This window comes from Rhodomicrobium sp. (assembly GCF_047605405.1).
Taxonomy (GTDB): Bacteria; Pseudomonadota; Alphaproteobacteria; order Rhizobiales; family Rhodomicrobiaceae; genus Rhodomicrobium; species Rhodomicrobium lacus.
The window spans coordinates 1-43,807 of the sequence record NZ_JASGFR010000030.1; the positions used below are offsets into that span (position 1 = coordinate 1).

Here is a 43,807-nt window from a genome sequence, read left to right on the forward strand (position 1 = left end):
ACACACTGGATGTGGTACATTTTTCCGCAATTGCGCGGGCTTGGACGCAGTTCGACCGCCTGGCGCTTCGGAATCGCGTCGCTCGACGAGGCGCGCGCCTATCTTTCCAACGCAGTGCTTGGGCCGCGCCTCATCGAATGCACCCAGTTCGTGCTCGACGCGGGAAAGACCGTCAGCGCGATCTTTCCAGCGCCCGACGACATGAAGTTTCACTCGTCGATGACGCTCTTCGCGGAGGCTGCCGGCTCCGGCGAACCGATCTTTGCCGAAGCCATCGAGAAGCTCTGTGAGGGAGAACCGGACGCCGCCACTCTTAAGCTTCTCGGTAAGGCTTAAGCCTTCGCCCCTATAAAGTTGCAAGCGATGCGAGATGCTGGAAAAGCCAGGTCTCGCTCAGTGCGTCATTGCCCTTCTTCAGATAAACGCGAATATCGACAGGCGTTTCCGACGCGGCGGTGTAATCGAACATCACGCGCCAGCGTTCGCTATCGACCACGGGATAAACGGCCTCGCGCTCGACGCGCCCTGTGGGCACCGTGATGACGACGTCGATGTCGCCGCGCCGCCGAAGCTCGGAAAGCTTGCCGCCCTCGAAGTCCACGACATATTTGACAAGACCGCGCGGGCGGGGGCGCCCCGGAATTCCGCCTGCGCCTACGCGCGTCGCCACCACCTTCGCCAGCGGCGACGGAAACGGCTCTTCGAGACTCCAGTAAAGCTTGTAGCGTACCTCGCGATGCTGCCCGCGCCTGAACGGCTCCTTCGGCGTCCAGTAGGCGACGATGTTGTCGTGGATTTCGTCATCGGTTGGAATCTCCACGAGTTGCACCGCGCCCTCGCCCCAGTCGCCCTGCGGCTCCACCCAAACGTCCGGGCGCTTGTTGTAGAACGCGCCGTCGTCCTCATACTGAGAGTAATTCCGTTCGCGCTGAAGGAGGCCGAATCCTTTCGGATTGGTATCGTAGAACGAGCTTGTCTGGATCGAGCGCGGATTGTTGAGCGGCCGCCAGATGCGTTCATTGCCGCCCGACCAGATGCTGAGGCCGTCGCTGTCGTGTATTTCGGGGCGCCAGTCGACCGCGACCTTCCGATTCGGCTTGCCGTACCAGTACATGCTGGTAAGCGGCGCGATGCCGACGCGCTCGATGTCCGCACGCGGGAAGAGATGCGCGCGAACGTCCATCACCGTGCGCCCCGGATGCTCGACGTCGAAGCGATAGGCGCCGGTTATGCTCGGCGAATCGAGCAGCGCGTTGACGATCACGCCCTTGCGCCCGTCCGCCGGTTTCTCCAGCCAGAACTGGGTGAAGCGCGGGAACTCCTCGGGCCGGTTGAGCGCGGTGTCGATGGCGAGGCCGCGCGCCGAAAGGCCGTATTGCCCCGTCTCGGCCGGACTGCGGAAATAAGAGGCGCCGAGAAACGCGAGCCAGTCCGGGACGCCCGGCGCGGTCATCACCCGGAAACCGGCAAAGCCCGTGTCCGGCGGCAGCGTCTTTGCGAATTCGCTCGTGCCATAGGAAAAGAGATCGGAGCTGTATTTGACTTCGCGCGCGCTCGTCCCGTTCACGACGAAGATGCGCACCGGCTCCTTGAACCATTTGCCGGGATGAAACAGCTCGATCGGATAGGGGCCGTCGCCCTTGACCCAGATCGCGGAATCGGAGCGGAAGCGGATCTGCTGATGCTCGTCGAAATCGAGCCGTTCCAGCGTATCGCGGTCCTTCACCTGCGCCTTCTCGAACGGCTTTTCGGACAGAGCCTTCGCGTCGGCGATGAGCTTGTCGAACGAGAAGGGAATTTCCGGCCCGGACAGAATTCCCGCGCCCTCGGCGGCGAAAACCTTCGACGCGAGCGCCGCGGCAGCCGTTCCCATCAAAAAAGCCCGACGATCCATCATCCGATCTCCCGCGTTTGTCCTTGTTTGCCGTGCGTCATCTCCAGCAAGGAGAAACACCCGCCGCGAATTTGACCGTGACGTGACGGACTTGCGCGTAGATTGCGGCGACTGCAAACTTATCAACCGTGCGAACGGTCGAGGCCGCAATGATCGGTCGCCGGATGGCTTCCCGCCTGCCGGCCAGGGACGAGAGGCTGTCGCGCGAAGCCTGCGACGCGACGGCCGCCGCCGTTTTCGTCTACCGCTTCACGACCCCGGCCGTCTGGCCGAAGAGGATTTTCTTGCCCTCCTCCGTCATGACCGAAATGTTGCTGATGGCCGCGCCCTTCTCATAGGCGCGCTCCGTGGCGGGCCGCGCGCGGATCGCATCGAACCAGCGCTTCAGATGCGGGAAATCGTCGAGGTTCTGCTGCTGCTTCTTGTGGGGCACGATCCAGGGATAGCTCGCCATGTCGGCGATGGAATAATCGCCCGCGATGAACTCGCGGTCGGCGAGCCGCCTGTCGAGCACACCGTAGAGCCGGTTCGTCTCCTTCACATAGCGATCCATCGCGTAAGGAATGCGCTCCGGCGCGTACTGCACAAAGTGATGATTCTGCCCCGCCATCGGTCCAAGTCCGCCCATCTGCCAGAACAGCCATTGCAGTACGTCGAAGCGCCCGCGCACATCGGCGGGCAGAAACTTGCCGGTCTTCTCCGCGAGATAAAGCAGGATCGCGCCCGATTCGAAAACCGTGACCGGCTCGCCGCCGTCCTTCGGCTCGCGGTCGATGATCGCGGGCATGCGATTGTTGGGTGAAAACGCGAGAAACTCGGGCTTGAACTGGTCGCCAGCGCCGATGTTCACCGGCTTTATTTCGTAGGGAAGCCCCGTTTCTTCCAGAAACAGGGTAATCTTGTGCCCATTCGGCGTCGGCCAGTAATAAAGCTCGATCATGCGACTTCCTCCTTGTGAGGTTGGTTGCGAAGCGCGGCGAGCGCGGGCGCTACCGCCGCTTCAAGAAACGCGCGCTCGGAATAACAGCGCGACAAGGCGCGCAGCCCCATGTGCACAGCGAGCAGATTCGCGGCGTGCGTCTGGGGATCGATGGACTTCGGGCACTCGCCGCGCTCGATGGCGGTTTCGATGTGCCAGACGAAGAAACTTTTGATTTCCATGAGGTAGCCCGCGATCACATTGGCGAGGCCCGGATCGTGCGGCGCAACGTCGAGCGCCGAATTGACGATCAGGCAGCCCTTGCGCTCGCAATCGGCTGCCGCGCGCTCGATCCCGGCCGCGAAGAACGCCTCGATGGCGGAAAGCCCGCTCGTCTTCGCCTCTATGGCAGCCATGCGGGCGCGCGCGCCCGCATTCCAATAATGATAAAGCGCCGCCTCGAACACGCCGCGCTTGTCGCCATAGGCGTTGTAAAGGCTCGCGCCCGTGATGCTCATTGCGGCCGCCAGGTCACGCACGGACGTCGCCGCGAAGCCCTTCGCCCAGAAGCAGGCGGCGGCAGCTTCGAGCGCCTTGTCCTCATCAAATGCGCGGGGACGGCTCATGTCGCTTCATTTACCATTGAATTAGATCGATCGATCCAAAATATATTGCCCCATGCGCGGCTTGCAACCACCTCCCCTACAGAAAAAAGCGTCACGCAAGGAGATCCCCGATGCTGAAGTTCTATTTCAACCCGACACCGAACCCGATGAAGGTTGCCCTGTTTCTCGAAGAGGCCGGGCTTGCCTACGAGCCGATCCCGGTGGACGTGCGGCTCGGTCAGCAGTTCGAGCCGGATTTCCTCGCGCTGAACCCGAACGGCAAGGTGCCCGTCATCGTCGATGGCGGCCACGCCGTGTTCGATTCGACCGCGATCCTGCTTTATCTCGCGGACAAGACGGGCAAGTTCCTGCCGCCGAACAACACCTGGGCCGCGCGCGGCGAAATGCTCTCGTGGCTTGAGTTCGTGGGGACCGGCGTCGGGCCTTTTTCGGGTCAGGCGCGCCATTTCAGGTCTTATGCCACCGAAAAGGTGCCCTATGCCGAGAAGCGCTATTTCTTCGAGGCCGAGCGGCATTTCCGCATCCTCGACGACCGGCTCAAGAATCGCCGCCATATGGTGAGCTACGCCTACACCATCGTGGACATGGCCGTGTGGGGCTGGTCGCGCAATGTGGAACGCGTGCTGGGCGAAGGCGCGTGGGCGAAGTTTCCCTATCTCAAGCGCCATTGCGATGAGATCGAGAAGCGGCCAGCGGCCCAGCGCGCCCTTGCGCTAAAGGACCGCTTCACCTTCGTGACAGAGACGGACGAGGCGGCTCGCCGTCATATGTTCAAGCACCTCGACCATGAAGGCGTGGGCGTGTGAAGCCAGAGGATTACAAGCGGCGGGTGTCGCTGCCGCTTGTCAATGCTCGTCTGACTTCGCTGGTCCTGTGTAGCGCGCGAGAACAGCCTCGCGGATGCGCTTGCGGCTTTCCTTGTGATCCAAGCTCAAATCCCGCTCGATGCTTGCCGCTTCGTCGGCGAGCCCCTTGTCCTTGATCGCCGTTCGGAACCACTCGGAATAATGACCGCCCCGCCGATGATAGTCCCATGTGCGGTCGTCAACGCCGTCGGCCATCTGGAGGAAGATCATCAGATTCTGGGCGCGCAGATTGAGGGCGTTGTCCGGCCCGCGAAAAAAGAAGCTTCGATCCTCGCCGAGTTGGCCTTCTGCATATTTGCGGCTGTGCCGCTTCTGCATACGTTTCGGCCGATCTGGGGACGACCGGCGTTACACGACCGTCCCGCACTGTGTAAGCGAGCACCTCCTCTTCGGGATCGAATGCGGGAAAACTCGCGGGTGCTGCGGCGCCGATGGCCCGGCTGAAGCCCGAAATGACGTCGGCAGCACCTTCGCCTAACGCGAACACGGTTTTCACGCTGTTGAGAATCTCCACCGCGACGGCCTCGGGATGAACAGTTATCAAAATCGCAGCGCGCAGATCGTTCGGCAGCACGCGTTCAAGGCCCTCGCGGCGCTGCGGCAGGAGGTGGTGCGCCTCGTCGATAAGCAGCCAGTGCGGACGCCCGGTTTCGGCGCGGAGCGAAGAAAAATGCGGAAACAGCTTCGCGAAGAAAGGCGGCCGGTCCTCGACCGGTATCGCCTGCGTGTTCACCACGACATTCGCATCCACTTTATGCAGAAGCTTCAGCAACTGCGCGCGATTCGGCGGCTCCTTCACGCCACCGACCGATACGGCATGCTCCAAATCGTCATAATCGCCCTCTGGATCGAAAACGCAAAACTGGAACTCCGCCTCGTGCATGCGCTCCGACAAAGCCGTCGCAAGCGTGGACTTGCCAATGCCGGACGTCCCTGCGATCAGCGCGCAGCCTTCTTCGGGATCTATGGTGAAAACGCGGCCCTCGCGATCTTCGCCAACTCGAATCGCGCGTTTCGTGCCAGCGGCAATGGCTGCATCTTCCCGGCATATCCGGTCAACGAGATCGAGCACCCCGTCGCCGCGCGGCTTTTCGAGTATGACATCGGCGGCTTTCTTCACGCTCGGCAGCGCATTCGCCACAGCAACCGCGCATCCGCACATGCGAAGAAAGGGGAAATCGTTCTCGGCGTCGCCAACCGCCACGACGTTGTGCGGCGATAGTTCGAGATCGTCGAGTGCGCTCTTGAGTCCCGTCGCCTTGTTCACGCCTGAGGGAAGCACCATCACCGCCCCCTTGTTGAAGGTAATCTGAAGGCCGAGTTCCTGCTCGCGAATGATGTCGAGCACGGCTTTCTCGTTCGGCTCCCATGTCGCGACGATGCAATCGCCGACAGATAACGGCTCGATCTGCCGCGCCTTCAGCGCCGCTACGAATGCGGGCGACGGCGCCTGGCTGATGTGTGACTTCTGGTTCGTTTCCGGGTCGTAGACCACGGCGCCATTCTCCGCCACGATGCGGTCGAAGAAGCTGTATTTCGGGAAAGTCTCCGCGAGTTCGCCGAGCTGGCGCCCCGTGACAAGGATAAGCCGCCGCCCGCTCTCCTTGAGGTTCCGCAGAGCCTCAAAGGTCTCATCGTCCACAACGCCATTTTGGGCGATGGTGCCGTCGAAATCGGTGGCAAGAGCGAGAAAATACACAGAGTCCTCCAGCGACAATCCCGTCACTGAAGAGAAACCGGCCGGGCGAAGGTTACGTTCCGCTCGCGTCCCGTCATCCGAGAAGCGCGAACTCCTGCCTCATATCGAGCGCGCCCGGCCTCGTTGTCGCAACCATCTGTTTCTCGACCAGATGTTCGAGCGTCGCGAACACCGAAAGCGCGGCGGCGGGAACGAGTGCGGGCTCGAGGCCAGCGTAAATGCGAGGGACCATGTCGCCGATGTTCGTGGCACCCGCCCGCAGCGCTTCGAGCACTTCAAGCTCGCGCCAACGGCGATGGAAGATAAGCGCCTTGACGAAACGCTGCGGCTCGTGGACCGGCCCTCCATGGGCGGGAAAATAGACCGCATCGTTTCGCCCGATCAGCATGTCGAGCGACCTGAGATAATCTCCCATGTTGCCTTCCGGCGGGGCGACGACGCTCGTATTCCAGCCCATCACCGTATCGCCCGAAAAAAGGACGTTGCCTTCCGCGAGGTGGAAGCAGAGGTGATCGGGCGCGTGCCCCGGCGTGTGGATCGCGCGAAGTTCGAAGCTTGCATCGCGTACCGCATCGCCATGGCGGAGCGGCACATCGAACGTCACGGGGATGACGAAATCGCCGCCGGACGGCCCACGCTTGCCGATGACCGGATCGTCGGCGCTGCGCGCGAAACCATAAGTCGGCGCGCCCGTGCGCGCCTTCAGCGCCGCTGCCGCACCGCTATGATCTGCATGGCAATGCGTAAGAACAATGTGGGCCACCCGCTCGCCGCTCTGGCCGAGCGCGTCGAGAAGCAGGTCGATCTGCCGCTCGCCCGCCGGCCCCGGATCGATGACGGCGACATCGCCCTCGCCCACCACATAAAGATTCGTCCCCCTGAACGTGAACGGCCCCGGATTCTCGCACACGATACGGCGCACGCCGGGCGCGATCAGTTCCAGCTTCCCGTACTCAAATGCCATTTCTCGCGAGAAGGACGGCGTCTTGTGGTTGGGGTTCGTCAAGGAAACCTCTAAAATGATGTCCGTTGCAAAAAGCTTTGGGCGCGCGCCCTTTTTGTCAATGCAAAACGCCGCGCGTCAGAGCGCGAGGAGTTTCCGATGACCGACATCTTTTCCGCTGTCGACAGCTATATCGAAGGCCTGTTCGCGAAGGAGGATGAAGCGCTTTCTGCTGCGGTCGCGGATATGAAGACGGCTCAGATGCCTGAAATCAGCGTTTCGCCCGTCCTCGGGCGGCTGCTGTTCGTGCTCGCGAAGGCGGTCCGCGCCCGGCGGATTCTGGAAATCGGCACACTCGGCGGCTATAGCGCGATCTGGCTCGGCCGCGCGCTTCCGGAAGACGGCCGGATGCTTTCGCTCGAAATAGATCCGCGTCACGCAGCCATCGCGCGCGGCAACCTCGCCCGCGCGGGTCTGCAAGACAAAGTGGAGGTCCGCGAGGGCGTCGCGCTCGACATCCTGCCTAGCCTCATCGCCTCGGGCGAGCCGCCGTTCGACTTCATTTTCATCGACGCCGACAAGGAGCCCTATCTCGACTATTTCGAGTTGTCATTGCAGCTTTCGAAAGCGGGAACGATGATCGTCGCGGATAATGTGATCCGCCACGGCGCGGTGATCGACCCGACTCGCGCCGAGGTTCCGGCGGTTGCAGGCGTGAAACGCCTTTCCGACGCGCTCGCCACTCACCCGGCTGTCGACGCAACCATCATCCAGACGGTGGGTGTGAAGTCTCACGACGGTCTTGTCCTGGCGGTCGTGCGGGAGACGCGATGAAATTCCTTGCCGCACCGCAACGCGGTGGTTGACTTCGCTTTGTAGCGTAGCTTAGAAACGACCTGAAATTTTATACGCGCTTATTATTCCTAACGTGATCGGGTTTCTATGAATCCCTCCGGCGACGGCGATCAGGGCAACCGAAAGGGTTTGCCCGAGACAAGCGAAAGCTTGCGAGAGCGGCTGAGGGAGCTGGAACGAAAGCTCGATCCGGAGGGCAATAAGCGCGAAGGCATGTCCGACAGCGAACTGGAAAAACGCAGTTCCCTGCTCGGGAAAGCGTTCAAGATCTCCACCGAGATGGTGGCAGGTGTGTTCGTGGGGGGCTTTATCGGCTGGGCCTTGGATCAGTGGCTTGACACCCGCTTCTTTATAGTGGTGTTCCTGTTTCTCGGCATCGCCGCCGGGTTTCTGAACGTGATCCGCGAGGCCCGGAGGATGGGTGACAAGTAGAAACGGCTGAGACTTCCGGCTCGGCAGGGATTGCTATGATCGATTGGTTTATCAGTGCGGCGCACGCCGCCACCGAACAAGGCGGCCATCACGGCGGAGGCGGCGGGGGGTTCGACCCCATGCACCAGTTCGTCATCAACCGCTACACGCCGATTGAGCTGTTCGGCTACGACGCGTCGTTCACGAATGCGTCGCTGTGGATGGTGATGGCGACAACGCTCGTGACGGCGTTTCTCGTGTACAGCACCGTCGGCGCGAGACTTGTGCCGGGGCGGCTGCAATCGCTCGGCGAAATTTCGTACGAGTTCGTGGCGAACATGGTCCGCCAGAACGCCGGGACGTCGGGAATGCCTTATTTCCCGATCATCTTCACCCTCTTCATGTTCATCCTTTCGCTGAACCTGCTCGGGATGATTCCGATCCCCGGCCTCGGGCAGTTCACGGTGACGAGCCATATCATCGTCACCTTCGCGCTCGCGGCGTTCGTGTTCCTCGGCGTCACGCTCATCGGCATCTTCAAGCACGGCTTCGGCTTCCTGAAACTGTTCGTGCCGTCTGGTGTGCCGATCGCGCTTCTGCCCCTGATTTCGGTGATCGAGATCATTTCCTACTTCACCCGCCCCGTCAGCCTCTCGGTTCGTCTTTTCGCGAACATGATGGCCGGTCATACGATGCTCGCCGTGTTCGGCAGCTTCGTGGTCGGCCTCGGCGTGAATGTCGGACTCGCCGCCGGCGGCGTGCCCCTCATCTTCATGGTCCTTCTCATGGGCCTCGAAATCCTGATTGCGTTCCTGCAGGCCTACGTCTTCGCGGTGCTGTCCTGCATCTACCTCAGCGACGCGCTCCACGCGGGTTCGCACTGATTAACTCCCAGCCACTCAACCGAACGATCGAATAGGAGATTTCGTTATGGATCCAGCAGCAGCCAAGCTCATCGGCGCGGGCCTCGCCTGCTCGGCCCTGATCGGCGCCGGCGTCGGCATCGGCAGCATCTTCGGCAACTTCCTTCAGGGCGCGCTGCGCAATCCGTCCGCCGCTCCGGGCCAGTTCCCGAACCTGCTCCTCGGCTTTGCGCTGGCCGAAGCGACGGGTCTGTTCGGCCTTGTGGTCGCCCTTATCCTTCTGTTCGTGTTCTAATCATCAAAGACGCGGCGGCGCCCGGGAGCCTCTCTCCGATCGGATATCCGAGCGGACGGCTCCAGAGGCGCCGTCTCTCTTAGCGCACAGGCGGTTTTTTCCATGCCACAACTGCAACCCGGCGATTTCGCTCCCCAGTTGATCTGGCTGGCGATCATTTTCACGCTTTTCTACGTCGCGCTTTCCCGCCTTGCGCTTCCACGCATCGCGCAAGTTCTCGCCGACCGAAAGGCGAAACTCGGCGGCGATCTCTCGGCTGCCCGAGAGGCGCAGGCCGCAGCCGATCAGGAAGCTCAGCGTTACGAGACCGAACTCGCCAACGCCAAGGCGAAGGGCAACGGCACGATCCGGAGCGCTCGCGAAAAGCTCGAAGCGGAAATCAACGAAAAGCGGCGGGCGCTCGAAGCAGAGCTTGCGGCCAAGGCCGCCGAAACCGAGACCAAGGTCAAGGCGATTCTCGAAAAAGCCTCCGGCGAGATGGAAGCCATCACCGCCGATGTCGTCAGTGATATCGTCAAGGAACTGGCCGGCGTCGACGTCACCGAAAACGAGGTTCGCGAGGCGCTGCGCCAGGGATCGAAGGAGTAAACAGCATGTTGATGGATCCTGAAGTCTGGGTTGCCATTGCCTTCGTCCTCTTCATTTGCCTCATCCTGTACTACAACGTGCCCGGCTTGGCTCTGAAGGCGCTCGACCAGCGTTCCGACGCGATCGCTCGTGAGCTGGAAGAAGCCCGGAAACTTCGTGCCGAGGCAGAGACGCTTCTGGCCGATTACAAGAGCCGCGCGGCAAACGCGGAGATCGAGGCTCAGGAGATCATCGCGCAGGCGGAGCGGGAAGCCGCAGCCTACGCCACGGAAGCCCGCGCTTCTTTCGACGAGCTGATCACACGTCGGCTCTCGGTTGCCGAACAGAAGATCAAGCTTGAGGAAGAGAAAGCTCGCAAGCAGATCCGCGCGCAAGCGGCTGAGCTTGCCGTTTCGGCGGCCGAGCAGCTTCTCCAGCACAAGGTGACGGGCAAGATCGCCGACGATACGATCACGGCCAGTCTCGACCGCATCAAGAAGCGTCTTCACTAGCGGCGCTTCACTCCCGCTGGAGGCGTCGGCATCGTATTTGAAAATTCGGAACTGCGCTGGATTTTCACAAGTTGCCGGTGTTCTCGAAGCCAGCACGTTCGAAAGAGCGTGCGCCAGAGGCCAGTTCAGGGGCGTGCCCCAAAGCGCCTGCTGTCGAGAGACGGCGGGCGCTTTTTTTTTAGGGCTCGGCAGCGGTCGCGTGTGGCATCGCCGTCGCTATTGAAAGGGCCGCTGCTCAAAGCCCACTGCCGCCCCCATGCTCGTCTTCTGCCACGCCGGGGGGCCTCCTTGTCAAGAAGCCCAACCGGCCGCTTCGGGCACCCTGAATGTCCCCTGATCCCTCGCGCGGGGTCAAAGTCCCGGTGAACACCGCAAAAGAGCCAAGCTATTCCCTCGTAGGTATAGGGCTAAGCGACTGATGCTGTTCAGCACCAGTCTTTGCGACTTGTTAAAAAGTGTTTGAAAACTTATCGCACGGCTCTTTACGAATTAAGACCGTTCGCGCATAATTCGCAGCAATCGGGCAAATGATCGGAACCCGTGGAACTGCGCGTTTAATAGAATGCCGCGTTAGCGGAACATGATACGCATGACTTCCCCCGATGCCGCTTGCTCGCATAAGTTAAAACATGGCCCGTAGCCATGTTCTTTCGTTGGGGAAGAGGAGTGTCATCCCATGCGCCAGACCGGAACGGTCAAATTTTTCAATCAGGCGAAGGGCTTTGGTTTTATCACGCCGGATGAAGGCGGCAAGGATGTGTTCGTGCACATCTCCGCTGTCGAACGCTCGGGCGTCGGGGTGCTCGACGAAGGCCAGCGAGTGACCTACGAGACCCAGCCGGACCCCAAAGGCAAAGGCCCCAAGGCGGTCAATCTCGAGCGCGCCGACTGAACATTCCGCAAATCGCCCGGCGAGTTCGAAAAACCTCACTGTGTCGCTTGCGTCGGAGAGCAAATCTCCTTAACTGCGAGCCATGCGATTTCTTGATCAGGCAAAAGTTTACATTCGCTCTGGGGATGGAGGCAGTGGCTGCCTCTCTTTCCGGCGCGAGAAGTTCATCGAGTTCGGTGGCCCCGATGGCGGCGACGGCGGACGCGGCGGCAATGTTTATGTCGAATGCGTCACGAACCTCAACACGCTCATCGATTTCCGCTATCAGCAGCACTTCAAGGCCGGCAATGGCCGCCCCGGCGAGGGCGCGAACCGCCACGGCGCGGGCGGCTCCGACGCCGTTCTTCGGGTTCCGCCCGGCACGCAGGTCTTCGCCGAAGATAACGAGACGCTGATCGCGGATCTTACGACGCCCGGCCAGCGCGCGCTTATTGCGGCCGGTGGCAATGGCGGTTTCGGTAACGCACACTTCAAGTCATCGACCAATCGCGCCCCCCGGCGGATCAACCCCGGCCAGCAGGGCGCGGAGATGACGATCTGGCTCCGGCTGAAACTGATCGCCGATGCGGGCATCGTCGGATTGCCGAATGCGGGCAAGTCCACCTTCCTGGCCGCAGTCAGCGCGGCGAAGCCCAAGATCGCCGACTATCCCTTCACGACGCTTCATCCGAACCTCGGGGTTGTCAAGGCGGGCGATACCGATTTCGTGCTCGCCGATATCCCCGGCCTGATCGAAGGGGCGCATGAAGGCGCGGGCATCGGCGACCGCTTCCTCGGTCACGTCGAGCGCTGCCGCGTTCTCTTGCACCTCGTCGACGTGACAGAGCCCGACGTCGCGGCGGCCTATCGCACGATCCGTGGGGAGTTGAAGGCTTACGGGGCGGGGCTTGGCCGTAAACGCGAGATCGTTGCGCTTTCGAAATGCGACGCGGTTACACCGGAGGTCGCCGCCGAGAAGGCGGCCGCGCTCAAGGCCGTCGCGCGGAAGAACCCGCTGCTCATTTCAGGCGTGTCGGGCGCGGGCGTGCGTGACGCGCTGCTGCGCCTTGCAAAGGTCATCCGCGAGCCCGGCCGCGAAGAAAAGCCCGCGCCCGCCGCATGGCAACCGGAGCTTTAGGTCGGCCTGCGTTATACCGGACCTGAAGCCAAACCGACCGGGAATGCAAAGCCGGAGCGCCGTGCCGCTTTCAAGTCATGGCACGACGGCGAACACGCTCTCTCGTGGTGCTTTGGCGACAAGAGGTGCGCCGCTACCGCCCAAGCAGAAACTTGCGCATGAAATCGGCAGCGCGGCCATAGGGCGGGTGCAGCAGGCCCGTGGCGTTGATGCGGTTCTGCAAGAAAACGCTCTTGGCGTGGCTGAAGGTCCGGAACCCGGCTTCGCCGTGATACGCGCCCATGCCTGACGCGCCCACGCCGCCAAACGGCAGATTCTCTGCCGCGACGTGCAGCAGCGTTTCGTTGACCGCCGCGCCGCCGGACGTGGTCCGCGCAAGCACACGGTCCCGGTCCGTCGTCCCCACACCGAAATAGTACAGAGCAAGCGGGCGCGGGCGCGCGTTGACGAAGGCGATGGCGTCGTCGAGCGTGTTGTATGAAAGGATCGGCAGCACCGGCCCGAAAATTTCCTCGCGCATCACGGCCAGATCGGCGGGTGGTTCGATGACGAGTGTCGGCGCGAATTTCCGCGCATCTGGAGCGAGTTGCTCGCCCCCAGGGTTGATCTCCACCACACGCACGCCGCGCTCGCGTGCTTCGTCCACGAGACGCGCGATGCGGGGGTAATGGCGCGCGTTGATGATGCTCGTGTAGTCCGGATTGTCGCGAAGCGTGGGGTACAGAGCCCGGATCGCCGCTTCAAGACCGCCGACGAAATCGGCCAGCATCTGCTTCGGGACCAGAGCGTAATCGGGCGCGATGCACGTCTGACCGGCGTTCAGAAGCTTGCCGAAAGCGACGCTCCGGCAGGCGGCGGCAAGATTCGCATCCGCGGCGATGATGCACGGGGACTTGCCGCCGAGTTCCAGCGTCACGGGCGTCAGGTTTTCGGCGGCGGCTCGCATGACCCGGCGGCCTATCTCCGTCGAGCCGGTATAAAGCAGATGGTCGAATGGAAGCGACGAAAACGCCGCGCCGACATCCGCGCCACCGAGCACCGTCGCCACCTTCTCTTCCGGGAATAGCCTCGCGAGGAATTCAGCCAGAAACTCCGACGTGCGCGGCGTCAGTTCCGACGGCTTCAGCATGACACGATTGCCGGCGGCGAGGGCGGCAACGAGGGGGGCGACGGCGAGCTGGAACGGATAATTCCACGGGCTGATGATTCCCACCACGCCAAGCGGCTGATACAGGATGCGCCCCCGCCCCGGCAGAAGCTCGATGCCGACGCCGACGCTCCTGGGCTTCATCCACCCGCGCAGTTGCTTCACGGTGTTGCGGGCCCCCGCAACCACAGGCCAGACATCGGCTACGATCGTCTCATGCGACGACCGCGAACCGAAATCGGCGGCAATGGCGCTCGCGATTGTGTCGGCCTTTTCACCGATGGCGGCGATGAGGCGCTTGAGATCCTCGCGGCGCTCATCGAGGCCAGGCGGCCCGTCGCGCAGAAAGGCGGTGCGCTGAAGAGTCAGCACCTCGGCAAGGCGGGTCTGCGGTTTGACGTCGGGAGCCTCAAGAGTGGTCATGCTGCCGTCCTCCCCGCGTTACCCGCCATCGCATCGATTGCGGACGTTTTTTGAGAAGATAGGACCGACAAGCCCCTCCGGGAAGACGCTGGGGCGACTTCCTGACAGTTTTGTCAGAACCGGGTCGCACACGCAGCGTTTCAGGGCTTCAATTGGACGAATAATCGAACGGCACAAGCAGCGTTCGTGGCCCTTTCGCGATTTCGAACGGCATTGGCGGGAACGGTGCCGCGCGTTGCAGCGACGCCATCGCCGTTTCGTCGAGATCGCGCGCGCCCGAGCTTTTGACCACGCGCTGGGAGAGTAGTTCTCCCGACGGCGCGATTTTCAGTTCGAGCATAACGCGGCCCTTTTCCCGGTTCTTCGGCCGCGACGCATTGCGCATGAGCGCCTGATGAACCTTGTGATTGTAGGCGGCGAGAAGCTGGGCAACCCTCGCCTCGTAGGCGCGCGTGGAAGCACGGGCTTCATCCTGCGCCGTGCTTGAAGGCGCGGGCGTAGAGGGCGGCTGCTCCTGCGGCTTCTCAGGCTGCTCCTCTTCCTTCTTCGGCAGCATGACCTCGGCCTGCTCCGGGGGAAGCTCGATCTTTTCGGCCTCCTGTACCGGCTCGGGCTCGGGCGGCGGCGATTGCTCGCTTCCGGCCGAGGCCGCACTTTGCTCGACGTTCACCGCGTCGGGGCCGATGCTTTGGATCTCGTCGAGCGAGACCGTGGCAACGATGGTCAGATCGTCGCCACCCGCGCCGGACTGGATCGCGTCCGTGTCGAAATCGGCTGCGCCCGACATGAGCAGCGCAAAAGGCGCGGCGTGCAGGAGGAGCGCGGCAAGCGCGGAGACGAGGCGGATACGAATGAGGGACGCGCTGTTCATGGGAGCTATCACGGCGCGAGCGATGGCTTGCCGTGCGCGGCGTGGGAACCTTCCGCTTCCTTATGCACGATCGAGCCCGCAGGCGCGCTTTCGGCGGACGCTTCCGACAACAGCGAGATGCGCTTGTAGCCCGAAGCGTCGAGGCGGCCCAGAAGCTCCATCACCTCTCCATAAGGGATTGTCTTGTCGGCGCGCAGGAACACGAATCCGTCGCCCTCGGCAGCATGGATCGAGGACAGGCGCGGAATGAGCGAACCGGCATTCACTTCCTCATCGCGAATGTAGAGCCGGCGTTCGGCGGTGAGCGAAACGATCACCGGCTTCTCGGGCTTGGCGATCTTCTGAGCGGAGGTCTTCGGCAATTGCACCGGCACGCCCGCCATGAGCAGCGGCGCCGTCACCATGAAGATGACGAGCAGCACAAGCATCACGTCCACCATGGGCGTGACGTTGATGTCCGCCATGACCTTCGTTTGCGGGCGCGACGACCCGTCTCCGGGGATCAGACCGGCCATTCTGCCCTCACAATATCGGCGCGCGACATGTCAGCGCCTCGCCTGTGCCAGCACGGGCTCGCTCAGCGTTTCGCCCTGCCCCGTTCCATAGACCTTGAGCTTTGCGAAGCGCGTCGAGGCGGCGGCGAGGCGCTCGGCGACGCGGCCGAGCATCACATTGCTCTGATTGTAGAAGATGACGGCGGGGATGGCGGCGACAAGGCCGACGGCCGTCGCGAACAGCGCTTCCGCGATGCCCGGTGCAACCACGGCGAGGCTCGTGTCCTTTGCCGCCGCGATGCCCGCGAAGCTGCGCATGATGCCCCAGACGGTGCCAAACAGGCCGACGAAGGGCGCCGTCGAACCAACCGTTGCAAGGAAGGGAAGCCCGGCCTGAAGCCGCTGCAACTGCGCGGCCGCTTCGGCATGCAAGCTTTTTTCGAGCCGCGCGGCGAATTCGGAAGGCCGTTCCCCATTCGAGCGCGGCTCCTCGTCGACAATCTGCCGGATGCGCGCGACGAGCCACGACGACGGCACGCCGCCTGTCGGGGTCGCGCTCTCAAGCGCCGTAACCTCTTTCGAGAAAGCGATAAGGCGCGCGAGCTTTTCGATCGCGATCGTCCAACAGGCGATGGAAGCGATCACAAGGATGGCCATCACACCTTTGACGACCGGATCGGCATTTGCTAACAGGTCGCCAATCGCGAGGTGATCCATGCTTCTCTCTCTTGGAAGTGGCGTTCGGATCGCATGCCGCCAGGGCGGCGAGCACCTGAAGCTATGCCCCATGAGGCATGACTTCGCAACCATGGCTTCCGCGAAAACATGTCGGCTACAGTCCGCGTGGAAGCTTGCCGGTAATCCCGACACCAACAAGACAGCGCTACAAACCGCGTTTGGCCCGAGGCTTGCATTTACCAACCCGGCAATCACGTTCTTGATTTGTTAGTCTTAAGCGTGAGTTAATATGCGGTATCGCGTAATCCCGCGGGAGCAGGGGAAGTAAGTAGGTTCAGATGACACGAGCTTTGCGGATAGGCATGCTGGCGCTTTGCTTCGGGTACACCGTGGCAGCGCAGGCAGGAGTGCTCTTGCAGGTCGATGGCCGCCCCATGCGCTGGTCGCCCGAAGCGCCCGGCAAGACGACCGTGATCACCTATGCGCTTCTCTCGGCCCCCTACAACGTCAAAAGCAATCGCAGCATCCTTAGTCCGAGCAACTGCGCCCATATGCGATCCTTCGCAGACATCGTCGCCGTATCGCCGGGCGTGACGGAAGAAGCAGCCAGGAAAGAACTGCGCGAAGCTCTGCGCACGTGGGAGAGCGTCGCCAACATCGCGTTCCACGAGGTTTCCGATCCGACCGCCGCCGAGATCGTCATCGGCGCGGCCGACGATCCGGGCGGGCGAGCCTTCGCAAATCTCAGCTACCGCAGCGGAAAGGGCATCCCGACTCCCGTGACCATGGCGCTCGGCAAGCCTGCCGCGCCCGCGCCTGCCAAAGGCGCGCGGGGTGACGGCGAGGGCGACGCCGTGGCGATCGATCAGGCCTATGTGTGTCTCAATCCGAAGTCGCCATGGAAAGTCGGCTTCGACGGCAATCTCAATGTGTACGACCTCCGTCACACCTTCACACATGAGGTTGGCCACGCCATCGGCCTCGACCATCCGGACGCGACCGGGGCCATCATGGGCTACCGCTACGATGAACAGGCGCGGACATTGCAGCCGTCGGATATCGCGGGCGTGCAACGCCTCTATGGCGCCGCTTCGCGCTGAAGCCGCGTCGCTCCTCCGATTCGGCAGAACGAAAGGCGGCTTCGGCCGTCTTTTTTTCGATGAGCGGCAAGACATGCCGCCTTCCCCCCGCAGCTTGTGCAGCACAATGGCCGTGTCTCAAGACCGACATCTCGCGCTGTGTAGCAATCCTCACAATATGACGTACACGATCAAGTAGAACCCGCGCCTCGTCCAGGACACCAGAGCAGGCTGCGGATTTCATTCCGTAGACGGCGCAAGAAGCGAGGCCATTTCCTGTATCGTTGTTACTTCTTACACTGATCATATCGAATCCGCGCTTCGCTCATCCGAAATGAATTTCTGGCGAAGCGGTCTGTCTTGGAGAATGATTTTTTCCGAACCTCTTCACGGAACCTACCACGCTCCAACGCCTTTTCCTTCCCACGCGATACGGCAACAAGAGATCGCATGTTCCAAATGGAGTCTCAGTCATGGCTGACAAACAGTCGCAGGACAAAAATCCCGGCAACTTCAAGAATAACCCTCAGCGCGCTTCCGAGGCAGGCAAGAAGGGCGGCGAGCAATCCCACAGCGGTCAATCGCAAGGCGGCCAGGGCAGTCGTTCCTCTTCCACGCAGGGCGGCACCCATGAACAGCACGTAAAAGCGGGCCAGCAAAGCCACAAGAACAAATAGTTCATCGGAAGAAACGGCGGCATGGCCGCCGCCGTTTCTTTTTCAAACGATATGAGGCAAATTTAAATTTATAGTCTTTTGATTGGCCGGTTTACCCAAACCCCGCTTTTCTTTCGGATCAATCCAGACCGCGACGCGTTCCTTCTCTCAACACATCGGCAAAATAGTGATGAAACAAGGAGGAAAGCTTGATCAACAACGAAAATATCATCCCCACCCTGGCCTTCGTGACATTGGGCATCGTGCTCGTGTTCGCGGCGGTGCATTTTGCTCGCTTCATGCAGAGGCGGCGTGAACGCCAGAACACCGAACTCGTCCAGCGAAGCGAAAAGACGCGTGAGCGTCAACGGTCGGCGTTCGATAGCAGATAAAGCAATGGCGGGCGGCCTGATGGCCGTTCGCTCAGGAGAAAAGCTCATGCCAAAGGAATCCCCTGGTCAGAAGGAAGTCGTCGAGCGCGTGATGCACGAGTTCAAGCATGGCGAGCTGGAGTCGGGGACCGGCAAGCCGGTCAAATCGCGCAAGCAGGCCGTCGCCATCGCGCTGAACGAGGCCGGCGCTTCAAACCGGAACTCATCACAAAAAAATCGCGATAATCTCCGCCAGACGAAAAGGAAGGAGCGCGAAGGGGCCACCGCCAAACAGCAAAAGGAAGGCCATCTCTGATATTTCGTCCGGGCGGCGGGTAGCGTGCGATGTGTAGAATGCCATAAACGGCTCAGCGCCTACCCTGACGCCTCCGCAAGCGCTTTCCTGAACGCCTCGATATTTGCCACAATGACGGGCCTTTCGGCCGGTTTGTCGACCCCCGCCGGCACATCGAGGCGCATGCGCTTGTTGAAATAGTAGAGGAGCGCGCGCCGCATCGGGATCTCGGCCTGCCCGTCCGTCATTCCGTAATCGAGAGCGATGGTTTCCTGTTGGCTCGGCGCAAGCTCGGGGTTCGGCACGAGAACCGCCGTGAACGTCGTGTGCCACAGGATATCGTCCGCCGCGTTTGCCCCTGCCTCCCCCTCATCGCGCACGTCTCGGCACCGCGACAGAAGAAAATCCTTGAACTTCTCATCCCTGTGACAGAAAGCCCGAACGTGCCAGCGCATTCCGTCATGCGCAAAGGCGTGCGGGGTGATGCGCCGCCATATCGGCCCATCGCTACGGCCCGGCGTCATGGACTGATAGAGAATCTCGATGGAATGCCGGTCCCGGATGACACCGACGAGACGCTTCAGCACGATGGCGTCTATGCGGCGCCTCGGCACCGGCACGACGCCCGCTTCCGGCGCGCGCACGATCCATGTGTCGTCAAGACCGATAAGCCCGTCGGCGACACACCAGAGCTGGTCGAGATAGCGGTCCGCGTCGGGTTTCATGAAGCGGGGCTGGAACTCCGCCGTCGGCACGTAACGCTTCTCGCTTGAATCATAACGCAGATTGAGCGGCGCAAGGCGCTGGTACAGCGCAAGGTCATTGGAAGCCTGCGGCACGGAAACGCCAAATCGCCCGGTGATGTCGCCTCGGCGAATCCCGCCCTCCCAGAAGGCGCGAAACTCGATGAACTCCAGACGTTGCTCTGTGCCCCAGCGCAGGCGCTCGTCCGCCGTATCCAAATTTCGCTCTCCCTACGGATCAAGTTTCTTGACGGGTCATAAAATTATACGCATAATTGAACTATAATGTGGTTCTCGTTGTCTTTCAACGGGGTAGACAAAATTTTGAGCGGAAGGTGCGCCGTCATGGGTGTAAAGATTGACATTATCGCGGCCGCCGGAGCCTTCCTCATCGACATTGGAGACGGCCGGTCCACGCTCGTCTATTCGAAGGAGGCTTCCAGCCCCGACCTCCACACGGATGGCGGGCCGGAAGCGATGACGGAGCTGCATCGCCATCTGAAGAAATCCGGCCGCGATGGCCTCGCAACCGTGTGCATTACCGAACGGAACGCCTGCCGTCACTTCGGCGAGGTCTTCTGGCTCCGGCATTCTGCCGCGTATCAGGCTCCCGACCGCATCCGGATCGACGAACTTCGCGTTCCGGCCTCGCTTCTGATGGAGGAAGATGCGCGAGACGGCGACGAACTCGTGCGCCGGGAAGCGCTGTTTCGTCTTCGTCAGGGCAAAGGTGTGCTAGTCTTCTGCGGCGTGCCAAGCGTCCGTGCGTGGGTCGACCGCCACGGCGTTGATTTCGACCGCAACCAGCATCTTTTCGTCGACATGGCTGGCACCGGAGGCCGCAATCGCATCGCGGATACGCCGACCTCGCTGCCGCATTAGAGAAACCGTCACTGCGCGATCCGATTTTCCGTCGCTTCGCGGTTGCCTTCAGTCGCCTCCCCAGCGTGCGCTTTCATCTTGTCGGAAAATCGCGTCACACTCGCGCGGAGACGCTCTTCGCGATGCGCTTCACCCTCGCCGGAGCGCTGAACGCCTGCCGGAGAAGCGCCAACGCCCGGAACACAGACGGCGGCCATGGGCGCGACGCGGCGAGGATCTCACGCAATCCCCCGGTCGTTTCATCGGCTCCCCGCAGCCCGGAAATGCACGAGCCGATTTGCCGCAATCATCGCATTCCTGTCAGGTTTGTGCATTATCAACGACGCGCGCGCCTCTACGCGGAGGCGAGGACGAAACACGCGAAGCCGTAGCGGCCACCGTTGACTCATGAGCCGCAAGACCGGCGCATGAGAATGCGCGCGCGAGCGATCGTAAACCGCACATCAGAAAGCGGAAAAGGCAATGTTCAGGGAGAACGCGAAAGGAACGTGTTCAAACTCGAAGAGGAATTGCCATGACCGCTATCGTGGATCTTAACGGAAAACGCGGCCTTGTTATCGGCATAGCGAACGAAAACAGCATCGCGGCCGGTTGTGCTGCGGCATTTCATCAGGCCGGTGCGGAACTCGCGGTCACATACCTCAACGACAAGGCGCTGAAATTCGTCAGTCCCGTTGCCGAGGCGCTCAAGGCACGTATCCTTCTTCCCTGCGACGTCCGCATTCCCGGCCAGCTTGAAGAGGTGTTCGAGACTATCGCCCGCCAGTGGGGACAGCTCGATTTCGTGCTGCATTCCATCGCTTTCGCGCCGCGCGAGGATTTGCAGACAAGCGTCGTAAACTGCTCGGCCGAGGGCTTCGCGCTCGCGATGGATATTTCGTGCCACTCTTTCATCCGCACGACGAAACTCGCGGTGCCGCTGATGAGCGACGGCGGCTCGCTGCTGACGGTCACGTTCTACGGATCGGAGCGGGTCGTCGAAAACTATAACCTCATGGGCCCGGTGAAGGCCGCGCTCGAATCGACAGTCCGCTATATCGCCGCCGACCTCGCGGACAAGCGCATCCGTGCCAACGCCATTTCCGCAGGTCCGGTCAAGACACGCGCGGCTTCGGGCATCGGACGTTTCGATGAGCTTCTCGATGAAGTCCGCCAGCGCACGCCCGGTCATCACCTCGTCAGCATCGAGGATATCGGCCGCGTGGCCGCTTTCCTTGCAAGCGATGCGGGCGCCTCGACGAACGGCTCCGTTGTGTTCGCCGACAATGGTTTCCACACGGTAGCCTGACGCAAGTCAGACCGAGGTACAGTTGCAGGCTTGCGCTTGCGGCCGTACCTCGACCTCCACGCAACGCTCCGGCGCGAGCCGATCAGACCAGCGCGCCGTTGAAAGGTAGGAAAATGGACACGATCACGACCGCCCTCGTGCTCGCACTCGCGGTTGTGCTGAGCGGATGGGTGTCGCGCGCGCTCCCTGTCGCGTTGCCGCTGCCGCTCGTCCAGATCGCACTCGGCGCGGGCATCGCCAACATCGCGGATCTCGGCGTGGAGCTGAAGCCGGACATCTTCTTCCTGCTGTTCCTGCCGCCGCTGCTGTTTCTCGACGGCTGGCGCATCCCGAAGGAAGGGCTGTTCCGCGACGCGACGACCATCCTGGAACTCTCCTTCGGCCTCGTGATCTTTACGGTGCTCGGCGTCGGATTGTTTGTGCATTGGCTCATCCCGTCGATGCCGCTCGCGGTGGCCTTCGCACTCGCCGCCGTGGTATCGCCGACGGACCCGATCGCGGTGTCCGCCATTGCCCAGCGCGTTCCCGTGCCAAGGCGGCTCATGCACATCCTCGAAGGCGAGTCGCTCCTGAACGACGCATCCGGCCTCGTCTGCATGCAGTTTGCCGTGGCCGCGGCGCTGACCGGAACATTCTCGCTCATCGATGCAACCGGCACATTCGTCTGGCTCGCGGCGGGAGGCATCGCCATCGGCACCGGTGTCACATGGGCGGTGACACGGTCGAAAAACTGGTTCGCCCGTACCTTCGGCGAAGACCCCGGCACGCAGATCCTCATCAGCCTTCTCATTCCGTTCGGCGCTTATCTTCTGGCCGAGCATTTCCATTGTTCGGGCATTCTGGCGGCGGTGGCCGCCGGCATCACCATGAGCTACGCGGAGCAGACCGGGCAGGCCATGGCGTTGACGCGGGTCAGCCGGGCCGCCGTGTGGGATACGGTGCAGTTCGCGGTCAAGGGCGTGATCTTCGTGCTTCTCGGCGAGCAGTTGCCCACCATCGGCGCGGGAGCCGCGCAGGTGGTGCGCGATACAGGGCACAGCGATCCGGCGTGGCTCATGATGTACGTCGTCGCCATAAGCGCCGCGCTGATCGCGCTCCGTCTCGTCTGGGTTTGGGTATCGCTGCGCTTCACGCTTTTTCGCGCGGCGCTTCGGGGCGAAGTCATCCGGAAGCCGGGCTGGCGCCTCGTCGCCGTCACCGCGCTCGCGGGCGTGCGGGGGGCAATAACGCTTGCGGGTGTCCTCACGCTTCCCCTCGTGATGGAGGACGGGCTTACGCCGTTTCCTGCCCGCGACCTCGCGATTTACCTCGCGGCGGGCGTGATCATCGTGTCGCTCGTCATCGCCAGCATCGCCTTGCCGTTTCTCCTCGGCAAACTCAAGCTTCCGCCGGAACCGGCGCGGGAAGAAGAAGAGGACATGGCTCGAAGTCTCGTCGCCGAAGCCGCGCTGAGAGCCATCGAGACGCACAAGCGTTCCGGGGGAGACGATCTCGAAGACGCGGCTCTCTACGCAGATGTCGCGGCGAACATCGGCGACTTCTACCGACAGCGCATCCGCGACAAGTCGGCCGACGGCGAAGGCCGCGAAGCGGTGCGCCGCGCCTACCAGATCGAACGCGAGCTTCGTCTCGCAGCGATCCGGGCCGAGCGCATGGAGATTCTTCGCCTCCGGCGCTCCCGGCAGATTTCGGAGGAAGTGGCGCGCAAGTTCGTCCGCGAACTCGATTTCATCGAAGCGCGGCTGATGTCGGCCTGAGCCGGGGCACAAAAAAGACGACCGCCATGGGCGGCCGTCTCCCGTCTCGCTTGCGCCGTATCCCCCCGTGCGGCGAGACTGTCTACTTCACGGCGGCAGACTCCGTGCCCGCCTTCTCCAGAAGGCCCGAAGCGTGCGTCATGACGTGGAAGATCATGTTCTGCTCGATCACGCCCTGGAAGAGGTGCGCCGACGGCCCTTGGGCGAAAATCGCCACATCGTCGCCCGCGTGCGATTCCGCGTCGAGCGGAATCAGCGCCTGCTGGCGAAAGTCGAGGGAGGTTGTGTCCACGCCGTTGAGATCGGCGCGCGGCTCGTTCGCCTTTGCCCCCGGACCGTTCAGATAGCCGAGCGTGGTGTAGGGCTTGCCGTCGAGGCCATAACCGGCGAGGCCGAGGATCGGATTGCCGCGCTTGGGATAGCCCGAGATCGAAAAGACGTGGCTGTGATCCGCTGTGAGGATAATCAGCGTCTCCTCGGGATTGACCTTGGCGTAGGCAGCCTTTACCGCCTCGTCGAGCGCCAGCGTGTCGAGAAGCGCGAGACCGGCCTTGCCGTCATGATGCGCGTGGTCGATACGGCCACCCTCCACCATCAGCACGAAGCCTTCCTTGTTCTGCGATAGAAGGTCTATGGCCTTGGTGGTCATCTCCGCGAGCGAGGGTTCGCCCGCCTTGTCCTTCTCGCGTTCCGCCTCGTATTGCATGTGACTGCGCTCGAAAAGGCCGAGCACATGGCCCGTCTTGGCCGGGTCGATGGAATCGAACTGCGCCTTGTTCCAGACATACACCCCATCGTTGTATTTGCGCTGCCACTCTTCGACGAGATTGCGGCCATCGGCGCGGGCACCCGTCTTGCCTTCGTACTCGGGATCGGCAGCTTCCTTCGGCAGGAAGTACGAGCGGCCACCGCCGAAAATCACTTCAAAACCATTGCCGGCCGGCCATTCGATGAGCTGGGTTGCGATGTCCTTGCAACCTGCCGCCTTCGCGGGACCGGGCAGGTTCGTGTCGACTTCCCAATCGCGCCCTGCAGTCTTGGCGTAGGCGGCAGCCGGTGTCGCGTGGGTGATGCGCGTGGTCGTAATGATGCCGGTCGAAAGCCCGGCCTTTTCCGCGAGTTCGAAAATCGTCGTGACTTCGTTGCCCTTCTGGCTCGCGCAATTGCCTACCACGACATGCTGATCGACGCCGATGGTTCCGTTGACCGACTTCACACCGGAAACCATCGCGGTCGCGGTCGGCGCAGAGTCCGCCACCTGGCTGTCATGCGTGTAGGTTTTCGACAGCGCCACGTAGGGAAGAAGCGTCTCGAAGGCGAGCGAGTTGCTCTCGCCGTCGCCGCCGCGCCGCTGGCCGTCGAGGATGCGCGCCGCCGTCACCGTGGGAATCGACATGCCGTCGCCGACGAAAAGGATAATGTTTTTGGCCTTTTTCGTGTTGGGCTGGCGCGCGAGGATCTTTTCGAGATCCGCTTTCGCCGCGAGAAAATAGCTGTCCTGAGCCTGTTTGATGCTCTGCGCCTCCGCTGGTGCGCACAGCGCTGCAATGCCCGCGAACCCCAGGGCAACAGCGACGGTCCGTGATGTCATGTCGTGCTCCGTGATGGGTTGCCAGCCGATCGGCAAACCCTGGCTTCCCTCTTACGACGGCCTTGTCACAGATATGTGTCGACGCCCGAACGGCACAGGGGACGCACTGATTCCCGGTCATGTCAGACATGCAAGGCGCGAATGGATAAGGTCCCGGTCTGGCGGCGCCCTTCCCCCCTCTTTCGTGGGTATTTTTAAGTTTTCCGTTTTGTTTTCAACGGTAGTCCGAAAGTCTTAGCCCCAATGTCTTAGCTCCGTCGCATGGGAGCTATGCTAAATCTGCGATGTATTCGCGCACCGGAAACGCCTCCGGCAACCGCCATTTGTCCGGTTTTTCGAAAACAGACGCATATCCAAGATTGGGAGGGTTTAGTGACAGACATCGCAGCAGGAAGAGCCTACACGCCTGCCGGGGAAATAAGCCCGGCGGAACAGCGCAAGGTGGTCTTTGCGTCATCGCTCGGGACGGTCTTCGAGTGGTACGACTTCTACCTTTACGGTTCGCTCGCGGCCATCATCGGCTCGCACTTCTTCTCGGGCCTGACCGAGTCCGGTCAGTTCATCTTCGCCCTGCTCGCCTTTGCTGCGGGCTTCTTCGTGCGCCCCTTCGGCGCCATCGTGTTCGGCCGCCTCGGCGATCTCGTCGGCCGTAAGTACACCTTCCTTATCACCATCCTCATCATGGGCCTGTCGACCTTCCTCGTCGGCATCCTCCCCGGCTACAATACGATCGGCGTCGCGGCACCCGTCATCCTGATCGGGTTGCGCCTGCTGCAGGGTCTGGCACTCGGCGGCGAATATGGCGGCGCGGCGATCTATGTGGCTGAGCATGCGGAACCCACGAAGCGCGGCTACCGGACGAGCTGGATCCAGACGACGGCGACGCTCGGCCTGTTCCTCTCGCTCATCGTGATCCTGCTCTGCCGCCAGTTCTCGCCCGGCGATACCGCTGCCGAAAAGGCTGCCTCGTTCGCGGCGGAATACGGCTTCTGGCGCATTCCCTTCCTCGTTTCCATCGTGCTGCTCGGCATCTCGGTCTGGATCCGCATGACCCTGAACGAATCGCCGGTCTTCAAGCAGATGAAGGAAGAGGGCCGCACCTCGAAGGCTCCGCTCTCGGAAGCGTTCGGCAACTGGACCAACGGCCGCATCGTTCTTCTCGCGCTTCTCGGCCTCACGGCCGGTCAGGCCGTCGTTTGGTACACGGGCCAATTCTACGCGCTGTTCTTCCTGACGCAGACGCTCAAGGTCGATCCCTACTGGTCGAACATCATGATCGCGATTGCGCTCCTTATCGGCACGCCGTTCTTCGTGATCTTCGGCTGGCTCTCCGACAAGATCGGCCGCAAGCCCATCATCATGCTGGGTCTGCTGCTCGCGATCCTCACCTACTACCCGACGGGCCTTCTGAAGCCTCTCGGCCTCGGGTCCTATGCCTATCCCGGCGTGTTCGAACTCCTGACCCATGCCGGTAACCCGCAGCTTGCCAAGGCCATCGAGACGTCACCGGTTACGGTCGTCGCCGATCCGAGCCAGTGCCGTCTCCAGTTCGACCCCGTCGGCAAGTCGAAGTTCACCTCGCCTTGCGACGTTGCGAAGTCCTCGCTCGTGAAGGCCGGTGTGCCTTACATCAACGAGACGGGCGCGACCGGCACAGCCTCGATCAAGATCGGCGATACGATAGTGCAGTCCTATGACGCAGCCGGCCCCGACGCGAAGGTTCAGGGCGACCGCTTCAAGAAGGAACTCGCCGAGGCGCTCAAGACCGCGGGCTATCCGGCCAAGTCTTCGCTCGAAGGCGTGAGCTGGGCCGTTGTCGCTCTCCTCGTCTACCTCGTCATCCTCGTGACGATGGTGTACGGCCCGATCGCGGCGATGCTCGTCGAACTCTTCCCGACCCGCATCCGCTACACCGCGATGTCGCTGCCCTATCACATCGGCAACGGCTGGTTCGGCGGCTTCCTCCCGATCACCGCCTTCGCCATCGTGGCCTCGACCGGCAACATCTACGCCGGCCTGATGTATCCGATCATCGTGGCGATCATGACCCTCGTCCTCGGCGTGCTCTTCCTGCGCGAGACGAAGGGCCGCGACATCATCAACTAAGAAAACTTCGCCCCGGGGCTTAGGCCCCGGAGGCTGCCGCTCATTGGGGAAAGCTCGCGTTTTACGCGGGCTTTTTTCGTTTCCGTTAATGCCTCGCAAGGCATCCGCGGTCGTTTGCCGATGCATTGGGCGAGCCCGTGAGCCAACGCGCGAGAAACGCGTTTCCCTTCAATCGCGTTCAGCGCGCCAAAAAATACCGACAGGAGAGGAAACGATGAAACGAATGATCGCGGCAGCCGCGATGACCGTCTGCTTCAGCGGCGCCGCCTGGGCTGCCTGCAGCGGCGGCTCGCTTCCGGACGGTAAGGGTGGATGCTACTACCCGCCCTTCGCATCCGCCGACTGGTACAAGAAGCAGAAGATCAGGGAAGCGCGCATGCGTCGCTTGTGTGCGATGGGCCGGAAATGGGCATGCCCCGGATCGGGCCCCGTGGTGAGATAGGGAGCGACAAAGCGCGGCGGGAGCGTGAGCTTCGAGCCCGCCGCGCGATCTTGACGGGTCTCAGTCCGCCTCCCGGCTTTCGCCCGCACCGACGACGGCCACCGCCGTCATGTTCACGAGGCCACGCACGGAGGCGGACGGCGTCACGATATGAGCGGGCATCGCCGCGCCGAGCAGGATCGGGCCGATGGAGATGGCCGAACCGAGCACCTTGATCGCGTTATAGGCGATGTTGGCCGCATCGAGCGACGGCATGATGAGCACATTCGCCTCCCCTTCGAGCTTCGAATAGGGAAACAGCTCGCGCCGCACACCTTCCGCCAGCGCCATGTCGGAATGCATCTCGCCCTCGGCCTCGACACCCGGTTCGCGCTCCCAGAAAAGTTGCAGCGCCTCCCGCATCTTCTTCGCGCTTGGCGTGTTGCCGCTGCCGAAGTTCGAGTGAGAAAGGAAGGCGAGTTTCGGCGTCAGGCCGAAGCGGGCCACCTGCTTTGCCGCGAGAGAAGCGGCTTCCGCCACTTCCTCGGCGGTCGGGTCGTAGTTGACCTGCGTATCGGCGACGAAGAACGTGCCGGACTCGAGCACGAGCGCGTTCAGCGCGGCGAAATTCCTGACGCCCGCGCGCAAACCGATGATGTCGCCGATGTCCTTCAAGTGCCTGTCGAAGCGGCCGGTCGTGCCGCAGATCAACGCGTCCGCGTCGCCGCGCTTCAGAAGCATCGCCGCGATCACGGTGTTCTGCCGACGCGCGGCGACGCGCGCATCCGAGCGTGTGATGCCCTTGCGGTCGGTGAGACGGTGGTACGCTGCGGCGAGATCGTCGACGCTTGCATCTTCGGTCGGGTCGAACACCTGGAAATCGACGCCGGGCTTCATCGGCAATGCGAGGTCGCGCAGGCGCTCTTCCATGAATTTGCGGCTGCCGACGAGGATCGGCTGCGCGATGCCTTCCGACAGCACCTGATAGGCTGCCTGTAGAACCTTGACGCGGTCGCCCTCCGCGAAGATGACGCGCTTCGGCGCGCGTTTCGCCGCCTCGAACACGGGCTTCATGACGAGGCCCGAGCGGAACACGAAGCGCACGAGCTTCTCGCGATAGGCGGCGAAATCGGCGATGGGGCGTGTGGCGACGCCCGACTCCATGGCGGCGCGGGCCACGGCGGGGGCAAGCCGCGTGATGAGACGCGGATCGAACGGCTTCGGAATGATATAATCCGGCCCGAAATGGAAGCTCTCTGCGCCGTAGGCCGTCAGCACGATGTCATGCGCCTCGGCCTGCGCGAGGTCGGCGATGGCCATCGCGCAAGCCTTCTTCATCGCCTCGTTGATCTCGGTCGCGCCCGCATCGAGCGCCCCCCGGAACAGGAAGGGAAAACACAGGACATTGTTGACCTGGTTCGGGAAGTCCGACCGGCCCGTGGCGATGATCGCGTCGGGGCGCACGGCCTTCACCTCGTCCGGCATGATCTCGGGCGTCGGGTTGGCGAGCGCCATGATGATCGGCCGGTCCGCCATGGTCTTCACCATGTCGGCGGAGACGACGCGCGGTGCGGAAAGGCCGAGGAAGATATCCGCATCGACCAGCGTTTCAGCGAGCTTGCGGAAGTTCGTCGGCTGGGCATAGCGCGCGAGGTAGGGATTCATCTCCTCGGTACGGCCTTCGTAGACCACGCCGACACGGTCGGACACGAAAATATTCTCGCGCTTGAGGCCGAGGCTCACGAGCAGGTTGAGGCAGGCAAGCGCCGCCGCGCCCCCGCCGCAGCACGCGAGGCGCACGCTGCCGATATCCTTGCCGACGAGCTTCAAGCCGTTCAGGATCGCGGCGGCGACCACGATGGCCGTGCCGTGCTGATCGTCGTGCATGACGGGGATCTTGAGGCGCTCGCGGAGTTTCTGTTCGATCTCGAAGCACTCGGGCGCCTTGATGTCCTCAAGGTTGATCGCGCCGAAGGTAGGCTCAAGCGCCGCCACCGCATCGACGAAGCGGTCGGGGTCTTTCGCGTCCACCTCGATGTCGAAAACATCGATGCCGGCGAATTTCTTGAACAGCACGGCCTTGCCTTCCATCACCGGCTTGGAGGCCAGCGGACCGATATTGCCGAGGCCGAGAACGGCTGTGCCGTTTGTGATGACGCCGATCAGATTGCCACGAGCGGTAAGCCGCGCCGCCGCCGCCGGGTCCGCCACGATCTCGTCGCAGGCGAACGCCACGCCGGGAGAATAGGCGAGCGAGAGGTCGCGCTGGGTCGACAGCGGCTTCGTGGGCGTGACGGCGAGTTTTCCCGGCGGCTCGCTCTCGTGATATTCGATCGCGCTCTGCTTGAAATCCTTCGCCATCGGGGCGTTCTCCTGCGGGTGTTTGTCGCCCCACAGCTAGGCCATTCGCGCCGCCTGTTCAATGCGCGCTTGCGCTACGCCGCCGCGCGACTATCAGCCATGCGAGGATAGAGCAAAAAGCGCAATCACACCTTCGGGACGAAGATGAGCCGCTCGACCGGTTCGCCCTCGCAAAGATGCGATACGCAGATTTCGTCGATGTCCTCGACAGTCTTCGGCGCGTACCAGATCCCCTCCGGGTAGACGACGACCACCGGCCCCGCCTGACAGAAGCCGAGACAGCCCGTCACCGTGACGGCGAGTTCCGGATCTTGCAGCGCCTGAATTTTTGCGGAAAGCCGCTCGATCAGCGGCATCGCGCCAGAGGCGGCGCAACTGCCGCGCGGATGCATGGGCGGCCTCTGCTGCGCACAGATGAAGACGTGGCGCTTGAACACAAGCGGCAGGTCGAAGGGTCTGCCTTCGGGGGCGGTTGTGAGGGCTTCGGTCATTCGCTTCTCCTGTACCTGAGCCGCGCGCGGCAGAAGGCAAAGAGCAAGGTTCGTACCGAAAGCCCTCACAGGTGTAGAAAGCGCGAACGGTGGGGAATGTTGCGCTGTGGAGGCCGGGGCGAAAGGCTGGAACTGGACTAATTAAACAAAGCGAATGTTCCGTTCCTGCCAAAATGACGCATGCTGACCGCGCCGCATCGGCGCCCCACGAAGAAAAGGCGGCGTACTTCCGCACACCGCCTGAAAATTCGTGATCCCGCGAGCCGCTATTCCGAAACGATCATGATTTCCGGCGGCCCGGCGTCGTCATCCTCCGCAAGCTCGACGCCCGCGATGCACACGTCGCCGTCGATGATCGCGACGGGGATGCTTTCGAGGCTCTGGAACTTGCACTCGCCTTCGACGCAAAGCCCCGTGCTCGGCTCGAACCGCGCATCATGCTGCATGCAGTGCAGATGGCGCCGCCCGTCCGACACATAGTTTTCGGACTCTTCGTAAAGCGGCCGCTTCTCGTGCGGGCAGACGTTCACATAGGCGTAAAACTTCCGCGCCTCGTCGCGCACGATGAGGATGGGAAAAGGCTCTTCCTTGCCATCCGGTCCGACCTTCGCAAGGGTGAAGGGCTGCACCCAGCCGGGCGCGATGTTCGCCTCGCAAACAGCGTAGACGATGGTTTCTTTGGTCTCGGTCATATGTCGTCCCTGTGCTGGGTTGCGCCATGATCTTTTCGCGATGTGATGCAAGGAGCATGCCCCCGGCGCGCCCTTACCTTAGAACCATTTCAGGCCGGATGCTAATCGTTTGCGCAAGGCGCCCCGCGCAGGCATGGTGCGCTCGCATAGTGTCGGGGAGGAGAGATTTTTTCCGGGAGGGACGATGAGAATTCTGCTGGCTGTTTTTGCTGCGGCACTCGTAGGCGCGCCTGCGCAGGCCGATGCCGCCGAGCCGCTCGAAGCCTGTCTCGACACGGCGAATTCGACCGTCGAAACGCGAAACTGCATCGGCCGCGATTATGAGCGAAACGACGGCGAACTGAACGCGATTTATAAACGGCTTCTCGAAAAATATTCCGCCGACGACGCCGACACCCGCGAGAGGCGGCGGCGGCTGATCGAGGCGCAGCGCTTGTGGCTTCGTTTTCGCGACGCCAATTGCAGTTGGCAGGGCGCCAAGATGATTGGCGGAACGAGCGAAGACCTGATCGTCGCCGGATGCTTGAACGATATGACGAAAGACCGGACCAAGGAATTGAAGGCGGACTGATGCAAGAAACGCCCATGAAAGGCGCCCGCGAAACCGGCGGAGCCGTGGCCGGCGATTCCCTTCCTGCTGGCGAGCGGCTGCCGCCCGCCTCGCCTCTGCAGGATGCGGTCGAATACCAGCGGCCGCCGCTGACCGCCACGTTGGGCCTGATCGGCGTCATCCTCGCCGTCTATCTGTGCGAAGCCGTGTTCCGCATCGCAGGAAGCGGCACCCTCTTCGATCCCGGAATCGCGACGCTCGTCGCGCTCGGCGCGCTCGACAAGAGCCTCGTCGTCGAAGGCGGCCAGTGGTGGCGGCTCTTCTCGGCGCCGTTGCTGCATGGTGGCGTGCCGCACCTTGCCTTGAACGGCCTCGCGCTTCTTTTTGCTGGCGCTGCGCTGGAGCGCGTGGTCGGCCCCATCTGGTTCGCGGCGATCTTCGTGGTCGGTGCGCTCGGCGGCGGGCTCGCCTCGCTCGCTATCAACGCGGCGGATCTGATTTCGGTCGGCGCGTCGGGCGCGATCATGGGTCTGTTCGCGGCGGCACTCGTCGTTGCCTACCGCTTCCCGAAGCAGTCGCGCCAACGGCGGCTGATGCTGTCCGGCTCGCTCGGCGTGCTCATCCCTTCGCTCATTCCGCTGTTCGACGGGCTGTTCGGGCAACGGATCGACTTTGCTGCGCATATCGGCGGCGCGGTCGCGGGGGGCATCGTGGGAGCGACGCTGCTCGGCCTCTGGCATCCGGGCAGCGAAGCGCCGCCGCATCGCAAGACGGCCCTTCTTGTGGCGGTACTCGGCCTGTGCGGCGCGATATTCGCCGCTTCGCAGGTCGCGGCGACCTACAGTTCGCAGAGCCTGGCCGTCTTCATCATCCCGGATGCAAGGCTACCCAAGGGCATGGACGAGATCCGGACCCGTTCGACGGAACTTCTCGCCGAGTTTCCGCGCGATCCCCGCTCGCATATCTACCGCGCCGTCACCCTGCAAGGCGACAACGACAATGCCGGCGCGGAACGCGAATGGCGCGCGGCTCTTGCCGACCGCGAGATGCTGCGGACATTCTTCAAGCCCGAGCTTGAGCATCTGATCCGGGTGAACCTTGCCCTGCTCCTGAAGGATAGCGGGCGGCGGGCGGAGGCCGCCGAGATGGCAAGCCCGGTCTGCGCCTCCAGCGGCGAACGCCAGATCCTTCTCGAAAATGCGGGGCTTTGCCCGCGATAAGGGCAAGGTCCAGCGCGGACGACGGATCGCGGACAAGAGACGTCAGCGAGGCTGGATGCTGCTCCACCCGTTGACGGGATTGACATCGACGGCCACCTCGACCTCATGCTCGCCACCGCCGAGCAGCACGCCGCTGACGGGACTGACATCCTGAAAGTCGCGCCCGAAGGCGATGGCGATATGCTCCTCGCCGGGGATCATGTTGTTCGTCGGGTCGAAATCGACCCAGCCGATTTCCGGCGACCAGACCGAAATCCACGCATGGCTCGCATCCGCGCCGACAAGCTTCGGCTGCCCGGCGGGCGGATAGGTGAGCAGGTAGCCGCTCACATAGCGGGCGGCGAGGCCCATCGTCCTCAGGCAGGCAATTTCGAGATGAGCAAAGTCCTGGCACACGCCGCGCCGGATGCGGAGCACCTCCTCTACCGAGGTCGCGGCATCGGTCGCGCCGCTCTCATATTTGAAATCGCGGTTGATGCGCGCCGTCAGATCCTGCACGGCTTCAAGCATCGGGCGGCCTTCCACGAAGCTCGACCGCGCAAATTTGTGGATGTCGCGCGACGGGCGGATGAAACGCGACGGGCAGGAATACTGGATGGCCTCGAACGTCTCCGGGCCGAGATTGGCGCGAAGCTGCGCGGCGACGTCGTTCCAGCTTGCCGTGCGGTGCGTATCGATCGGCGCGGGCGCGAAAACCTCGACCTGCGCGCGCGAATGGATCAGCAATTCGCGGTGATCCTGCTCGATGGCGATGAGCGAGACGGGATTGCCGAAATCGTCGATCATCTCCGCCTTGGAGGCGGGTGCCGGATCGATGATGAGGCTGTGCCGCGAGACGGTCTGGCGATAGTGGGAGCGGGGCGTCAGGTGCAAGACATGGTGGGACTGCGAAACCGGCGCCGAATAGCGATACGTCGTTCGATGGCTGATCTCGAAATTCATGAATGGCTACCGAAGCGGGTGTAGACGCGCCGAAGCTCGTCTTCGGTCAGGTTGAAGTAACGGCGCGTAATCGCTTCGGAAAGCTTCGGCAAGCCCGAAATCAGGGCGCCCAGCAACTCCTGAAGCTCGACGCGCCGGCCGGACGCGTCGGCATGCTCAAGGCTCGCGACCTTTGCAAGGCGAACCTTCGTCAGGAGTTCAAGAATGAGCCGCTGTTCTTCATTGTGCGGCGCATGGGGCGACGCCTGCGGCAGCGCCTGAAGATGATCCGTGATCGCGCAGAGCTGGAAACCGATACCGCGCGGGTTCGCCTCGTCCACCATGAGGAGGTCGAGCACGAGCGAGAGGATCGGCGCGAACAGATAGCGCTGGCGGAAGGTGATGGTGCTGTCCGCCACGTTCAGCACGAAGAAGAGGCGCGCCGTCTCGTCGTCCTCGCGCCGCACTTCGCCGAACAGCGCCAGAAGCAGTTCTGCCAGATTATAGGCGCGTTCGAGCCGCCGCCCGATGTCGGTAAAGCGCCAGCCGTAGTTCCGCGTCATGTTCTCGGCGGTCAACCCGTTGAGCGACGCCATGGTGACGATGCCCGCGTTAAGCCTGTCGAGCAGCTTGACCGAGTCGGAGAGGTCGTTCGCCTGCGGAGACGCGATGCTCGAGAAGCGGAGCAGCGTCTGCCACACCTCCAGCGAGAGGCGCTCGCGCACGATGCTGCCCACGCGCAGCATGTTGCTTTCGAGGCCGGGCAGGCTGTGCGAGCGCCCGGGGGCAGTCATCAGCAGACGCACCGACTGCTCGATGGCGCGCGGATCGTGGCCGATCCCTGCCGCCGAAGCGGGTTGATCCTTCGACAGGATGAGTTCGAGCGCGCGCCGTCCGCCCGCACCGATGGGCACCGTGCCGGAGTCCTCGGAGCGGCTCAACGCGCCGCGCATGAGACGCATCACCCAGTCCGCGCGCTCGCAATAACGGCCGAGCCAATAAAGGTTGTCCGCGATGCGGCTTCTGAGGCCGATGCCCGCGCGCAGCACGCGCGCAACCTCGGCGGCCGGGCGCATCAGCGAGATATGGGGCGGCATGACATCGTCGTCGGAGGCGATCCACACGTCGCGCGAATGACCGTCGCGCGCCGACATGGCGACGCCCGGCGTTCCGTCGAGCGACATGGCGAGACCGCCCGGCATCACGCGATAGTCGCCATCGATGCCGGCCACGAACAGCCGCATCGCGAAGCGGCGCGATGTCAGCCCTTCGGCTGTCCAGGACGGCGCATAGGCGCTGTCCGAACGCTCCTCGGCCACATAATCCTGCCCGTTCACGTCGAGTTCGAAGCGCAGCGCGTCGAGCGCCTTGGGCGTCAGCGTTTCGAGCATGATGCCGACTTCCGCGCGGCCCGGGCGCCCCGTGCCCTCATGCGCGTGGCGGATCACGAAGCGCTCGGGATGCGCGAACACATAGACGCGCGATTCCATGTCGCCGAGCCAGCGGCGGTGCGTGTCGTGGAGCACCAGATCCTGCCCGAGAAGCGCGCGGCTGATGTCGGGCAGAAGCGGCCCGAGCCCCCGGTTCTCCATGATCGACGAGCCGAGGAAGTTCATCATCAGACGCGGATTGCGTCTGAGCGCCTGCACGAGCCCGACCGGACCGGCAAAACCGTTCGGATCGAGTTCGAGCGGATCGCAATGCGAGCCTTCCACGCAGCGGATGATGAGATCGATGGGCTTCAGCCCTTCGAGCGTCTTCATGTACACGCGGCTGCCGATCACGCGCAGATCGCCGCCTTCCACAAGCTGGAAGCCGAGATAGCGCGAAAGATAGGCGTGGCTGAAATAGTCGTCGTGCCGGGGACCTGGGGTCAGCAGGGTGATGAGCGGGTCGTCGCGCTCGATGCGCTGCAGAAGTTCGGTCTGAATCTGCTGGAAATGCGAAGCGAGCCGGACAGCGCGACAGTTTCGGAAGACGTCGCCCATAAGCTGGCCATGCAGCAGCCGGTTCGCCAGAGCAAATCCCACGCCCGCGGGCGTCTCGGCATGCACATCGATGATGCGCCATTCGCCGCTTGCGTCCCGTATGAGGTCGGCGGCGAAGAAATTGATGAGATGCCCGGTGTTTTTCGGCTCGCGACAGGCGCGCAGGAAGGCCGGATCGCTGAACACGAGACGCGGCGGCACACGACCCGAACGAAGCAGGATTTGCGAGCCGTAGAAGTCCTTGGCCATCATGTCGCAAAGCTGCGCCCGCTGGATGAGGCCGCGTTCCAGCATCGCCCATTCGCCGGCCGAAATCATGATGGGAATGAGGTCGATCGACCAGGGCTGGCGGCTGCCGGGCTCGGCGAAGAGGTCGTGCGCTATGCCGTTCTCGGCGACGAGGCGGCGAAGCCGCTCCTGACGCTGCGCCTGCTCATCAAGGGGAATTGCGCCGAAAGCCTCGGAAAACGCGCGCCACTGAGGCCGGATTCTCCCGTCGGCATCGATGGCTTCGTCGTGCCCGACCGTCGGCGGCGTGTAGGCTGCAAGCAAGTCCTGCGGCATAATAGGATTTTGCACCGTGCTGCTCATGGCCTGCACTTAAGCTTCCCCCGGCATTGCCGGAGGACACCATCCGTTTCGGTCGATCATTTCGCCCCCAAGCGGCCGTGGAATGCTTCCAGTTTCACCCAATTGTAACATTCCTTCCGGGGCTTCGCCAGCGTGGCGGTTGGAAACGCTAATAATGTTGCGCCTTCGGCAAAAAATGATTGCCGTCGGATGCGACAAGGCGGCGCGGGTTGCGTGCGCCCGCTTTCGAGCCATTCCGCTCCAGCCTGGCGTTTCGGTCGCAAGAAAATCGACGGCGCCCGTCGTTCGACAAACCGGGATAAAACAAACAAGTTTCATTGGGGATCTGAGCCCGCATCATCTGCGCGCTCCATGACAAGCCCGAACGCCAGGTGATCGAAAACCGGCGCCAAAAGAAATCCCCAACGCAAAAGCATTGGTGATGGCAGCCGCTCTTCAAGAAAGGAGAGGCCGCCCCAAGTCGCTAGTGGAGCGAATTTGACATTTGAGTCCCGGCGGCCGCAGCTCTCGCTCAAATGTCAAATTCAAAAGCTCCACTAGAATCATGATGTTGCTAGTGGTCCTTTCGATTCCGACATTTGCTCGCAAGCGTACTGCAAACGGATGCAAATGCCGGGATCGGACCGCTAGAACAGCTTCAGGCCCGGAGGCAGAGGCAGACCCGCCGTCAGCGCCTGCATCTTCTCGGCCATGACCTGCTCGGACTTCTGCTTTGCGTCGTTGTGGGCGGCGACGATCAGATCTTCCAGAATTTCGGCTTCCTCCGGCTTGATGAGGCTCGGATCGACGGACAGGCCGGCCATCACACCCTTGCCGGTGAGCCGCACGCGGACGAGTCCGCCGCCCGAGGTGCCTTCCACCTGCATGGTCTCAAGCTCGGTTTGCAGCTCGGCCATCTTGGTTTGCAGTTCTTGTGCCTGCTTCATCATCGACATGATGTTTTTCATCAGGAAACCTTCTCCTTGGTTCGGTTCAGAAGCCTCGGCCGAAGCCCGGAACCCATTCTTGCTCAACGACCGATCCGCGCCGGACGATCCGCCGGGCGCTCTCAATCGAGCTTTCGCACGTCCGTTATCTCGGCATCCGGGAAATGATGAAGAATGCTCTTCACCGCAGGATGCTTGCGAATCTCTTCCTTGGCCTGCGCCTTTTCGTCCCTCATGCGCGCGCCGAGCGGGGCAAGCCCGCGCTCCTCCGAGAGCGAAACGATCCAGCGCTCGCCCGTCCAGGCTTGCAGTTTCTTCGCAAGCTCGGGAGCGAGCGACTGCGGCGCGCCTTCGAGAAGATGCAGTTCGAGAAAGCCAGAGCCGAATTTCACGAGTTCGACCTGTTCTTCAAGCGCGATTTTGAGCTTGATGTCGCGGGTGGCCGCGGCCTCGGCAACGATATCCTCGAAAGAGCCGAAGCGTGGGGCGGTTTCCTCCGGGGCCTGAACGACGCGCGCGACAGCCTGTGCCCCTTCGTTTCCTCGCGAGGCGATTGCGCGGGGGCGCGCGGCATCGAAACCGGCGTTCGGCGACGGCGCGCCTTGAGCCGAATCGCGGACTGCGGCTCGTTCGCCGCCCTTCAGATCGCCGATGACATCGGCGGGTGACGGCAACTGCGCCGTATAGCACATGCGGATGACGAGCATCTCTGCTGCCGCAAAGGGACGCGGCGCGCGCGCAGTCTCATCGAGCCCCTTGAGAAGCATCTGCCAGGCAACGGCGAGGCGGGGAACCGGAAGCGCCGCGGCGAGACGGTCGGCGCGCGCGCGATCATCGGCCGAGAGGTCCGGCGGATAGGCGCCCGGAAGTACCTTGAGGCGCGACAGCGCGTGCACCGCGTCGGCGGCGTCGGAAATGATCAGTGAAGGGTCGGCGCCCCGCTCGTTCAACGCCCCGAGTGCCGTGAGCGCGCCAGCCGCATCGCCATCGAAGATGCGCTCCAGCAGATCGAAGATCGCGGCGCGGCCCGAGAGCCCGAGCATGTCGAGCACCGAGGAGGCGGTGAGGCGGCCTTCGGCCATGGTCAGCGCCTGATCGAGCAGAGACAGCCCGTCGCGCACGGAACCTTCCGCCGCCCGCGCGATCAGCGCCAGCGCCGCTTCATCGGCGGCGTAGCCTTCCTTTTCGAGGATGTGCGCGAAGTGGGCGGAAAGAAGCTCCGGCTCGACGCGGCGCAGGTCGAAGCGCTGGCAGCGCGACAGGATCGTGACGGGGACCTTGCGGATTTCGGTCGTTGCGAAAATGAACTTCACATGCGGCGGCGGCTCTTCGAGAGTCTTCAGAAGCCCGTTGAAGGCGGACTTGGACAGCATGTGAACTTCGTCGATGATGAACACGCGGTAGCGCGCGGCCGCAGGCTTGTAACGCACAGCCTCTATGATCTCGCGGATGTCGTCGATGCCGGTGTTGGAGGCGGCGTCCATTTCGAGCACGTCGACATGGCGGCTCTCCATGATGGCCTGACAATGGCGGCCGAGTTCGGCGATGTCGAGCGTCGGCCGGTCCGGCAGACCGTCGCGCTCGTAATTCAGCGCGCGGGCGAGGATGCGGGCGGTCGTGGTCTTGCCCACGCCGCGAACGCCCGTCAGCATGTAGGCCTGCGCGATGCGGTTCATCGCGAATGCGTTGCGCAGCGTGCGGACGAGAATGTCCTGACCGATGAGATCGTCTAGCGTGTGCGGACGGTATTTGCGCGCGAGGACGAGATAGGATTGCGCCTTGCCCGAAACTTCGGAGGTGGGGAGCGCCGAGGCGTTATCGCTGTTGCTCATGTCCCAGATCCGGCAGGCGGACCGTCATGCGCCCGATCATGGTGCCGCGACGGCGGCATCAAAGCCTTCTGTCGCAGAAGCAACTGCGACGACCGCCAACAACAAGGCGGAAAAAGAAAAGCCGCGAAAGACGGCAGTGAGAGGCTGGACAGCAACCCGCATCGGATTCGTTAGGGCTGCTTCCTTCCGGACCTGACCCGGTTGGCGAGCGATACGCCTGCGCCAACCTCCCGCCCCTTATATCGCCGTTTCGCGCGTCTCTGGCAAGAGGGCTTTGCGTGTCGCCTTGGCCGCGCGCTTTTTTTCGCATTTGCAGCCGGGCCCGCATGGCGGCTTCTTCGTGCATTTCTGCCGTTTCCGGCGGCCACGGCCATTTTCATCCGTGCGGCTGAGGCTCCTCCAATGAGCTTTCAACCGTGCGTGGAACGCCTTCGGCTTCTCCGCGTAGAGCTGCTTCCCGCGCTCCTTCGCGTCGGCCAGCAGCGCGGCCTGCTTCTCATCGATAAACCGCAGAAGCGTATTGACGTCGGAAGGCGAGCGAAACACCGCGCGATTTTGCTCGATCATGTCGCGCAACACCGCGAGGTCGTGATGGAGGCCGAGCGCGTCCGAAAGCGTCTTGGCAAGTTTCGAGCGGGCCTTCGCTTCCCTTGGCCACGCCGTTCTCAGAAGCAGCGTTTGACGCCAATGGCGCTGCACCTGTTTTCGCCACTCGTGGAGATCCTCGGCGTGTCCGGAAGCGAGCGCTTTCTTCATCGCGCGGCGGCCGCGCTTGTATGTTCGCACCGCGGCGCCGAGCAAATCCTTTACGGAAGCGTCGCCGAAATCGAACTGGAAGAGACCCGCTTTCGCCTTGGCGACTTCCGCGATGGCATTCCCGATCTTTTCGGAAACCGCCCGCTCCAACGCATTCCCGCGCCTTGCCTCAAGCCATGAAGACAGATCGGAGAAAAGCCTTTCGTGGGAAGCGCCCGCGAATTCCGCGCGGAGCGTTTCAGCCGCGCCCACGGCCACCTGCGCGTCGCGGCTGGCGGAAAGAAGCCGTCCCGCATGCGAAATCAGCCCCTGCGCGGTTCGGGCCGCGTCGCCTCTATCTGCCGCTTTCACGAGAGCGATGAGCGCGCGGGTACGTTTGAAATGACGCCGCGCCGCATGGACGGCCGTTTCGTCGTGCTCGGCAGCCATGAGCCTTTCAATCGCGGCGTCCAGTTGCTCGCAGCCTACCGAAGGAACCGATTGGCTCAATGGCTCGAACAGATTTAGGCGATAATTCACTTGAGTATGCTCTGGACGAGGGATTGTTTTTTCAAAATCGGGTTTGCATGCCGGCTCGTCAAGCGGCTGAAGCCCTATGCCGCCTTGAGCATCGGCTCGGGGATCTTTGCCGGTTCGCGTTCGCGGTCGCCCTGACGCCAGTGCAGGATTTCGATCCGCCCCTCCGCATGTTCGACTATGGCTGTGCAGTTTTCCGTCCAGTCGCCGCAATTCAGATAGCGGACGCCATCGATCAGCCGGTCGGCAGGATGGTGGATGTGACCGCACACGACGCCGTCGAAGCCGCGACGCTTTGCCTCGCCCGCGAGCGCCACCTCGAACTCGTCGATGAACGCAGCCGCCGCCTTGACCCGCGTCTTGACATAGACGGAGAGCGACCAGTGACCGAAGCCGAGCTTGCGCCGCAGAAAGTTCAGCGGACCGTCGCACCACAGCACGAACTCGTAGGAACGGTCGCCGAGAAAGCGCAGCCACTTCGCGTAGCGCACAACCACGTCGAATTCGTCACCATGCAGCACGAACAGCTTGCGGCCGTTGGCTGTCGTGTGCACGCAATCGCGCGCGATCTCGATGCCGCTGAAGCTCATGCCGCAATAGGCGCGCAGCGCCTCGTCGTGATTGCCGGGCACATAGACGATGCGCGTGCCGGATTGCATGCGCTCCAGAAGAAGTTGCAGGATTTCGTCGTTGCCGCCGGGCCAGATCACGCCGCGCTTCAGGCGCCAGAAATCGATGATGTCGCCGACGAGGTAAATCGTCTCGGCGTCGTGGTTTCTCAGGAATTCGATCAGCCCGTCTGTCTTCGCGGCGCGCGTGCCAAGATGCAGATCCGAAAGGAAGAGCGCGCGATAACGCTTTTCGCCGAACCGGATCACCGGCACGTTCCGAAAGAAGCCATGCATAAGCGTGTCCCTCATCCCCTTGGCTTACGTTGGAGAGAAAACGGCACTTGCATTGCAACCGTGTGACAGCCGGACCTTTCGATTGCGCGGCCCACAACGTGCCAGGGTGCGGGCGAGAAAGCCGCAGGCAAGCCCCCTTCCCTGTCCCGGTTCGCCGCGTGACGCGATCCGCGCGACGCCCCTTGCATCTTGACGCGCGCGCCGTAATTTTGGGCGCAAGCGAAACGCCCGACCCCGCAGAGTCGATCTGGAGACCGCATGTCCGCCACCGAACCCGATCCGAACGAAGAATTCTACCGGGGCCTCAGAAAGCCCAGCATCGCCGCCGAGATCCTTTCCGAAGCGCTCCCCTACATGCAGCGCTACGATCAGGCGACCGTCGTGATCAAGTATGGCGGGCACGCGATGGGCGACGCGAAGCTCGCGGAGAGTTTCGCGCGCGACATCGTCATGCTGGAGCAGGCGAGCGTGAAGCCGGTGGTGGTCCATGGCGGCGGCCCCCAGATCGCGAAGCTTCTGGCGCGCCTCGATATCAAGAGCGAGTTTTCAGGCGGCCTCCGCGTGACCGATGCCGCCACCGTCGAAGTGGTCGAGATGGTGCTCGCGGGCTCCATCAACAAAGGCATCGTGGCGGAGATCAACGCGCTTGGCGGCCATGCCTGCGGCATCTCCGGCAAGGACGGCAATCTGATGATTGCGAAGAAGCTCACGCGAACCGAGATCGATCCCGATTCGGCGATCGAGCGCGTGGTGGACCTCGGCTTCGTCGGTGACCCGGAGGAAGTGAACCCTCGCATCGTGGAGGTTCTCGCGCAGAACGAGATCATCCCGGTGGTCGCGCCCCTGGGCCTCGCGCGCGACGGCACGACCTACAACATCAACGCCGACACGTTCGCGAGTGCGCTCGCGGGCGCGCTGAAGGCGAAGCGGCTGCTTCTTCTCACCGACGTGGCGGGCGTGCTCGACAAGAACAAGAAGCTCATCCATCGCCTCACCGTAAGCCAGGCGCGCGCGATGATCGCGGACGGCACCATCTCCGGCGGCATGATCCCGAAGGTGGAAGGCTGCATCAACGTCATCAAGCAGGGCGTGGAAGGCGTCGTGATTCTCGATGGCCGCGTGCCGCATGCGGTGCTGCTGGAGCTGTTCACCGAGCACGGCGTCGGCACGCTGATCGAGCGGGACTAGGAGAAAAGGCCGGGGCGACCCGGCCTTTTCTTTGCAAGGGGTGCCTGTCGTGCGAGCCGAAGCTTGACGCGTAGCCGGATCGGGGCAGGCGCACTATATGTGGCGTGCGGGCGCGCGACGCCGCGCGAAACCGAGAGTAAAGTTTTGTCCGACGAATCATCCATGCGAGGGAGCGCAGGCGCCGCCCACTCTGACGCCCCTGCCATCACGGAGGCGGAAGACGCCGACGCAGCCGCCACAACGCTCGTCGAAGCCGCAGCAGAAGCGGGCGCGCTCGCCAAGGCCTTCGCCGAGACGCGGCTCTGGATCTTCGACCTCGACAACACGCTCTATCCCGCCGAGTGCAACCTCTTCGCGCAGATCGATCAGCGCATGTCGGGCTTCATCCAGAAGCTGCTCGGGCTCGACCACGCGGCGGCGCGGAAGGTGCAGAAGGATCTCTATTATCATTACGGCACCACGCTCGCGGGGCTGATGGCCGAATATGGCGTGAAGCCCGAAGAGTTCATGGACTACGTCCACGACATCGACCTCGCGCCGGTCTCACCCATGCCGGAGCTTGACGCCGCCATCGCGCGCCTCGAAGGCCGCAAGTTCATCTTCACGAACGGCTCGGCCCGCCATGCCGAACGCGTGGCGGCGAAGCTCGGGGTGCTCGACCGCTTCGACGGCATTTTCGACATCGCGGCTGGCAATTATGTGCCGAAACCGAAGCCGGAAAGCTTCGGCGCCTTCATGCGCTATTGCGAGGGGGGCGACTGCAAGGCGGCAATGTTCGAGGATCTGCCGCACAACCTCGAAGCGGCGCACGCGCTCGGCATCAAGACGGTGCTCGTCCGCTCGGATTATCTCGACCACCCGTCGCAGCACGCGCTCGCCGCCGCAACCGCGCTGCCGCCCTACATCCACTACGAGACGGACGACCTCACGCGCTTCCTCGACAGCATCGCAGGGAATTAAGGCTGGGCGCTTGCCAACCGATCAAACCGTCACGCTTTTGACTTCTTTACAATTTTCTTATCTTGCTTCGGCCAAGAGATTTCACGCCGATAATCAGCGTGCTCCAATAGCTCCGAAGCTATTTTATGCGCGGGGAATGTAATTAAGACGATCTGAAGCCCAGCCTTGCGCGCATGCTTCATTGCGGGAATACAATCTGTGTCGCCCGACACCAAGATGATCCGGTCAATTGCCTTGCTGGCAGAGTAAGACGCGATGTCGAGACCGATGCGCATATCCACGCCCTTCTGTTCAAAGTCGGGCTTGAAATCGTCGTCGTTCAGTTTTTCTGAGATTGGAATAGAGATCGGCTTGAAGCCTCGAAATTTGAGAACGCCGAGCCTTACGGCGAAAAGATCTTTTTGCGCAAGGATATGAAGCCAACCGTCGGACCCCTTGAATTCTTGCATATCCCCTGAAACCGGCTTTTTATGGCTACCGATATAGGGTGCGCAGTCATAATAAAGTACGCGAAGAAGCTCTTCATCGTTTCCAAGGCAGTTATGAGCAACCTTTTCTATAAAGTCTGGATTGTAATGAAATCCGGACGCCTTCGCTAAAACGCGAATGTGCCCACCATCGATAAATATCGCAACTCTCATGATAGCAA

At 62.5% G+C, this 43,807-nt stretch carries 43 protein-coding genes, 1 other RNA gene and 1 pseudogene; 23 read left to right on the top strand and 22 right to left on the bottom strand.

Translation table 11 applies throughout. The annotated features are described in order from the left end of the window. A partial coding sequence (locus QM659_RS12410) for a DUF1810 domain-containing protein (protein ID WP_415188640.1) occupies positions 1–336 on the top strand: 336 nt, incomplete at its 5' end. A 10-nt stretch (positions 337–346) separates the two neighbouring features. On the opposite strand, the gene QM659_RS12415 is transcribed toward QM659_RS12410, so the two are convergent. From QM659_RS12415 to QM659_RS12425, 3 genes are all read right to left on the bottom strand, one after another. Further along, complete coding sequence (locus QM659_RS12415; RefSeq protein ID WP_415188641.1) at positions 347–1,873, bottom strand: glucan biosynthesis protein; 1,527 nt, start codon at positions 1,871–1,873, stop codon at positions 347–349. A 262-nt stretch (positions 1,874–2,135) separates the two neighbouring features. After that, positions 2,136–2,834: a glutathione S-transferase N-terminal domain-containing protein gene (locus tag QM659_RS12420; RefSeq protein ID WP_415188642.1), complete on the bottom strand. Its 699-nt coding sequence runs from the start codon at positions 2,832–2,834 to the stop codon at positions 2,136–2,138. Then, complete coding sequence (locus QM659_RS12425; RefSeq protein WP_415188643.1) at positions 2,831–3,439, bottom strand: TetR/AcrR family transcriptional regulator; 609 nt, start codon at positions 3,437–3,439, stop codon at positions 2,831–2,833. Before QM659_RS12425 ends, QM659_RS12420 begins: the two co-directional genes overlap by 4 nt. A gap of 110 nt (positions 3,440–3,549) precedes the next feature. Here QM659_RS12425 and QM659_RS12430 point away from each other — a divergent pair, with 110 nt between their 5' ends. Then, positions 3,550–4,245, top strand: a complete 696-nt coding sequence (locus QM659_RS12430; RefSeq protein ID WP_415188644.1) for a glutathione S-transferase family protein — start codon at positions 3,550–3,552, stop codon at positions 4,243–4,245. A 39-nt stretch (positions 4,246–4,284) separates the two neighbouring features. On the opposite strand, the pseudogene QM659_RS12435 reads toward QM659_RS12430, so the two are convergent. Together QM659_RS12435 and QM659_RS12440 are read right to left on the bottom strand one after the other, a co-directional pair. Then, positions 4,285–6,004: pseudogene (locus QM659_RS12435) on the bottom strand (HAD-IIB family hydrolase). A 73-nt stretch (positions 6,005–6,077) separates the two neighbouring features. Further along, positions 6,078–7,010 carry an MBL fold metallo-hydrolase gene (locus QM659_RS12440; RefSeq protein ID WP_415188645.1) on the bottom strand — a complete coding sequence of 311 codons (933 nt, stop codon included), beginning with the start codon at positions 7,008–7,010 and terminating at the stop codon, positions 6,078–6,080. A gap of 96 nt (positions 7,011–7,106) precedes the next feature. Here QM659_RS12440 and QM659_RS12445 point away from each other — a divergent pair, with 96 nt between their 5' ends. The 8 genes from QM659_RS12445 to obgE all read left to right on the top strand — a co-directional run bounded on the left by QM659_RS12445 (position 7,107) and on the right by obgE (position 12,459). Beyond that, the gene (locus tag QM659_RS12445) at positions 7,107–7,781 is read left to right on the top strand and encodes an O-methyltransferase (RefSeq protein ID WP_415188646.1); all 675 of its coding nucleotides are present in this window, start codon (positions 7,107–7,109) and stop codon (positions 7,779–7,781) included. A 108-nt stretch (positions 7,782–7,889) separates the two neighbouring features. Next, positions 7,890–8,234, top strand: coding sequence for an AtpZ/AtpI family protein (locus tag QM659_RS12450; RefSeq protein WP_303487613.1), 345 nt, complete (start codon positions 7,890–7,892; stop codon positions 8,232–8,234). A 119-nt stretch (positions 8,235–8,353) separates the two neighbouring features. After that, positions 8,354–9,097 carry a F0F1 ATP synthase subunit A gene (locus QM659_RS12455; RefSeq protein WP_164729789.1) on the top strand — a complete coding sequence of 248 codons (744 nt, stop codon included), beginning with the start codon at positions 8,354–8,356 and terminating at the stop codon, positions 9,095–9,097. Between the two features lie 46 nt (positions 9,098–9,143). After that, positions 9,144–9,371: a F0F1 ATP synthase subunit C gene (locus tag QM659_RS12460; protein WP_127075080.1), complete on the top strand. Its 228-nt coding sequence runs from the start codon at positions 9,144–9,146 to the stop codon at positions 9,369–9,371. 102 nt (positions 9,372–9,473) lie between these two features. Further along, a complete protein-coding gene (locus tag QM659_RS12465; RefSeq protein ID WP_303487615.1) occupies positions 9,474–9,959 on the top strand; it encodes a F0F1 ATP synthase subunit B' in 486 nt (161 codons plus the stop codon). A gap of 5 nt (positions 9,960–9,964) precedes the next feature. After that, positions 9,965–10,450, top strand: a complete 486-nt coding sequence (gene atpF / locus QM659_RS12470) for a F0F1 ATP synthase subunit B (RefSeq protein ID WP_127075084.1) — start codon at positions 9,965–9,967, stop codon at positions 10,448–10,450. 676 nt (positions 10,451–11,126) lie between these two features. After that, positions 11,127–11,342, top strand: coding sequence for a cold-shock protein (locus QM659_RS12475; RefSeq protein WP_127075086.1), 216 nt, complete (start codon positions 11,127–11,129; stop codon positions 11,340–11,342). 82 nt (positions 11,343–11,424) lie between these two features. Then, a complete protein-coding gene (gene obgE / locus QM659_RS12480; RefSeq protein ID WP_415188647.1) occupies positions 11,425–12,459 on the top strand; it encodes a GTPase ObgE in 1,035 nt (344 codons plus the stop codon). A gap of 133 nt (positions 12,460–12,592) precedes the next feature. Here the strand turns inward: obgE and QM659_RS12485 are convergent, their stop codons facing one another. The 4 genes from QM659_RS12485 to QM659_RS12500 form a co-directional block, all read right to left on the bottom strand. Continuing rightward, complete coding sequence (locus tag QM659_RS12485; RefSeq protein ID WP_415188648.1) at positions 12,593–14,029, bottom strand: coniferyl aldehyde dehydrogenase; 1,437 nt, start codon at positions 14,027–14,029, stop codon at positions 12,593–12,595. A gap of 148 nt (positions 14,030–14,177) precedes the next feature. Beyond that, positions 14,178–14,900: an energy transducer TonB gene (locus tag QM659_RS12490; RefSeq protein ID WP_415188649.1), complete on the bottom strand. Its 723-nt coding sequence runs from the start codon at positions 14,898–14,900 to the stop codon at positions 14,178–14,180. An 8-nt stretch (positions 14,901–14,908) separates the two neighbouring features. Next, a complete protein-coding gene (locus QM659_RS12495) occupies positions 14,909–15,415 on the bottom strand; it encodes an ExbD/TolR family protein (protein ID WP_415188650.1) in 507 nt (168 codons plus the stop codon). A gap of 30 nt (positions 15,416–15,445) precedes the next feature. Then, on the bottom strand, positions 15,446–16,111 hold the full coding sequence (locus tag QM659_RS12500; RefSeq protein ID WP_415188651.1) for a MotA/TolQ/ExbB proton channel family protein: 666 nt from the start codon (positions 16,109–16,111) through the stop codon (positions 15,446–15,448). Between the two features lie 299 nt (positions 16,112–16,410). Between QM659_RS12500 and QM659_RS12505 the strand changes: the two genes are divergently transcribed. From QM659_RS12505 to QM659_RS12520, 4 genes are all read left to right on the top strand, one after another. Beyond that, on the top strand, positions 16,411–17,172 hold the full coding sequence (locus QM659_RS12505; RefSeq protein WP_415188652.1) for a matrixin family metalloprotease: 762 nt from the start codon (positions 16,411–16,413) through the stop codon (positions 17,170–17,172). 452 nt (positions 17,173–17,624) lie between these two features. Next, on the top strand, positions 17,625–17,828 hold the full coding sequence (locus QM659_RS12510) for a KGG domain-containing protein (RefSeq protein ID WP_367998500.1): 204 nt from the start codon (positions 17,625–17,627) through the stop codon (positions 17,826–17,828). Positions 17,829–18,016: 188 nt separating this feature from the next. Beyond that, on the top strand, positions 18,017–18,199 hold the full coding sequence (locus QM659_RS12515) for a hypothetical protein (protein WP_415188653.1): 183 nt from the start codon (positions 18,017–18,019) through the stop codon (positions 18,197–18,199). Positions 18,200–18,203: 4 nt separating this feature from the next. Further along, positions 18,204–18,494, top strand: coding sequence for a DUF6496 domain-containing protein (locus QM659_RS12520; protein ID WP_415188654.1), 291 nt, complete (start codon positions 18,204–18,206; stop codon positions 18,492–18,494). 59 nt (positions 18,495–18,553) lie between these two features. On the opposite strand, the gene QM659_RS12525 is transcribed toward QM659_RS12520, so the two are convergent. Next, a complete protein-coding gene (locus QM659_RS12525) occupies positions 18,554–19,435 on the bottom strand; it encodes a WYL domain-containing protein (protein ID WP_415188655.1) in 882 nt (293 codons plus the stop codon). A gap of 126 nt (positions 19,436–19,561) precedes the next feature. Between QM659_RS12525 and QM659_RS12530 the strand changes: the two genes are divergently transcribed. The 3 genes from QM659_RS12530 to QM659_RS12540 all read left to right on the top strand — a co-directional run bounded on the left by QM659_RS12530 (position 19,562) and on the right by QM659_RS12540 (position 23,143). Next, entirely contained in the window at positions 19,562–20,098 is a 537-nt protein-coding gene (locus tag QM659_RS12530) for a hypothetical protein (RefSeq protein ID WP_415188656.1), read from the top strand. 514 nt (positions 20,099–20,612) lie between these two features. Further along, positions 20,613–21,386, top strand: a complete 774-nt coding sequence (fabI, locus tag QM659_RS12535; protein ID WP_415188657.1) for an enoyl-ACP reductase FabI — start codon at positions 20,613–20,615, stop codon at positions 21,384–21,386. Between the two features lie 113 nt (positions 21,387–21,499). Then, a complete protein-coding gene (locus QM659_RS12540; protein WP_415188658.1) occupies positions 21,500–23,143 on the top strand; it encodes a Na+/H+ antiporter in 1,644 nt (547 codons plus the stop codon). A gap of 82 nt (positions 23,144–23,225) precedes the next feature. On the opposite strand, the gene QM659_RS12545 is transcribed toward QM659_RS12540, so the two are convergent. Beyond that, positions 23,226–24,734, bottom strand: a complete 1,509-nt coding sequence (locus QM659_RS12545) for an alkaline phosphatase (RefSeq protein WP_415188659.1) — start codon at positions 24,732–24,734, stop codon at positions 23,226–23,228. A 372-nt stretch (positions 24,735–25,106) separates the two neighbouring features. On the opposite strand from QM659_RS12545, the gene QM659_RS12550 reads away from it, so the two are divergent. Then, the gene (locus tag QM659_RS12550; RefSeq protein ID WP_415188660.1) at positions 25,107–26,840 is read left to right on the top strand and encodes an MFS transporter; all 1,734 of its coding nucleotides are present in this window, start codon (positions 25,107–25,109) and stop codon (positions 26,838–26,840) included. Positions 26,841–27,054: 214 nt separating this feature from the next. After that, entirely contained in the window at positions 27,055–27,282 is a 228-nt protein-coding gene (locus QM659_RS12555; protein WP_415188661.1) for a hypothetical protein, read from the top strand. Positions 27,283–27,342: 60 nt separating this feature from the next. Here QM659_RS12555 and QM659_RS12560 read toward each other — a convergent pair whose 3' ends face one another. The 3 genes from QM659_RS12560 to QM659_RS12570 all read right to left on the bottom strand — a co-directional run bounded on the left by QM659_RS12560 (position 27,343) and on the right by QM659_RS12570 (position 30,805). Further along, positions 27,343–29,622 carry an NADP-dependent malic enzyme gene (locus tag QM659_RS12560; protein WP_303487647.1) on the bottom strand — a complete coding sequence of 760 codons (2,280 nt, stop codon included), beginning with the start codon at positions 29,620–29,622 and terminating at the stop codon, positions 27,343–27,345. 125 nt (positions 29,623–29,747) lie between these two features. Continuing rightward, a complete protein-coding gene (locus QM659_RS12565; protein WP_415188662.1) occupies positions 29,748–30,113 on the bottom strand; it encodes a (2Fe-2S) ferredoxin domain-containing protein in 366 nt (121 codons plus the stop codon). Positions 30,114–30,379: 266 nt separating this feature from the next. Further along, positions 30,380–30,805, bottom strand: coding sequence for a Rieske (2Fe-2S) protein (locus tag QM659_RS12570; RefSeq protein WP_415188663.1), 426 nt, complete (start codon positions 30,803–30,805; stop codon positions 30,380–30,382). Between the two features lie 184 nt (positions 30,806–30,989). Between QM659_RS12570 and QM659_RS12575 the strand changes: the two genes are divergently transcribed. Further along, complete coding sequence (locus tag QM659_RS12575; RefSeq protein WP_164729776.1) at positions 30,990–31,376, top strand: lysozyme inhibitor LprI family protein; 387 nt, start codon at positions 30,990–30,992, stop codon at positions 31,374–31,376. A gap of 14 nt (positions 31,377–31,390) precedes the next feature. Further along, complete coding sequence (locus QM659_RS12580; protein WP_415188664.1) at positions 31,391–32,575, top strand: rhomboid family intramembrane serine protease; 1,185 nt, start codon at positions 31,391–31,393, stop codon at positions 32,573–32,575. Between the two features lie 42 nt (positions 32,576–32,617). On the opposite strand, the gene QM659_RS12585 is transcribed toward QM659_RS12580, so the two are convergent. From QM659_RS12585 to QM659_RS12615, 7 genes are all read right to left on the bottom strand, one after another. Next, complete coding sequence (locus QM659_RS12585) at positions 32,618–33,517, bottom strand: transglutaminase family protein (protein WP_415188665.1); 900 nt, start codon at positions 33,515–33,517, stop codon at positions 32,618–32,620. Further along, positions 33,514–36,063 (bottom strand): circularly permuted type 2 ATP-grasp protein, encoded by a 2,550-nt coding sequence (locus QM659_RS12590; protein ID WP_415188666.1) that lies wholly within the window; start codon positions 36,061–36,063, stop codon positions 33,514–33,516. Before QM659_RS12590 ends, QM659_RS12585 begins: the two co-directional genes overlap by 4 nt. A gap of 638 nt (positions 36,064–36,701) precedes the next feature. After that, positions 36,702–37,022, bottom strand: coding sequence for a YbaB/EbfC family nucleoid-associated protein (locus QM659_RS12595; RefSeq protein ID WP_127075131.1), 321 nt, complete (start codon positions 37,020–37,022; stop codon positions 36,702–36,704). Positions 37,023–37,123: 101 nt separating this feature from the next. Then, positions 37,124–38,833, bottom strand: coding sequence for a DNA polymerase III subunit gamma/tau (locus QM659_RS12600; protein WP_415188667.1), 1,710 nt, complete (start codon positions 38,831–38,833; stop codon positions 37,124–37,126). 135 nt (positions 38,834–38,968) lie between these two features. Then, an RNA gene (ffs, locus tag QM659_RS12605) (signal recognition particle sRNA small type) lies at positions 38,969–39,065 on the bottom strand. 5 nt (positions 39,066–39,070) lie between these two features. Next, positions 39,071–40,108 carry a CHAD domain-containing protein gene (locus QM659_RS12610; protein WP_415188668.1) on the bottom strand — a complete coding sequence of 346 codons (1,038 nt, stop codon included), beginning with the start codon at positions 40,106–40,108 and terminating at the stop codon, positions 39,071–39,073. Positions 40,109–40,182: 74 nt separating this feature from the next. Next, the gene (locus QM659_RS12615; protein WP_415188669.1) at positions 40,183–41,010 is read right to left on the bottom strand and encodes a UDP-2,3-diacylglucosamine diphosphatase; all 828 of its coding nucleotides are present in this window, start codon (positions 41,008–41,010) and stop codon (positions 40,183–40,185) included. A 258-nt stretch (positions 41,011–41,268) separates the two neighbouring features. On the opposite strand from QM659_RS12615, the gene argB reads away from it, so the two are divergent. Next, a complete protein-coding gene (argB, locus tag QM659_RS12620; RefSeq protein ID WP_181952102.1) occupies positions 41,269–42,198 on the top strand; it encodes an acetylglutamate kinase in 930 nt (309 codons plus the stop codon). 162 nt (positions 42,199–42,360) lie between these two features. Continuing rightward, positions 42,361–43,158, top strand: a complete 798-nt coding sequence (locus QM659_RS12625) for a pyrimidine 5'-nucleotidase (protein ID WP_415188670.1) — start codon at positions 42,361–42,363, stop codon at positions 43,156–43,158. 29 nt (positions 43,159–43,187) lie between these two features. On the opposite strand, the gene QM659_RS12630 is transcribed toward QM659_RS12625, so the two are convergent. Further along, a partial coding sequence (locus tag QM659_RS12630) for an NYN domain-containing protein (RefSeq protein ID WP_415188671.1) occupies positions 43,188–43,807 on the bottom strand: 620 nt, incomplete at its 5' end.

Excerpts from the sequence above, each read along its gene's own strand:
- QM659_RS12415 (WP_415188641.1), bottom strand. The coding sequence starts at position 1,873 with ATGGGAACGGCTGCCGCGGCGCTCGCGTCGAAGGTTTTCGCCGCCGAG.
- QM659_RS12420 (WP_415188642.1), bottom strand. The coding sequence starts at position 2,834 with ATGATCGAGCTTTATTACTGGCCGACGCCGAATGGGCACAAGATTACC.
- QM659_RS12425 (WP_415188643.1), bottom strand. The coding sequence starts at position 3,439 with ATGAGCCGTCCCCGCGCATTTGATGAGGACAAGGCGCTCGAAGCTGCC.
- QM659_RS12430 (WP_415188644.1), top strand. The coding sequence starts at position 3,550 with ATGCTGAAGTTCTATTTCAACCCGACACCGAACCCGATGAAGGTTGCC.
- QM659_RS12445 (WP_415188646.1), top strand. The coding sequence starts at position 7,107 with ATGACCGACATCTTTTCCGCTGTCGACAGCTATATCGAAGGCCTGTTC.
- QM659_RS12450 (WP_303487613.1), top strand. The coding sequence starts at position 7,890 with ATGAATCCCTCCGGCGACGGCGATCAGGGCAACCGAAAGGGTTTGCCC.
- QM659_RS12455 (WP_164729789.1), top strand. The coding sequence starts at position 8,354 with ATGCACCAGTTCGTCATCAACCGCTACACGCCGATTGAGCTGTTCGGC.
- QM659_RS12460 (WP_127075080.1), top strand. The coding sequence starts at position 9,144 with ATGGATCCAGCAGCAGCCAAGCTCATCGGCGCGGGCCTCGCCTGCTCG.
- QM659_RS12465 (WP_303487615.1), top strand. The coding sequence starts at position 9,474 with ATGCCACAACTGCAACCCGGCGATTTCGCTCCCCAGTTGATCTGGCTG.
- atpF (WP_127075084.1), top strand. The coding sequence starts at position 9,965 with ATGTTGATGGATCCTGAAGTCTGGGTTGCCATTGCCTTCGTCCTCTTC.
- QM659_RS12475 (WP_127075086.1), top strand. The coding sequence starts at position 11,127 with ATGCGCCAGACCGGAACGGTCAAATTTTTCAATCAGGCGAAGGGCTTT.
- obgE (WP_415188647.1), top strand. The coding sequence starts at position 11,425 with ATGCGATTTCTTGATCAGGCAAAAGTTTACATTCGCTCTGGGGATGGA.
- QM659_RS12485 (WP_415188648.1), bottom strand. The coding sequence starts at position 14,029 with ATGACCACTCTTGAGGCTCCCGACGTCAAACCGCAGACCCGCCTTGCC.
- QM659_RS12490 (WP_415188649.1), bottom strand. The coding sequence starts at position 14,900 with ATGAACAGCGCGTCCCTCATTCGTATCCGCCTCGTCTCCGCGCTTGCC.
- QM659_RS12495 (WP_415188650.1), bottom strand. The coding sequence starts at position 15,415 with ATGGCCGGTCTGATCCCCGGAGACGGGTCGTCGCGCCCGCAAACGAAG.
- QM659_RS12500 (WP_415188651.1), bottom strand. The coding sequence starts at position 16,111 with ATGGATCACCTCGCGATTGGCGACCTGTTAGCAAATGCCGATCCGGTC.
- QM659_RS12505 (WP_415188652.1), top strand. The coding sequence starts at position 16,411 with ATGACACGAGCTTTGCGGATAGGCATGCTGGCGCTTTGCTTCGGGTAC.
- QM659_RS12510 (WP_367998500.1), top strand. The coding sequence starts at position 17,625 with ATGGCTGACAAACAGTCGCAGGACAAAAATCCCGGCAACTTCAAGAAT.
- QM659_RS12520 (WP_415188654.1), top strand. The coding sequence starts at position 18,204 with ATGGCGGGCGGCCTGATGGCCGTTCGCTCAGGAGAAAAGCTCATGCCA.
- QM659_RS12530 (WP_415188656.1), top strand. The coding sequence starts at position 19,562 with ATGGGTGTAAAGATTGACATTATCGCGGCCGCCGGAGCCTTCCTCATC.
- fabI (WP_415188657.1), top strand. The coding sequence starts at position 20,613 with ATGACCGCTATCGTGGATCTTAACGGAAAACGCGGCCTTGTTATCGGC.
- QM659_RS12540 (WP_415188658.1), top strand. The coding sequence starts at position 21,500 with ATGGACACGATCACGACCGCCCTCGTGCTCGCACTCGCGGTTGTGCTG.
- QM659_RS12545 (WP_415188659.1), bottom strand. The coding sequence starts at position 24,734 with ATGACATCACGGACCGTCGCTGTTGCCCTGGGGTTCGCGGGCATTGCA.
- QM659_RS12555 (WP_415188661.1), top strand. The coding sequence starts at position 27,055 with ATGAAACGAATGATCGCGGCAGCCGCGATGACCGTCTGCTTCAGCGGC.
- QM659_RS12560 (WP_303487647.1), bottom strand. The coding sequence starts at position 29,622 with ATGGCGAAGGATTTCAAGCAGAGCGCGATCGAATATCACGAGAGCGAG.
- QM659_RS12565 (WP_415188662.1), bottom strand. The coding sequence starts at position 30,113 with ATGACCGAAGCCCTCACAACCGCCCCCGAAGGCAGACCCTTCGACCTG.
- QM659_RS12570 (WP_415188663.1), bottom strand. The coding sequence starts at position 30,805 with ATGACCGAGACCAAAGAAACCATCGTCTACGCTGTTTGCGAGGCGAAC.
- QM659_RS12575 (WP_164729776.1), top strand. The coding sequence starts at position 30,990 with ATGAGAATTCTGCTGGCTGTTTTTGCTGCGGCACTCGTAGGCGCGCCT.
- QM659_RS12580 (WP_415188664.1), top strand. The coding sequence starts at position 31,391 with ATGAAAGGCGCCCGCGAAACCGGCGGAGCCGTGGCCGGCGATTCCCTT.
- QM659_RS12585 (WP_415188665.1), bottom strand. The coding sequence starts at position 33,517 with ATGAATTTCGAGATCAGCCATCGAACGACGTATCGCTATTCGGCGCCG.
- QM659_RS12595 (WP_127075131.1), bottom strand. The coding sequence starts at position 37,022 with ATGAAAAACATCATGTCGATGATGAAGCAGGCACAAGAACTGCAAACC.
- QM659_RS12600 (WP_415188667.1), bottom strand. The coding sequence starts at position 38,833 with ATGAGCAACAGCGATAACGCCTCGGCGCTCCCCACCTCCGAAGTTTCG.
- QM659_RS12615 (WP_415188669.1), bottom strand. The coding sequence starts at position 41,010 with ATGCATGGCTTCTTTCGGAACGTGCCGGTGATCCGGTTCGGCGAAAAG.
- argB (WP_181952102.1), top strand. The coding sequence starts at position 41,269 with ATGTCCGCCACCGAACCCGATCCGAACGAAGAATTCTACCGGGGCCTC.
- QM659_RS12625 (WP_415188670.1), top strand. The coding sequence starts at position 42,361 with ATGCGAGGGAGCGCAGGCGCCGCCCACTCTGACGCCCCTGCCATCACG.